Origin of the sequence: uncultured Bradyrhizobium sp. (assembly GCF_964252615.1) — a bacterium.
Lineage (GTDB): Bacteria > Pseudomonadota > Alphaproteobacteria > Rhizobiales > Xanthobacteraceae > Bradyrhizobium.
In genome coordinates this window covers 70,274-127,701 of the sequence record NZ_CAXUNQ010000005.1, presented here as the reverse complement: position 1 = coordinate 127,701, position 57,428 = coordinate 70,274, and the positions used below count along the sequence as shown (strand labels likewise).

The window sequence follows — 57,428 nt, the reverse complement described above, 5'->3', positions numbered from 1 at the left end:
CCACTGCGGCCGCAGCGTCGCCGGATCGATGGCGATGCCGGCATCGATCAAGTCGCGCTCGCTGTCATCGACCTCGAACATTTCCCCGGTATACGCCCACAGATTCTCGACCGCGATTTGCACGCGGCGGTGGCTCTCGTCGGTGCCGTCGCCGAGCCGCACCATCCATTCCGACGAATGCCTGAGGTGATAGGCGCTTTCCTTTTCGGATTTCGCCGCGATCGCAGCCAGCATTGCGTCGCGCGAGTTCATCATCGCGCGCCAGTATATGTCGGCAAAGGCCGCGTAGAAAAACTGGCGCGCCATGGTGTGGGCGAAGTCGCCGTTCGGCTGCTCCAGCAGCAGCAGATTGCGATATTGCCTGACATCGCGCAGATAGGCGAATTTGTCCTCGTCGTTGCCGTTGCCTTCGACCCGTGCCGCATACGAATAAAGCTCGCGCGCCTGTCCAAGCAGATCGAGGCCCATATTGGCCAGTGCCATGTCCTCTTCCATCATCGGCGCGTGGCCGCACCACTCCGACAACCGATGCCCCAGGATCAGCGCATCATCGGCGCGGCGCAGCGTGTACAGCACCAGCGACGTTTCAAAAACCTGGATCGATGCTGTCGCCATCACATGTGCCCGACTTCGTCCGGCACGTCGTAGAAGGTCGGATGCCGGTAGATCTTGGATTCCGCCGGCTCGAACATCATACCTTTCTCGGAAGGATCGGACGCGGTGATGGCGCCGGATGGCACCACCCAGATCGAAAGCCCCTCGCCGCGTCGCGTGTAGATGTCGCGCGCGGCCTGCAATGCGAGCGTCGCGTCGGTGGCGTGCAGCGAACCGACGTGCTTGTGGGCAAGGCCGTTGCGGCTACGGATAAAAACTTCCCACAGCGGAATGTTCGGTGTGGCCATCAGATTCTCCATCATCTCCGCTGTGCTCGCAATGACCGGCGTTATGCCGCCGCCTTCCGGCTCCGGCGCTTCTCCGCATAAGCTAATGCGGCCTGCCGCACCCATGCGCCTTCGTCATGCGCCTTACGCCGCGCCGCGAGCCGCTCGCGGTTGCAGGGGCCGTTGCCTGCGAGTACCTGATTGAACTCTTCCCAGTCGATCGGGCTGTATTCCCAGTTGCCTGCCGTATTCTGCTTCATGCCGGGATCGGGAATCGTCAGGCCGAGATATTGCGCCTGCGGCACCGTGGCATCGACAAACTTCTGGCGCAGTTCATCGTTGGAAAAGCGCTTGATCTTCCATTTGGTCGAAGTATCGCTGTGCTGGCTCGCCCTGTCCGGCGGACCGAACATCATCAACACCGGCCACCACCAGCGGTCCAGCGCGCTTTGCGCCATCGCCTTCTGCTCTTCGGAGCCGCGCGCCAATGTCAGCATGATTTCGAAACCCTGACGCTGGTGGAAGGATTCCTCCTTGCAGACGCGGATCATGGCGCGGGCATAGGGACCGTAGGAACATCGGCACAGCGGAATCTGGTTCATGATGGCGGCGCCGTCGACCAGCCATCCAATCGCGCCAATGTCCGCCCACGTCAGCGTCGGATAATTGAAGATGGAGGAATACCTGGATTTTCCGGCGAGCATCAGGTCCACCATTTCCTCGCGCGAGGTGCCCAGCGTTTCCGCAGCGGCGTAGAGGTAAAGACCATGGCCGCATTCGTCCTGCACCTTGGCCAGAAGCGCCGCCTTGCGGCGCAGCGACGGCGCGCGGGTAATCCAGTTGCCTTCGGGCAGCATGCCGACGATTTCGGAATGCGCGTGCTGGGAAATCTGCCGCGTGAGAGTCTTGCGATAGGCTACCGGCATCCAGTCGTTCGGCTCGATGCGGTCATCGGCGTCGATGCGCGCCTGAAACTGTGCGGCGCGCGCGGCGTCTTCAACGTTGCGGTCTTCGCCGTCCGACGTGTTGAGCGCTTGCGTGTACATGGTGGACCTCCATGGAGACGACGCTTAATGTATAACAAAATTATATATATGCAAGCTATTCTTGTAACATATGGCCTAACCCTGAAACCGGCAACGAAGCTCCTCCCCGGCCGACGGCAAAGGGCCGGCTTCGTTGGAGCCATTTTGGTCGAGCCATCGCTCCGATGGATCGAGTAATCCCTGAAACACCTCGCCACAAAGCTGGCGGGCTGTCCGGCCGGGCCAGTCCAGGGGTAACAGCGCGGACGGCAGCAGCGGATCGCGCAACACCACCCGGCGGTAATGGTGGATCAGCAGGATGCGAGCGGTGAATGCGTCGGCATCGGACAGATGCTCCCGGCGGCGGATCCAGCCGCGCAGCGGTTCAAACGTTTTCATGAATTTCAGATAAGCATCGGCGGTACGATCCAAAGGCCAGCTCTCGCCGAGCAAGCGCCGGCCACTGTCGTCCTCGGCCGACACTTCGAGCCGGATCGCGCCCGCGGCCTGTTCGGGTACCGGGACCCCCGATGGAGCGATCCACACGCCCGGCAAGGGACTGCCGAAACCGGCCTGTTTCAGCGTTTCGCGGGAGGCATCGCGGTCGGCCGGGTTCGAGATCAACAGCAGTTCGAACCGCCCTGTCCATTTCGCAGGCTGCGGATGATAGATATGCTTTGCTGCCGTATCGAACGTCTGCCAGCCTTTTTGCGCCAAGCGGTAGAAACTGTGGCGACCGACCTTGTTGCGCTCGAGCCAGCCGTCGGCGGCAAGCCGCGACATCGCGGTGCGCACCACGCCGCTGTCGATGTCGACGGTCCTGAAAAAATCCAGCAACGTACCCAACCAGACCGAACCGCCGCGCGGCATGATCGCGTCGCCGAACACCGTGATGACGATGGACCCGGTGCGCGACGGTTCGCGTTTGAGCTGGTCGACGATGCGTCCGAGCGGCTGCGGCATGGTCAAAGGCATACGTGTTTTTCATGGTCGAACCAATGGCAGGATAATAATTGACCAGTTGGACGGTCAATGCGAGGGTGCCGGATGGCGCGTACGCGGGCGAATGATTACGACAAGAAGCGGCAAGGCATTCTTGCCCGCTCTGCGATGCTGTTCGCCGAGCACGGCTTCACCGGCACGTCGATCACCATGATCGCCGAAGCCTGCGGCGTCTCAAAGGCGCTGATGTATCACTATTACAGCTCCAAGGACGCGGTGCTGTTCGACCTGCTGGAAGACCACCTGCGGAATCTGCTTGCCGTCGTCGAGGCCGCGGCCCGATCCGTCGGCGACGATGAGGCGAAGCTGTTTTCGATTTCGGCGGCACTGCTGGAAGCCTACCGCGGCGCCGACGCCGAACATCAGGTGCAGATTTCAAGCCTGAAATTGCTGCCGCCGGCGCAGCAGGAAATCCTGAAGGAGATGGAGCGCAGGCTGGTCGTCATCGTATCCGACGCGATTGCGGCCGCCGTCCCTCACGCTGCAAGGAAGCCGCATTTGCTGAAGCCGCTGACCATGTCGTTGTTCGGGATGTTGAACTGGCACTATCTTTGGTTTCGCGAAGGCAAAGGCATCACACGTGAAAAATACGCGCGGATGGCGACGAGTCTGATCCTCGCAGGCGCCGAGGATGCAATATCAGCCGCCGAAGAACCCGTCGCGTTGACCCAGCCAGAACGATCGATTGCGAAAAAGAAAATGCACGCGACTTAGCCATTCCTCATGCCAGGCCTTGCGCTCGGCATTCACGTCTTGCTCGTTTGGTCGCTTCTAAGACCAAATGGCCGGGACAAGCCCGGCCATAACGGAAATCAGCGCTTAGCGGTTCGGATCCGGATACACAAAGCTGCGCCAGCTGCCGCGGTCGAACGGTTTCCACGCGCCTTCAGGCTGTGCGAGGCGATCGGCGACCGCATAGACGACGGCGGGGTGATGACCCATTCCGCAATGGCTGCTTTCCACTTCGATGCTTTCGGAGGTTGCGGAGGATTTCTCCATGCAGCCTTGCCACGCGCATATGCCATCGGTCCGGCTGAAAATCGCGGTGGTCGGTACCGGCGGCGTCTGCTCCAGCGCGCCGCCGAACCGGCCGTCATCCTCGTCTGCGCGGCGGCCGCTGGCCATCTCGTAGACGCGCCAGGCGTTGGTCGCCTTGGGGCTTCCGGCGAACGGGCTGCCGAGCGTGATCACCGAGCGTACATGGTCGGGCATCAGCTTCGCCAGTTGGCGTGCATAGAGGCCGCCGAGGCTCCATCCGACCAGGCTGATCTTGCGGCCGTGAGTGTCGCTGAGTTCGTGCACCAGATCCTGCATCGCGTTCTGTACGCCTTCGCGCAGGCCCATATTGCGGCCCTGACCCCAGCCGCTCACGGCATAGCCTCGGCCTTTGAGAAAACTGCGCAGCGGGCGGGTCGACGTGTCCGAGGCCACAAGGCCGGGCAACACCAGCACCGGATGTCCGTCGCCTTTCGGTGCGAGGCTGAGCAGCGGCAGCGCCCCGAGAAACGCGCCAAGTTCGTGAATGGCGCGCGCTTCCATGAACATCAGGGTTTTGGACGGCGGCTGTAGGGTCTGGGCGGCAATGGACATCGGTTTTCCTTTTTAAAGCCGGCCCCTTGATTTGCGGCAGCCGGTCGAATCGACCAATATGAATACGCAAATCCCGAACATTCGTTCCGCAATGCAACAAAGTTCTCAGCAAGCTGCGGCGGCTGATTCCTTCATTGAAGCGTGGGCCTAGGCGCGGGACAATAGGTCCAAAGCTTAATAAGCCAGCCGTGGTTTATAGTCACAGCAGACGCAGCAGAACTTCGACGCTGTACAGCGCAAGACCTGCAAGGCCGCCGATCAGCGAGCCGTTGAAGCGGATGTATTGCAGGTCTTTGCCGATGTTGATTTCGATCAGCGAAATCAGCTGCCCCATGTCCCACGCCTTGACCTGATCGGAGATGAAGCTGGAAACGCCGCTCTTCTGGTCGGCGATGAAGCTTCGCAGCATGGCGACGATGCCTTGATTGATTTCGGCGCGCATCTCCGGATCGCTCGCGAGCGCCCCGCCGGCTTCCATGAAAATCCTGGAAAGGTGGTGCTGCAGCACGTGGGTTTCGCCGGCCGCACTTCGCTCGATGAACGATTGCATGTTCGACCAGATATTCCGGGTGAGATCGCCGAGCTCGGGCCGCGCCAATAAATCGCGTTTCAAGGCGTCGATGCGCTCGGCATAGGACGGATCACCGGACAGCCGCTCGACGAATGTCAACATCATGCGATCGAACTCGCCACGAAACGGATGCTGCGCATCGTTACGGACGTCGTCGAAAAACGCGGTTGCGGATGCGACGATTTTTTTCACCAGGAATGCATCGGCGCGATAAAGCTTGAGCAGCGTCGGCAACTCATCGCGAATCTTTGCGCGGATCGCGGTCATCGTATCCGGCTGTGTCAGCGCGCCATGAACCGCGCGCAGCAGATCGTCGAGCAGGCCCTGGTGCCGGCCTTCTCCGATAAAGGCGCGCAACGTCCCGGCCGCGAGCGGCGCGAGGTTGATCGATTGCAACTGCGTCATCACGCGGCGGGTGATGAAGGTCTTCAATCCCGACGTCTCGGACGCCGAGATCGCCTCCGGCAAAAGCCGCAGCAGGAACCGCGCGAGATCCTCGCTGCGCTTGCGGTCGCCCAGCCAGTCCGCAACGAACGACGCGAAATCGACCTGGCGCAGCTTGGCTTCGACGGGTGCGGCTTCCAGGAAATGCACCTCGATAAATTCGCCGAGCTTGTCGGCGATGCGATGCTGATTGGCCTGGATGATCGCGGTATGGGGGATCGGCAATCCAAGCGGCCTGCGGAACAGCGCCACCACGGCGTACCAGTCCGCAAGGCCGCCGATCGTCGCGGCTTCCGCGAAGGCGGCGACGAAGCCGAACAGGGGATGCAGATGTAACAACGCTTTGGCGGCGACGAACAGCGCCAGCGTACTCGCAAGCACCAGCGTCGCCAATGCCTTGACGCGGCGCAGCTCGGCCGCGCGCCCCGCGTCGGCGAGAGAGGCGAAGGAAGCTGTGACGGTGGCAGACATGGAGGCTTTCGAATGCATCAGGTCTGTACATAGGCGCTGCACGCGCTGCCGTCATCCTGAGGAGGGCGCTTGCGCGCGTCTCGAAGGATGGCTACGAGCGCTCGCGGCCCATCCTTCGCGCTCGCCGTAAGAAACGGCGAGCACGAAGGATGACGGCTGCGACTGTTCGGCGGACAAAAGAAGGCCCGCCTGAGCGGGCCTTCGACGTCCATCCAACCCAACGCGATGGATCAGGCGGTCTTACTGTAGACCTTGGCGAAGTTGTCCTGCGCGGTCTTGGCGCCGTCGGCGACGAGCCTGCCGAAATACTCGGCGGTGGACTTCGCCCGCGAGACGAGCAGTTCGCCGCGCGCGCGGACCATATCGGACTGGATCTGGATCGCTTCGTTGAGCGACGTGGCGGAAGCGAGCTTGTCGATGCCCGAGAAAAACATCTCGGCGTCATGATACAGCGCCTGCTGAATATTGCGGCTGATCTTGACGGCTTCGCTTACCGAACCGGCAACGGCGGTTTCGATCACTGCGGTCACCTTCTCGGAACCTGCGTGAATGTCGGCAGCGCGCATCTTTGCGGTTTCGGCCTGCTTCTTCACGAACTCGCGGGCGGCTTCGGAAACTTCCATGTTCTGGATGTTCTTGAACGCATCGGTAACGGGCGCGAAGGCCTGCTTGACGGTATCGTAGGCGGAATTGGTCTCGGTGGTCATAAGGTTCTCCATCCTCAGGTTTGAGCTATGGGCTCACCCCGTCCGGCTTTGGCCCGGGGCGTTCTCTTTATGGCATGTTAACTTGTGCACTGCAATATTGTTGCTGCGTTGCGATATCACAAATCCGTGATATGCTCATTACAGAGGCAGCAACTGGCCGAAAACAGGGCTCAGTGCTGAACGGCGCCCGGCAAGCCGTAAGCCTCCATCTGGGCCCGTACCTGCGCCACATTATGCCCCAGCACGACGATGTCGTGCTTGCGGCCGTCGATGTCGCGCACATGGTCACGCAGCAGCGCTTCGGCCTTGAAACCAAGGCTTTCGAACAGCGCGATGGCGCCCTGCTGGTCGACGGTCATCTGCACCGAGAGTTTTTCGAGCCCGGCGCCGAGCGCCACCGCAAACGTCTCCTGCGACAATGCACGGCCGACGCCCTGACCGCGGACGTCCGATGAAACGACCATGCGGATTTCGCCGACATGGGGCGACCATGAATGCGGATCGCGCACCAGGGTGCCGCAGCCGACCACCTTGCCATGCTTGATGGCAAGCAGGCTGGTGATTGCGCCGCGCTCGATCTCCTTGACCCACGCCGACAGCACCTTCGGCTCGCTGATGTTGCGCGGCAGGAACAACAGATCGTGCGGCGGCAGCTTTTGCGCGAAGTCCAGAACCGCCGGTTCGTCCGCGGCCGACATCAGCCGGAATTCGATATCGCCCGCATCGGTTTTCACATGGCGGGGGTAGCAACGGGTCTCACTGCTCATGTCGATCTCTCACCTAACCACGAATCCAGTTTCGGCCACAGCCGTTTTATTGCATTGGCGCCGGCCACGAGGCTGACGTGTCCGCCTTTCATCATCACCTCTTCCTTGTCCGTCGAAGCAACCCTCGGAATGAGGTGCCTGGCCGCGTCATAGGGCACGATGTGATCGTGCTCGGCCACCGCGTGCAGGATCGGCACCTTGATCCTGGAGATGTCCGCCGGCCTGCCGCCGACCGACATGGTGCCGTCGTACAGCTTGTTGTCCCACATCAGGTCCTTGGTGATGGCCCGGAAGTATTCTCCCGCCAGCGGCAGCGTATCGTTGGCCCAGCGGTCGAACATCCGATAGGATTTCACGAATTCGTCGTTCCAGATGTTCTCCCAGAGCTGCACCTGGCCCATCACCTTCGCGGACGGCCTGAGCATGTCGAAGGAGGCGAGAATCATTTCCGGCGGTACGTTGCCGACGCTGTCCACCAGTTTGTCGACGTCGAAGTAGCGGCGATCGGAGAAATTCTGGAACAGCTTCATCTCGCGGAAATCGATCGGCGTGGTGAAGCAGACCAGGTTCTTCATCGGCCCCTCGGGAAAGATCGAGCCGTAGAGCAGCGACAGCACGCCGCCGAAGCAGTAGCCGACCACGGTGACGTCGGTCTCGCCGGAATCCTGCTGCACGCGGCGGATGCAGTCCGGAATGAAGTCGAGGACGTAATCCTCCATCCTCAGGCTTTTTTCTTCCGGCTTGGGCGCGGTCCAGTCCAGCATGTAGACGTCATATCCGCGTTTCAACAGGAACTCGATAAAGCTCTGGCCCGGCACCATGTCGAGGATGTAGCCGCGGTTGGTGGTCGCCATCACGATCAGGATCGGCACCCGGTAGATCTCGTCCGCGAGCGGCCGGTAGTGATAGAGATTCATCGTCCCACGCGTATGCAGGATGTCTTTCGGGGTCGATCCCAGCGCCGGGCCGGACGACGCGATATATTCCACCCCCTTAATGCTGCGCTGGATCGCGCGCTGCACCTCGGTCTGGATCCGCTCGGGGATGGAGGTCAGATCAAGACCGGACGGCGCGTTCATTTCCGCTCTCCGCTTGCGGAAGGCGGACGCTTGGTGCGCGGGGGTTTCGGTGCTGCGGCATAGCCGCCCGCCGGTGCGCCGGAATTATGATGCACCTGATGCAGCAGCGCCCTGATCTCGTTCAACTGCCCTTCGATCGATTGCAGCCGTTCGCCCATGCTGATCATCTGAGCGCGGCTCGGCAGATTCATGCTGACGAGGTATTTCTCCATCAGCTCGCCGAGTTGCTTTTGCGCGCCAGCGCCGACGCTGCCGACCTGGTTCATCACCTTGGAAAATTCCGGCGACGTCATCGCCTGACTGGCGAAGGAGTTGAATCCCTTCTCCATCTCGCCGATCATGTTCTGCCACATCGCGACGGGGTCGTTGCTTTTGTCCGCCATTTGCGCCCTCCGGAAATGATGACGAGTTACTTGATCTTGCGCGTATTGTGGCCGCAAGACCGGCATGCACTTCTGCGGAATACGCGCCTGCCCCGTTCTTTGCCCCATACCACACTGTTGCGCCCGGCCGGTCAACATTGCAGCGTCGATTTGCCGGCGTTTGCCGCCTCGCTTGGCCCGCAAAACCGTGTCATAGGTTCCTCATCGCAATACCGTTGAAGGACCAGCCGTGACCCCAATTCCGCAGCAGCCGCCGCAAATGGCCAGAACCAACGGCATCGACCTTTGCTACGAAATTTTCGGCAGGGATGATGCCGAACCCATGCTGCTGATCATGGGACTTGGCGCCCAGATGATCCTGTGGGACGACGAATTCTGCCAGCAGCTCGCCGCGCGCGGATTTCGCGTGGTGCGCTTCGACAACCGCGACATCGGAAAATCCAGCAAGCTGACCGGCGGCAAGCCGTTGAAGCCGCTCGAATTGCTGAAGTTGCGGTTCCTGAAGATCCCGGTCGAAGCCCCCTACCGGCTGCGCGACATGGCCGCGGATACGGTCGGCCTGATGGATGCGCTCGGCATCACGTCGGCGCATCTGGTCGGTGCGTCGATGGGCGGCATGATCGCCCAGGAAATCGCGATCGCATTTCCGCAGCGGGTGCGTTCGCTCACCTCGATCATGTCGACCACGGGCAACCCGAAAGTGCCGCCGCCGACGCGCGAGGCCGGCGCGATGCTGATGGCGCCGCCGCCCACCACCAAGGAAGAATTCCTCACGCGCTTTGCGCAGACCTGGAAAGTCCTGCGCGTCGGCAGTTTTCCCCTTGATGAAGCCAAGGACCGCGAACGCGCCGAACGCGTCTTTGCACGCGGGCTCAATCCGGCCGGAGTCGGACGGCAACTGCGTGCGATCCTCGCCTCCGGCAGCCGCAAGGAGCGGCTGCGCGCGGTGAAGGCGCCGACCCTGGTGATCCACGGCACCGTCGATCCGCTGGTGCGCCCGGAAGGCGGCAAGGACACCGCCGCATCGATCCCCGGCGCCAGGCTGATGATGGTCGAGGGCATGGGCCACGCCATTCCGATCCCGATGTGGCCGCAGATCATCGACGCGATCGACCGGCACGCGCACGGCGCAAAGGCGCAGCAGTAGGGTGATGCTGGCCCCTCGGTCCCAGCGCTGCGCGTCCGGACACTGAAGGCCGTCATTGCCGGCCTTGTGCCGGCAGCGCATTCTACGTCATGGCCGGGCTCGTCCCGGCCATCCACGTCTTTGCTCCACATCGGAAAGAAAGACGTGGATGCCCGGCACAAGGCCGGGCATGACGGCGTGCTGGTGTCGCAGCGCTGCGTAGCGCCGCATCACGCCGGGACAACGAGAGGCCGTCATTGCCGGGCTTGAGCAATCCATCCTGCGAAGACGGGCGTAGACGCGCTTATGAAATCGGGGCCCGCGACACCGGGATTATCCCCCCGCCCAGACATCGAGTACGTAGCGATTGCGCGTGCCCAGTTCGTCGATCCAGCGCGCCGCGGCAGCCTGGTCGCCGCCGGTGCGTTCGCGATGGATCGACATCAATGCGGCATTGACGTCCGGCTCCATCTTGCCGCCGTCGCCGCAGACGTAAATGATCGCGCCCTGCTCGATCAGGCTCCAGACCTTGTCCTTCTGCGCGCCGACTACATGCTGCACATACATCTTCGGCCCGTCGCCGCGCGAGAACGCGACGTGCAATTCGGCGACGCCGGCGGCCGCGAACGCCTTGAGTTCGTCGGCATAGAGAAAATCCTGCTCGGGATGACGGCAGCCGAAAAACAGCATCGCCGGACCGAGCGCCGCCCCCTCGGCCTTCCGAGCGCCGCGCTCCTGCAGAAAACCGCGGAACGGCGCCAGGCCGGTGCCGGGCCCGATCATGATGATCGGCACCGTCGAATCGCCGGGAAGCCGGAAGCCGGCCTTGGTTTCGCGCACGGTGGCGTGGATGGTGTCGCCGGGTCGGCGGCCGGCAAGGTAATTCGAGCAGATGCCCTTATAGATTCCACGTCCCGAACTTGCCGGTGCTTCCACGACGCCGATAGTGACGCTGCAACGCGCGGCACCGCCGGCCGGCGAGGACGAGATCGAATAATAGCGCGGCGCCAGCAGCGACAGCATCTCGAGATAGGCATGGAACGGCAATTCGCAGGCCGGATGTTCTTCCAGCAGATCGTAGACCGAGCGGCGCCTGCTCAGTATTTCGGAGCGGTAGCGCTCGGCCGATTCCGCGTCCTCGCCGACATAGGCCAGCAGTTTCGGCCTGGTCACCGGACAGCGGGTATGCTCCGACAGGATCTGGATTTGCTTGCGGGTCGCGACCTGCTGCAGTTCCACAAATTCGGTGAGCAGCCGTCCGACCGATACCGCCTCGCCGACCGGCAACTGCGCGCGGCGTCCTTCCGCGACCTGCAGGCGGACCTGATCGGCGGGCAGAAAACCGAAACGGCGGGCGACGGCATCGACCAGCACCGGATCGTTGCGCGGCACGACGCTGAGATGGTCGCCGACCCGGTAGCTCAGATTTTGCGGCAGTTGCACTTCGATATGCCGGGTCGAACGATCAGACGCATGGGCGCCGGTCTTGTTCTGCAATTCGCGGTTGACCAGCACCTTCATCGGCGACGCGCCGCCCAGCGCCACCACGGCGTTCACGGTGGTCGGCGCCACCGGTTCGATCTGGTACAGCGGTTCATCGTTGGCGCTGCGCGCAAGCCCGGTGTCGACGCCGAATTCCTTCACCGCCGCCGGAGCGGCCTTGGCGAACCAGCTTTCGAACTGGCCATCGAGATCGCTGCGAGCGTCACCCTCGCCGCGCGCATAGACGCTTTTCGCGCCGTGCGCGGCCAGTTGTTCGTCGATCAGCCGCGGGATCGATTGGTAGGTCGCGGCCCAGTCGCTGTTGCCGCAGCCGAACACCGCATAGCGAACCCTGGCGAATGCATCCTTCGGCAGACCTTCGCTGAGCCATTTGACGAACCGCGCGGCATTATCCGGCGCGGCGCCGTTATAGGACGCGCAGAAGATCAGCACGCCGCCCTGCTCCGGCAGCTTGCCGACATAATCGTCGAGCGGCGCAAGCCTGGTGGCAAAGCCGTTGACCTCGGCAAGGTCGGCGACGCGGGTGGCGAGTTCTTCGGCGCTGCCGAGATTGGAGCCGTAGAGCACCAACAGCGGCGTGTTGTGCCCGGGACGCGTACGCGCGGCGGGCCGCGCCGCCGTTGATGCGGCGGCGGTGGTCGTGGTGCGGCCGGCAAACGCGCCGCGTTCCTTGTCGCTGCGCAGGCGCACCTTGATCTTGAAACCATCGGGCTTGATGGTCAGCGTCTCCTTCAGATGCATCTGGTAGCGCTGATGGTCGATCAGCTTGAAGCGCTGCAGGATCATGCCGATCGCAAGGGCCGCCTCGTGCATCGCAAAACCGCGGCCGATGCAGGCGCGCTGGCCGTTGCCGAACGGCTTCCAGGCATTGACCGGGCGCGCGGCCTCGGCCTCCCGGCTGAAATTCTCCGGATCGAACGCATCCGGGTTCGGCCCCCATACCGAGGGGTCGCGGTGCAGCGCCAGCACCAGCACCGTGACGAAGGTGTTCTTCTTCAGCTTGTACTTGCCGCCGATCACCTCGTCCTTCAGCGGCGCGATGCCGTAGGCCGGCGCCGGCGGCCACAGCCGCAGCGCTTCCTTCAGGATCTGCGTGATGTAGGTGAGCTGGGTGACCTGCTGATAGGTCGGCTTGGCGCCGGTGTCCGGGCCGAGCACGCGGTCGACCTCCTCATACGCCTTCTTCAGCACGTCGGGATGCTTGAGCAGCGCATACAGCGTGCAGGACAACAGCCCGCTGGTGGTCTCATGGCCTGCGATCAGGAACGTGTTGATCTGGTAGCGGATGTTGACGTCGTCGAGCTGGGTGCCGGTGGCGCGGTCGACGCCGGTCATCATGGCGCCGAGCATGTCCTTCCTGCCCTCGGCGGCCTCGGCGTTCTTGCGTCGCTCGGCCACGATCTCGTCGACCATCTTGTTCATGAAGGCGACGTCGCCGGCCAGCGTCCGCCGGCGCTTCTGCAGCCACAGGCCCTCCAGCGGAATTCCGCGCGTCATCATGATGGTCTCGAGCGAACGCACCAGCGATTCCACGAACGGATGATAGTCTTCGCGGTAAAACGAGTTGAAGCGATAATCGAACCCGCACAGCCCGATGGTGTCCAGCGTCAGCGCGGTCATGTCGTGGACGACGTCGATCTCGTCGTCGGCGTTCAGCCGGCCCCACTTCTCCACCAGCTGCTCGGCGATATCGAGCATGCTCGGATGATAGGACTGCATCGCGCGGTTGCCGAACGGCGTCATCAGGATGTTGTGCGCCTTGCTCCAGTTCAGCTCGCTGGTATCGGCGGTGAACAGTCCATCGCCGCCGACCGCCCGCACCCGCCGCAGCGCGCCGCGCACCGCCTTGTCGAAGCGTTTCTCGTCGCTGAGCTCATCGACCAGATCGTGGCCGGACACGATCACCAGCGGCGCGCCCATCATGTCGAGCCAGAAGATCGGTCCGAGTTCCTTGGCCAGCCGCGCCAGATGCTGCACCGGCGCGGTCGAATCCAGCGACAGCATGTTGCCGACCACCGGCTGCTTCGGCGGATGCGGGATCGGGCTCAGCTTGTTGACGGACGCCATGAAATGCTGGTCTCCCTGATGTGCCGAGGCACCTTCCGGTAAATCGTCATGCCCGGGACAGGCCCCCACCGGATTCACACATTTCGTCATACGCGGGCCTGACCCGCGTATCCATCACTTCGGAAGACCCTTTTAAAAGATGGATTGCCGGGTCAAGCCCGGCAAGGACGATAAGATGTGTGCATCCAGTAGGGACAGGCCCGGCCATGACGGAATCTTACCCAAACCGTTTCTTACGCCATTCGATCAGCTTGGCGCTCACCTCGTCCGGCTTTTCCTGCTGCGTCCAATGGCCGCTGTCGCGGACCAGGTATTTTTCCAGGTCGGGAACGATCTTCTCCATGCCGTCGGCGGCGGACGGCGGCAGCACCGCGTCGTTCTCGGCCATGATCATCAGCGACGGCACCCGGACGGTGTGATCGAGCCCGGCCGAATTGCGCCAGTTGCGCGACATGTTGCGGTACCAGTTGATGCCGCCGGTAAATCCGGTCCGGGTGAAGGTATCGACGAATACCTTCTTTTCCTCGCCCGACAGGATCGGCGTACGTGGATCGTATTTCACGTCGTAAGCCGCGATCATCTGCGGAAACGCCAGATTGGTCTTGGCGGAGGCGCCGACGCCGGCGGTCGGCGGCCCGGCGGGGGTGTCGTCCTTGCGCGGCATCGGTTTGCGCATGAAAGCGTCGAACGTCTGCTCGACGCGGCCGCCGAAGATTTTGTCGGGTTCGCGGGCCGGATCCTGGAACTGCACGATGTACATGCTGTCGCCGAATCGCTTGCGGAACAGTTCGATCGGATCCGCCGGTGCGCGATCGCTATGCGGCGTGTTGATGCCGACGACGCCGGCGACGCGATCGATATGCCGAAGCGGCATCTGCCAAACGATAAAGCCGCCCCAGTCGTGGCCGACGAAAATGGCCTTGTCGATCTTGAGATGATCGAGCAGGCCGACCATGTCGCCGGTGAGATGCTCGATGTCGTAGTCCTCGACCGCCTCGGGTCGCTCGGTGGAACCATAGCCGCGCTGGTCCGGCGCGATCACCCGGATGCCGGCTTGGCTGAGCGCCCTGATCTGGTGCCGCCACGAAAACGCCAGTTCCGGCCAGCCATGGCACAGGATCAGCGGCGGCGTATCGGTTGTCGGGCCGGCCTCGTAGTAGCCCATGCGAATGCCGTTCACTTGCGCGAACTGCAGCGGCGGCATTTCGATCATGACATACCCTCCAGGTCGTCCCCGCGCAGGCGGGGACCCATAGCCTCCGCTGCCAGCGATGTGGAAGCGGCCCACAACATCGGTAAACACCGGCCGCCCAATGACCATCCGTGGTTATGGGTCCCCGCCTTCGCGGGGACGACGGGGGTGGGAATGGTCATTCAGCCCGCCGCGCTCTGCGCGTCCGATGCCGGCGGCGCATAGGCGGCCGCCAGCGCGTCGAATTCTTGCGGCAGCATGTCGCACAATAGCTGGACATGGGGAATGATGTTGGCGCCGGCGATGAAGCCGAAGTCCAGCTGGTCGCGGTAGCTCTGCACCGTAATGTTCAGCGCAAGACCATGGGTCGAGATCGACACCGGGAAGATGTGCAGCAATTCTGCGCCGGCCGCATACAGCGTCTGCCGCGGCCCCGGCACGTTGGAGACCGTGATGTTCGCCGCCGGGGGCAGCACGTCGGACAGGCTGGAGCGGCTGTACAGCAGCGCCAGGATCTGCACCAGGATAGGCGCGCCGAGCATGGAGATGTTGGAGACCTGCGGCATCAGCGCGCGCAAGGGATGCGACATTTCCTTGGATTTGGTGGATTGCGCGATGATCGCCTCCAGCCGCGCCTTGGGGTCGTCGACATTGGTGGCGATCGAGCAGATCATGCCGAACACCTGGTTGTTGGCGTCGGTGTTGCCTTCCTCGCGCAGCGAGATCGGCACCGCTGCGGTCATCGACTTGGCCGGGAGCGCCCCGCGATCCTTGAGATAGCGCCGCACCACGCCGCTGCTCAGCGCCAGCACCACGTCGTTCAATTTTCCACCCGACGCTTTCGCCAGCGCCTTGGCCTTGCTTAACGATATCGACGTACCGGCAAAGCTGCGCTCCGAGGAAATCGACTTGTTCAGTATCGTCGGCGGCGACATCATGCTGGCGATGCTGTCGCGCGATGTCGGATCGGTCACCTTCCCGATCACGTCGGAAATGCTCTTCGCCATGGTCGGCAGGCTGCCGACGAATTTCACGGCATTTTCGATCTGGAACATGGCGTTGTCAAACAGGATCGAACCGATATCGCTTTTTCCCGAACGCGGCAGGTCGATGGTCTTCGGCGTCGCCGAGCCGTCGAACGGCTGGCGCCAGAGCTGCTGGTAGGAATCGATCAGGTTGGCGGCAATCTCGCGGGGCTCCGGGCCGTCCTTGCGCGCCGCGACGGGTGGCTCGACCGTGCGCGGCACCGGCGTCACGTCGTAGATCATGTTGGTGAGTGCCGCCCCCGCGCCGCCGTCGATGCAGGCGTGGTGCATCTTGGAGTACAGCCCGATCTCGTTGTCCTTCATGCCCTCGAAAACGTAGAACTCCCACAGCGGCCGGGCGCGGTTGAGCAGCTTGGCATGCATCCAGCCGACGATGCGCTCCAGCGTGGCGCGGTCGTAGGGTGCCGGCAGGCTGCCGCGGAAAATATGGCGATCGATGTCGAACTGGTCATCCTCGACCCAGCTTGGATGATCGATGTCGAGCGGCGCCTTTTCCAGCCGCGCCTTGAGGATCGGCGCGATGTGCAGGCGCGAGGCGATCATCGCCTTGAAGTCCTCGAAGAAGTTGCCCTGGTAGTTTTCCGGCAGCCGGAAGATCGCCATGCTGCCGACATGCATCGGCATCTCCGGCGTTTCCAGATACAAAAACGACGCGTCCATCGAGGACAGCTTCTTGCCTTCAGCCATGGTCTCCTCCCGGCAACAGGTCCCGCGACGCTTCAGACGCGCGCTTGTTCAGGACCGCGGTCGGATTGTGCATTTTCCGGCGGCCCATATGCAATGGCAAACGGCCCCGACCGGTCAAATTGCTTGAATTCGCCCTCGGCTTGCGCCAGCCGGTCCGCCACCGCCCATAACGCGGCGGCGTTCACGCCGAGGCCGATATGGCTGGCGAGCCGCACCTCGATATTCTCAGCGGTATCGGAAGGGCGCAGCAGCGAGGTCTGCCAGTTCACAATGCCGTCGGTGCGGCTGTAGATCGAGGTGGTCGGCACCGGCAAATCGCCGCCGATGGCCTTTGTCAGTTCGGAATTATCTTCCACGGTTTCGCCGGACAGCGCCTCGTAAAGCCGCGTGGCGTTGGTTGCCCGCACGTCGCCGGCGAACGGACTTCCCAACGTGATCACGGAGCGGACCATGTCCGGCAACTGCAGCGCCAGATCGCGTGCGTAGACGCCGCCTAGGCTCCATCCGACGATTGAGACCTTGCGGCCGGTCGCCTCGTGGATATCGGTCAGCAGTTTTTTCAGCGCATTGCGCCGGGACGTGATGTCGCCGAAATTACGGCCCATGTTCCAGGCGTAGGCGTCATATCCCAGTTGTTTCAGATAGCGCCGCATCGGCGCCATCGACAGGTCGCTGGCAAGAAAGCCGGGCAGCGCCAGCACGGGGTGGCCGTCGCCCTTGGGCGCCCGCATCAGGAGCGGCGAAAGCAGCAGGCTGGCGTTGAATTCGAGGATGCTTCTCGCTTCCGCCAGCAGCAGAATGAGGCCGGGCGGACGAAGCCGGCGCGTTGCGGCAGGCTCGCTCTGATTCATCGCCGGCACTATTTCTTGTCCTTGGGCCGGGGGCTCCCAAGGCCTGTACCAAGGCTGGTACCGATTCCGGCCATGGTCGCGAACATGTCTTGAAACCGTTCGGCGATCTTCGGATCGAAGGTGAACCAGCTCTGCATCAGCGCCTCCGGCGACACCTTTTCGATATTGGCCGTCAACTGCTGCTGCAATTTCTCCATGACCGCGGTCTGCATCGGCTGCACATCCGGCAGTCCGAAAAACTGCCGTGCTTCCAGCGGCGTGCAATCGACCTCAACGTTGATTTTCATGTCTGCTCCTCGGTCCTGTTCGAAATGCCCGCAAGAGCAAAACGAACAACGGCCAGTATCGCCGCGACCGGGCGCGCGGGCAAGCGACGGAATATGTGATCCCCTGGCGCGAATGCAGGACCGGCGAAGATGATTCAGCCGAATCGCTCGACCGCGAACGGCTTTGGATCGGCAAACGGCGTCGCTCCAGTCATCATTTCGGCCAGCAGGCGGCCGGTGGCGGGGCCCAGGGTCAGGCCGTGATGCTGGTGTCCGAAGTCGAACCAAAGCCCGTTGTGCCGCGGCGCCTTGCCGATCACCGGCAGCATGTCAGGCAAACAGGGCCGCGCGCCCATCCAGGGCTTCGTTTCGACCGGCTCCCCCAATGGAAACAGCTTTCGCGCCCGCGGTAATGCGCGTTCGACCTGAACAGGCGTCGGCGGCGCATCGCGACGGGCAAATTCGACGCCGGTGGTAAGGCGAATGCCGCGATTCATCGGCGCCAGCACGAAGCCCATGTCCGAATCGAGGACGGGATGGTGGAGCACGGCATTGCCGCGCGCGGCGAGATGCAGGTGGTAGCCGCGCTTGACGGCAAGCGGGATCGGATATCCCAGCGGACGAAACACCTGATCCGACCACGGCCCCATCGCCACCACAACCTCGCGCGCGACGACGGCGCCGTTGGTCCCCGCGATGCGCCAGCCGCCGCTGCGCTGTTCCAGCGTTCGCGCGTCGCCAACAAGAAAGCGTCCGCCCTTGCGCGCGAACAGCGCGGCATAGGCTTTTGCCAGTCCGCCGGGATCGGGAACAAAACCGGGCGCCGGAAAGTGGATCGCGCCGGCGAAATCGCCGGTCAAACCTGGCTCGCGTCCGGCAATGCCGGCGGAATCGAGAACTTCGCCTTCGACACCATACTGCCCGGCGCGCGCCAGCGTCTCCAGCGCCTTCGCCAGCGTCGCATGCGAACGAAACAGTTTGATCCAGCCGGTCCGCCGCAGCAGCTGCGGCACGTCGGCTTCCTCGATCAGCGCCTCATGTTCGGCAAGGCTGCGCCGGATCAAGGGCAGCGCCGACACCGCGCTGTGCAGCGCGCGTTCCGGCGACGACGCCACGAAGTAGCGCACCAGCCATGGCAAAAACGCCGGCAAGTCGGCGGCGTGATAACGCACTTCGGGCGCGCGATTGAGCGCATAGCGGAGGATCGGACCGGCCTCGCGCGGAAACATGTAGGGGAAAACAGATGCGCGCTCGATCAACCCCGCATTGCCGTAGCTCGTCTCCTCGCCGGCGCGCTCGTGTCTGTCGACAAGAATGACGTCGCGGCCGCGTTGCTGCAGGTGCAGGGCAGCGCAGACGCCGACCATGCCCGCGCCTAGCACCACAATGTCGGCTCTGGATTCCACGACCTTCTCCGAAAGTTCGCGTTTCGGCGCGACCTTGAACTTAAGTATTGCATCACCACCGCGCAAACCGCTCCGGCGCGCGCGAGGGAACCGTCTCAAATCGCGCTTGCGCGGCAGCCAAACTCTGGCGACAATGATCGGCGGGCGCTTTCGGGGACGTTTGGCGCGCTGATCACAAAGCCACGGCGGAGAACCTGGACATATGTCGTTACGTCAGACCCTGCTTGCGATGACTGCGGCGTCGCTGTTGGCGTTCGCTCCGGCATCGGCGCAAACCCTGCGCTACGCCAATCAGGGCGATCTCAAATCGCTCGATCCCTACAGCCTTAACGAGACCACGACCCACGCGCATCTTGGCCATGTCTATGAAGGCCTGACGGCGCGCGACAAGGACCTGAAGATCATCCCCGCGCTCGCCGAAAGCTGGGAAACGCCGGAGCCGACGCGCTGGCGATTCCACCTGCGCAAGAATGTCAAATTCCAGAACGGCGATCCCTTCACCGCCGACGACGTGGTATTCTCGGCCGACCGCGTGCGCGCGCAGGGGTCAAATCTCCAGACCCGCATTCCAAGGGATGCAAAGGTCGTCAAGATCGACGATTACACCGTCGACTTCATCCTGAGTTCTCCCAATCCGATCCTGAATTCGCAATGGGACACCTGGTACATCGTCGACAAGAAATGGGCCGAGGCCAACAATTCCGTTGCGCCGACGCCGGCCGCGGCCACCACGCCGAGCTTCGCCTCGCTCAACGCCAATGGCACCGGAGCATTCACCGTCGAGAGCCATCAGCCGGGGGTGAAGACGGTATTCAAGGCCAATCCCAACTGGTGGCGCAAACCCGAACATAATCTGAAAGAGATCATCTTCACCCCGATAGGATCCGATGCCACCCGGGTCGCAGCCCTGCTGTCGGGCGAGGTGGACGTCATCGAACCGGTGCCGATCCAGGACATCTCGCGGGTGGATTCCAGCTCGAACGCGCAGGTTCTCAAGGGCCCGGAGATTCGCACCATCTTCCTCGGCATGGACCAGGTGCGCGACGAGTTGCTGTACTCCAACATCAAGGGGAAGAACCCGTTCAAGGATGTTCGGGTCCGCGAGGCGTTCTACAGGGCGATCGATATCGAACTGATCAAGAGCCGCGTCATGCGCGGCCTGTCCACCCCGTCGGCGCTGATGGTTGCGCCGCAACTGTTCAAGCTGTCGGGCGAGTTTACTCGGCCGAAATTCGATCCGGACGGCGCCAAGAAGCTGTTGGCCGAGGCGGGCTATCCGGACGGATTCGAGGTCACGATGGATTGCCCGAACGACCGTTATGTCAATGACGCCGCGATCTGCCAGGCGGTGGTCGGCATGCTGGCCCGCATCGGCGTCAAGATCAATCTGCTGGCGCAGCCCAAGGCGCAATATTTCGCCAAGGTGCTCAAACCCGGCGGTTTCCAGACCTCGTTCTACATGCTGGGCTGGACTCCGGGCACGCTCGACTCCCACAACGTGCTTTACGATATCATGGGTTGCCGCGACGACCCGAAGGTGGCGCGTGGCGAAGCCAATCTCGGCGGCTATTGCAGCAAGGAACTGGACGCCGTCGCCGACAAGGTGCTGCAGGAGACCGACACCGCCAGGCGCGACCAGTTGATCAAGAACGCGTTCGAGATCGGCATCAAGGATTATGGCTACATCCCGCTGCACCAGCAGGCGTTGGCGTGGGGTGTGTCGAAGAAGGTGAAGCTGACGCAACGCGCCGACAATCAGATCCTGCTTTATTGGGCGACCAAGCAGGAGTAGGCGGTAAATCCCGTCATGCCCAGCCTTGCGCCGGGCGTCCACGGCTTGATGGCGCTGCAGCCAAAAAGACATGGATGACCGGACAAGCCCGGCCATGACGAATTCAACCGGCCGCCACGAATTTACGGTGAAAGGACCACATGCTCGCTTTCACTCTTCGTCGTGCGATTCAGGCCATCGGCGTCATGATCGCGGTCGGGATCATCTCGTTCTCGATGTTCCGTTTCGCGGGCGATCCGGTCAACCAGATCGTCTCGCTGGATACGCCGGCCGCGGAGCGCGCCCAGGTGCGCAAATCGCTCGGCCTCGACGACCCGGTGCCGGTGCAGTTCGCCCGCTATTTTGCCAATGCGGCGCAATTTAAATTCGGCGTCTCCTATCAGTTTCGCCAGCCGGTTTCGAAGCTGCTGGCGGAGCGGATGCCGGCGACGCTGGAGCTTGCGGCCTGCGCCACCATCCTGGCGATGGTGTTCGGCATCCTGATGGGCGTCTACTCGGCGCTGAAGCGCGACTCGTTTCTGGCAAAAATATTCCAGGCGGTGTCGCTGATCGGAATCTCGCTGCCGACGTTCCTGATCGGCATCCTGCTGATCTATCTGTTCGCGGTGACGCTGGGCTGGCTGCCGTCGTTCGGCCGCGGCGACGTGGTGCGGATCGGCTGGTGGACCACCGGCCTGCTCACGGTGTCCGGACTCAAGGCGCTGATCATGCCGGCGATCACGCTCGGGCTGTTCCAGATGACGCTGATCATGCGGCTGGTACGCGCCGAGATGCTCGAAGTATTGCGCACCGACTACATCCGCTTTGCCCGGGCACGCGGCTTAACGACGCGGGCCGTCCATTTCGGCCATGCGCTGAAGAATACACTGGTCCCCGTGATCACGGTCGCCGGCCTGCAATTTGGCTCGGTTATTGCATTCGCAATCATCACCGAAACCGTGTTTCAATGGCCGGGCATGGGATTGCTGTTTGTGCAGGCGGTGCAGAACGTCGATATTCCGATCATGGCGGCGTACCTGCTGGTAGTGTCGCTGATCTTCGTCACCATCAACCTCGTCGTCGATATTCTTTATACCGTGGTTGACCCGCGGCTGCGCGCGACCATCCAGCGTCCGGCCTGACCAGAGACCGGCAATGACCGAAGCCCTCATCCCCCACCCCGCCGAACCGGTTTCGAGCGCGGCCCGCGCGCGCTCGCTGCCCCGACGCCTGTTCGGACGCGCAATCGACAGCGACATCTTCCATTCCTTCCGGCGCTCCCGGCTCACCATGGTTGCGACCGCCGTAACCCTGCTGTTTTTTCTGCTCGCGATCTTTGCGCCGGTTCTGGCGGTGCAGAACCCGTTCGATCCCGCCCAGCTTCAACTGATGAATTCGCGCATCGCGCCGCTGTGGACCGCGGACGGCCAGAGCCCGTTCCTGCTCGGCACCGACGAACAGGGCCGCGACGTTTTCTCCGCCATTCTGTACGGCTTGCGGATTTCATTGACGGTCGGCGTGCTCGGGGTGGTGCTTGCCGGCACCCTTGGCATCGCCCTCGGACTGATCGCCGGCTATGTCGGCGGCGCGCTCGACGGTCTGATCATGCGGATCGCCGATGTGCAGCTCACCTTCCCTGCCATTCTGATCGCGCTTCTGATCAACGGCGTGGTCAAATCGGTGATGGGGAACCGGCTCGATGCCATCAGCACGCTGGCGGTGCTGGTATTCGCGATCGGCCTGAGTTTCTGGGTGCAGTACGCCCGCACAGTGCGCGGTTCGGTGATGGTGGAGAAGAACAAGGATTATGTGGCGGCGGCGCAGCTGATCGGGCTGCCCGCGCCGGTCATCATGCTGCGCCATGTACTGCCCAACGCGATGGGACCGATCCTGGTGATCGCAACCATCAATCTTGCGCTCGCGGTCATTACCGAGGCGACATTGTCGTTTCTGGGGTCCGGCATGCCCGACACCATGCCGTCGCTCGGCACCCTGATCCGGATCGGCAACAATTATCTGTTCGCGGGCGAGTGGTGGATCGTGGCGTTTCCGGGCTTCGCGCTCGCCGGCCTGATCCTCTCCATCAACCTGCTCGGCGACTGGCTGCGCGACGCGCTCAATCCGAAGCTCCGATGATGCGCGACGGTCTGGCCATATGACCGAACCTGTTCTCTCCGTGCGCAACCTTAGGGTCGAATTTGCGACCCGCCGCAGCAATCTGCGCGCCATTGACGGAATTTCCTTCGACATCGCCAAGGGTGAAGTGCTGGGCGTGGTCGGCGAATCCGGCGCCGGAAAATCCGTTACCGGCCTTGCCGTGATTGGCCTGATCGATCCGCCCGGCCGCATCAGCGGCGGCGAGATCTATCTGTCGGGCCTGCGGATCGATAATCTTCCGCCCGAACAGCAGCGCAAGCTTCGCGGCAAGCGGATCGGCATGATTTTCCAGGATCCGCTCACGAGCCTCAATCCCCTTTACCGGGTCGGCGACCAGCTCGTCGAAACCATCCGCACCCATCTCAGCCTTTCGGAATCGGGGGCCCGCAAGCGCGCCATCGATCTGTTGGCCGAGGTCGGCATTCCCGCACCGGAAAAACGCGTTGATGCCTATCCGCATGAATTTTCGGGCGGCATGCGCCAGCGCGTCGTGATCGCGCTGGCGATCTGCGCCGAGCCGGAATTGATCATCGCCGACGAACCGACCACGGCGCTCGACGTTTCGGTGCAGGCGCAGATCATCTCGCTGATCAAGCGGCTCGGCCGCGACCACGGAACTGCGGTGATGCTGGTGACGCACGACATGGGCGTCATCGCCGAGACCTCGGATCGGGTTGCCGTGATGTATTCCGGCCGCATCGCCGAAATCGGCCCGGTCCAGGATGTGGTGCGGCACCCGCTGCATCCCTATGCCAAGGGCCTGATGGGCGCGATCCCGACGCTCGCCGGCGAGGAGAAACGGCTGGTGCAGATTCCGGGCTCGATGCCGCGTTTGTCAGCCATACCGCCGGGCTGCGCGTTCCATCCGCGCTGCGCTTTCGCCTTCGACCGCTGCCGGATCGAGCGTCCGGAACCGATCCGGCACGGCACCCAGGACGTGGCCTGCCATCTTTACGACACCGCCAAGGAGAACGCGGCATGACCGCGGCGCCGTTCGTCGATGTCAAGAAGTTGCGCCGCGTATTCGACGTCTCGAAGCCGTGGCTCAACCGGCTGCTCGAGGGCGGTCATCTGGAATTCCTGAAGGCGGTGGATAGCGTCACCTTCGACATCGCCAAGGGAGAAACCTTCGCACTGGTGGGCGAATCCGGTTCAGGCAAGACCACGGTTGCACGCATGGTGGTCGGCCTGCTGCCACCGACCTCCGGCGAAGTGGTGATCGACGGCGTGTCGATGAGCGACACAAGGCAATCGCAGGCACGGCAGCGATTGCGACGCCGCATCCAGATGATTTTCCAGGACCCCTATGCCAGCCTTAATCCGCGCCTGCGGGTCGATGCCATCGTCGCCGAGCCGATCCGCGCCTTCGATCTCATTCAGGGCGAGCGTCACATCCGCGGCCGTGTCGGCGAACTGTTGAATCTGGTCGGGCTGCATGCCGATGACGGCTGGAAATACCCGCACGAATTTTCCGGCGGGCAGCGCCAGCGCATCGCGATTGCCCGCACGCTGGCTTCGGAAGCCGAATTCATCGTCTGCGACGAGCCGACCTCGGCGCTCGACGTCTCCGTCCAGGCGCAGATATTGAACCTGATGCGCGATCTGCAGGACAAGTTCGGCCTGACCTACCTGTTCATCAGCCACAATCTTGCGGTGGTCAGGCACATGGCGAGCCGCGTCGGCGTGATGTATCTCGGCCGCATTGTCGAAATCGCCGAGGGCCGCGAGTTGTTCGACAACCCGCGCATGCCCTATACGAAAATGCTGCTGGGCGCCGTGCCCGATCTTACCATGTCCGGCCGCCAGCGCATCCCCGTGAAAGGCGAAATTCCCAACCCGATCAACCCGCCGCCGGGCTGTGCATTCAACCCGCGCTGCCCGCTGGCATTCGATCTCTGCCGCAGGCAGACGCCGGCGCTGATCGACGGCGTGGCGTGTCATGCGGTGAACGATCCGGCGCACGCCGCCGCAAGCGCGTAATCACGAGGACGCACGCAGGCCTTTCCACATCACGCGCGGGCTTGACCCGCGTATCCGTCACGCTTCAAAAGACTGTTGCAAAGAGGGTGGATGGCCGGATCGAGCCCTACTGGATGCACACATCTCATCGTCATGGCCGGGCTTGACCCGGCATCCATCCCCTTCGAAACGACTCATCCGAAGATGGATGGACGCGGGTCAAGCCCGCGTATGACGGGAGGTGTGAATCCAGTAGGGACAGGCCCGGCCATGACGGGAGGGTGATTCAAGACCGGTTGGCAGCCCGCCTCGCCTGTGGTCAAGTGCGCCGCCCGCGCAAACCCGGCGCAACATTGGATTCCCATGAGCAAGATCAACCCCGATCCCTTCACCACCCGGCCCGAGATCGAAGGCACGTTCGGCGTCGTCACCTCGACGCACTGGATCGCCACCGCGGTCGGCATGGCCACCCTGGAGAAAGGCGGCAACGCCTTCGACGCCGGCGTCGCCACCGCGTTCACGCTGCAGGTGGTCGAACCGCATCTGAACGGTCCGGGCGGCGATGTGCCCGTTATCGTGCATGATGTGAGGCGCGGACGGACCGAGGTGATCTGCGGTCAGGGTCCGGCGCCGGCAGGCGCCACCATCGCGCATTACCGCGACGAACTGGGTCTCGATCTCATACCGGGCACCGGTTTGCTGGCGGCCTGCATTCCCGGCACCTTCGACACCTGGATGACCCTGCTGCGCGACTATGGCACGATGCGGCTCGCCGATGTGCTCAGTCCCGCGATCGATTACGCGCGTAACGGCTTTCCGCTGGTCGAGCGCGCCAGCGCCACCATCGACACCGTCAAGGAGCAGTTTCGCGCGCACTGGCCGACCTCGGCCGCGGTGTATTTGCCCAACGGCCGGGTTCCGGTGCCGGGCACCATCTTCAGCAATCTGAAATTTGCCGAGACTTACGAGCGTATCCTTCGCGAAGCGCAAAACGGCGGCGGAAGCCGCGAGACCGAGATCGAACGCGCCCGAAAAGCCTGGTCGCAGGGCTTTGTCGCCGACGCCATCGATCGCTTCTGCCGCACCCAGGACATCATGGATACATCGGGCCGCCGTCACCGTGGCCTCCTGACCGGCCAGGACATGGCCAACTGGCAGGCGACGATCGAGGCGCCGATCGCTTACGATTACGGGCGCTACACGGTGATGAAGGCGGGCCCCTGGACGCAGGGGTTGGCGACGTTGCAGACGCTCGCCTTACTCAAGGGCTTTGACCTCGATGCGCTTAGTCCGGTCAGCGCCGAGTTCATTCATCTGCAGGTCGAAGCGACCAAGCTCGCCTTTGCCGATCGCGACACGTTCTACGGCGATCCGAAATTCGTCGACGTGCCGGTCGATGTGCTGCTGTCGGACGCCTACAACGACCAGCGCCGCAAGCTGATCACCGGTCACGCCTCGATGGAGCTACGGCCGGGAACCGTTACCGGCTTTGGCAAGCAGGTCGACGTCCGGCTCGCCTCCGGCGCGCGCTCGGCGGTGGAAAACTCCGGCGCCGGAGAACCGACCGTCGGCCGCATCGACTGGACCCACGACGAAGACCATCTGCCTGATGTCTCGCAGACGCGCGACCGCGAACGGATGGGCGCAATTCCCGGTGATACCGTGCATTTCGATATTATCGACCGCGACGGCAACATGGTTACGGCAACGCCGTCGGGCGGCTGGCTGCATTCGTCGCCGGTCATTCCCGACCTCGGCTTCTGCCTCGGCACCCGCGCGCAGATGTTCTGGCTTGACGACGACCATCCGGCGGCGCTCAAGCCCGGCAAGCGGCCACGCTCGACGCTGACACCGACCATGGCGCTGCGCGATGGCGAGCCGTATCTCGCCTGGGGTTCGCCGGGCGGCGACCAGCAGGATCAGTGGATCACGCAGTTTTTCCTGCGACACGTCCACGCAAACATGAATCTGCAGGAGGCGATCGACGCGCCGGCGTGGCATTCGGAGCATTTCCCGTCGTCATTCTGGCCGCGCAAGGCTCGTCCAGGCGTCATGGTGGTCGAATCGCGGGTGCCGGATGCCACCGTGAAGGACCTTCGCGCCCGCGGCCACGAGGTCGAAGTCGGCCCGGGCTGGTCGGAAGGCCGTCTCACCGCCGCCTCGAAGCTTGGCCGCCGCCGGCGTGCCGCCGCCAATCCCCGCGGCATGCAGGGCTACGCGGCCGGACGATAGTTCGCGCAGCTGACCTGGTCGATCATCGCCCGCGATTCCGCGACCGGCCCATTTCGGCATCGCGGCGGGCGACGGCCTGCAGCGCACCGCTCCGCAAAGGCTACGCGCTCCGCTGGGCCTTGGGCAGTGCCAATCAGACCACCGTTTCCCTCGCCACCCGCCTGCAGTCCATCTCGTATTCGAGATCGACCACCGGCGGCCGCGCGAAGTGCCAGGTGAGACCCGATCGCATGGCGCCGCGGCGCGCCAGTTCGTCGGCCACGGCGGCATGGAAGTCATGCACGCTGTAGGCCTGCACCGCCGTGGTGTCCTTCCAGCCATATCCGAATGCATCGAGGCGGCCGGCCATGGAGCCCACGGTAAAGCGGACTTTTTCCCTGATGCCATCGGGACTGAGGTCGCGGTAGCGCACCGTACGCTCGGCGTAGCTTCCACTTCCGCCGCGGGATTCGGCGCCGCCGGCGATGACAAAGCTCGGTCTCGAACCGGTGCTCGGACGCGTGAAGGAAAACGCGTAAAATGACGGCTCCGGCGGCGGGTCGATTTCCGGACACACATTGCTGCGCGCCACCGGATTGACGGTGCCGTCGAAGATTTTCCATTCGGCCAGCGTCTTGACATAGTGCTGGTTGAATCTGCGGAACCCATCCTCCGTGAAGGCCGCCGGCGAGCGCAATTCGCAAGCGCAGAACGACGTCAGGGGACGTCCGGCCGCCTGCATGTATCTGGCGGCCTGTGCAAAACCGTCGGCCAGCGGCAGCAGTTGATCGAAGCGCACGCGTTCGACCTCAAAACCCGTATCGGCCGCCGCGCCGCTCGAATACTGGAACACGGCCGGAATGAAGCGATAATTGCCTGCCGGAAAATGCTGCGTCATGAAAAACGTCTCCCTTCGAACGGCGTCATGCGCGGACATGATCCGCGCATCCATCTTAAGACGAGCCTTTTGAAACGTGACGGATTGCCGGGTCAAGCCCTGCTGGATGCACACATCTCATCTCATTGCCGGGCTTGGCCCGGCAATCCATCCCTTGAAAGAGTCTTCCAAAGGTGATGGATACGCGGGGTCAAGCCCGCGTATGACGAGATGTGTGAATCCGGTAGGATCAAGCCCGGCAATGCGGAAGCTGCGAGGGTCCGCATCGCGCGCGCGTGAATGCGCTTTACGTCGCCTTCAGCGCCTTGGGGCCGAGATCGAGATCGGCGATCTCTCTGGTCCGCGAATCCGCCCCTGCCCTGTGGTCGGTGGCCAAAGCCACATAGACGGCGGGCAACACGAACAGCGTGAACAGCGTGCCGATCGCCATGCCGGAGACCACAACGAGGCCGATCGAGAATCGGCTGGCCGCGCCCGCGCCGGATGCCGTCAACAGCGGCAGCAGCCCGGTGACCATTGCCGCCGTGGTCATCAGGATGGGACGCAAGCGCACCCGCGCCGCCATCTCGATTGCGGAACGCTTGTCGAGACCTTCATTGAACTGAAGCTCATTGGCGAACTCCACCATCAGGATGCCGTGCTTGCTGATCAGGCCGACCAGCGTCAGCAGCCCGACCTGGGTGTAGATGTTGATCGTCGCGACGCCGAAGAACAGCGGAATCAGCGCCCCGGAAATTGCCATCGGCACGCTGATCATGATCACCAGCGGATCACGCAGGCTCTCGAACTGCGCCGCCAACACCAGGAAGATGATGATCAGCGCGAAGCCGAAGGTGATCGCGAGCTGGTTGCCCTCCTGCACATATTGCCGGGAGTCGGCGAGATAATCATGGCTGTACCCGGAAGGCAGGTTCTTCGCCTGCGCTTCAAGGAAATCCACCGCCTGACCGACGGTCACGCCCGGCATCGGCACCGCCTGGAAGGTGGCGGAGTTCAACTGGTTGTAATGCGTCAGCGCGTTGGGATCAGTTCCGGTCTCCACCGACACCAGCGTCGACAGCGGAACCTGCTGGCCGGAGAGCGTCGGAACGTAGTAATTCGCAAGCGATTCCGGCGACAGCCGCAAGCCGCGCGGCACCTGCGGGATCACCTGGTACGACCGGCCTTCGAGATTGAAGCGATTGGTATAGTTGCCGCCCAGCAGCGTCGCCAGCGTGCCGCCGATCTGCGCCATGGTGATGCCGAGATCGTTGGCCTTGGAGCGGTCGATCTTCACACGCACCACCGGCTGGTTGAAGTCGAGGTCGCTGTCCGCGACGATGAACAGCCCGCTCTTGCGCGCGGCGTCCTTCAGCTTGACCATCTCCTCATAGACCTGCTGAAAACCGTTGGTGGAGTTGATCACCATCTGGATCGGCAACCCGCCGGGACCGCCGGGCAACGGCGGCAGGTTGAAGGCGAAGGCATTGACGCCCTCGATCTTGCTGAGCTCGGCCTGCACCAGCGGCTTCAGCTTGATCGACGAACGCGTGCGCTCGTCCCACGGCTTCAGCAGCATGCCGGCGATGCCGTTGCTCGGTCCCGCGGTGCCGTTGATGACAAAACGCAGATCGGTTTCCGGGAACGCCGCGAAAGCCTTGTCCATCTTCGAACTGTAGAAATCGGTGTAATCGATATTGGCGTATTTCGGCGCCTTCACCACGGCGAACACGATGCCCTGATCCTCTTCAGGCGCCAGCTCCTTGGACGTGTTCATATACAGGAACGCCACGAGGCCGAGGATGGTCAGCGCGAACATGCCGGTGATGGGGCGGTAATCGAGCGAACGGTCGAGCCGCCGGCCATACCACCGGGTGGTGGCGCCGAACACCCTGTCGACTTTTTTTGCAAACCAGCCGCCGTGGTCGTTTTTCAGCAGCACCGAACACATCATCGGCGACAGCGTCAGCGCGATCACGCCGGATACGATCACCGAGCCCGCCAGGGTGAAGGCGAACTCCCGGAACAGGGCGCCGGTCAGGCCGCCGAGGAATCCGATCGGCGCATAAACCGCCGCCAGCGTGATGGTCATCGAAATGACGGGCCCCACGATTTCGCGGGCGCCCTGCAGCGCCGCCTGCACCGGCGGTTTGCCCTCCTCCAGATGCCGGTGGATGTTCTCCACCACCACGATGGCGTCGTCGACCACCAGACCGATTGCCAGCACCATCGCCAACAGCGTCAGCAGATTGATGCTGAATCCCATCACCAGCATCAGGCTGCAAACGCCGATCAGCGACAGCGGAATGGTGACGACCGGGATGATCACCGAGCGGAACGAGGCCAGGAACAGGAAGATGACGACGACGACGATGCCGACCGCCTCGATCAGGGTCGCTTCCACTTCATCGATCGACGATCGGATGAACTTGGTCGAGTCATAGGCAACCTTCATGTGCAGCGAAGGCGGCAGATTGCGTTCCAGGTCCGGAAACAGCGCACGGACGCCGGTGACGATGTTGAGCGGATTGCCCTGCGGCGTCGCCTGCACGCCGATGAAGATCGCCCGCTCGCCGCTGAAGGCGACGCTGGCGTCGGTGCTCTGCGCCGAAAGCTCCACGGTGGCGATATCCTGCAGCCGGACGAAGCCGCCGTCCTTGGCCTTGATCGTCATGCGCTTGAACTGCTCGACGTTCTGCAGATCGGTGTTGGCGGTGACGTTGGAGACGATGAAATAGCCTTTGGTCTGACCCGCGGCGGCCTGGAAGTTGTTGGCCCGAATGGCCGCGGCGACATCGTCGGGCGACACGCCGCGGCCCGCCATCCGCATCGGGTCCAGCCACAGCCGCATCGCAAAGGTCTGGCCGCCCAGGATATCGGCGGATGCGACGCCGTTGACCGTCGACAGGATCGGCTGCACCACGCGGGTGAGATAATCCGAGATCGCCGACCCCGACAGTTCGTCGCTGGAGAAGCCGATATACATCACCGCCGTGGTCTGGCCGGTCGATTTCAGAATGACCGGATCGTTGGCCTCTTTCGGGATCAGGTATTTGACCGAGTTGACCTTCGACAGCACGTCGGTAAGCGCCTGATTCGGATCGACGTTCAGCTTGACGTAGACCGAGATCAGGCTCTGGCCTTGCGTCGACGATGACGTCATGTAGTCGACGCCTTCGGCGGAGGCCACGGCCTGTTCGATCGGCGTGGTGATGAAGCCCTGCATCAGGTCCGGCGACGCACCCGGATACACCGTCGTCACCGTGATCACTGTGTTCGACAGTTTCGGATATTGCCGCACCGGCAAGCTGGTCGCGGCCTTGAAGCCGATCAGCAGGATCAGCAGGCTGACGACGAGCGACAGCACCGGGCGCTTGATGAAAATATCGGTAAAGGCCATTACAGGCGCTCCGTCCTGGTCAGTTCAGCGGCGCTTTTGCCGGCACCGGCGGCGGCGGATCGGTCGAAATCACCACCGCCGAGCCCGATTGCAGCTTGAGTTGTCCGACGGCGACCACGCGATCGCCGGCCTGCAGGCCGCTGGCAATCACCGCGCGCCCGCCGATCCGATCGCCGGTGCGTACGAAGGTGCGCGCGACGGCCAGACTGGTTTTGCCGTCGTCGGTCCTGGTCTCTTTGATCAGGTAAACCGAATCGCCATAGAGCGTGTAATCGACGGCCGTTTCCGGGACGGTCACGACGGCGGGCTTGTCCGGCAGCACCACCGTCGTGGTGGCGAACATGCCCGGCTTCAAAATCCGCTCCGGATTGTCGATCGTGGCCTGGATGCGGATGTTGCGGGTGTCGGTGTTGATCTGCGGCTCGATGGTGGTGATCTTGCCTTCGAACTTGCGGCCCGGATAGGCATCGACCACGACCCGCACGGTCTGTCCGACCTTGAGCGTCGCGCTGTCCTTTTCCGTCGTGGTGAAATTCGCATAGACCGCGGAGAGATCCGTCAAGGTCACGATCTGGGTGCCTGCGGTCAGGAACTGGCCGACCTCGACGTGACGCACGCCGAGTTCGCCGTCGAACGGCGCCCGCACCAGTTTCTGGGAAATGAGCGCCTGGGACCTGGCGATGCCCGCATTGGCCTGGTCGAACGCGGCCTGCGTGGTATCGACGGTGGCCTGCGGTCCGAACTGCCGCGACGCGAGCTGCTTGGCGCGGTCGAGCGATAGCTGCGCCACGGTGGCCTGGGCCTTGAAACTCGCAAGGTCAGCCTGTTCGGGGGCATCGAACAACTGAACGAGCGGGCTTCCCGCCTTGACCTGGGAGCCTGCCGTAAAGAGGATGTCGGTGATGCGTCCGCTGACGTCGGAGGTGACGTTGACCTGATGCACGGCGGCAAGATCGCCGACTGCGGTCAGGAAGTTGGGAACGACTTCGGATTTCGCCTCCGCCACGGCGACGGTGATCGGCGGCGGCTTGTTGTTGGCGAAGAACTGCGCGATCATTTTGTTGCGGAACGCGTTGAAGCCATAGAAACCGCCCACCAGCAGCAGCAGCAGCGCGCCGACGATGATGAACCAGCGCTTCGCGCGAACCGGGCGGTGCCGCGGTTTTTCTTCGATCCCCGAACGCGCCGACGTGTTGTTTTCCATGGCAATCGTCATGTCATGCACTTTCTGCAGCTACCGGAAGCTCGAAATCTGGAGACAATTCACGATCCAGATGCAGGGCGATTGCCGGTTCGTTCAATCCAATTCCGCGCAGGATGAATTCGCACACCTGCCGTTCGAGGCCGGCTGCTTCGCCGTAGGACAGGCAGGGAATGGCCGGAAGCTGGGTCAGCGCCATCATCAGCACCGCGTGATGGGCAAACCAGAACAGATTCAAGGGTTCCCGGCCAACCCGCGCCGCGTCTCCCGTCGCCACGGCCTGCTCCAGCGAAGCCGTGAACGCCGGCCCGATCAGGCCGCCGATTTTGTCATACAGCAACCGCGCGAACTCTCCGTCATCCAGATGGCTGATGGTCATCAGCCGCAAACGCTGCGCCTCTTCCTGATCGGGCGCGTGCGAGACCTGCAGGAAATGCCCGACCATGCCGCAAACCAGCACAACAAGGGTTTCCGTCGACGGCGCCAATCCCAGCAATTTGTTCAGGGCCGGATCGGCCTGACACTCTTCCGCGAGAATTTCCGCATAGAGCGCCGATTTGGTCGGGAAATGCTTGAACAGCAAACCTTCCGATATGGAGGCAGCGGCGGCCACGCTCTTGGTCGTGGTACCGGCAAACCCGTTACGCGCAAAACACCGCTTCGCGGCGCTCAGAATCAATTCCCGGCGCAAATCGCTGGTCATGCGTAGTGTGCTCATATTGTGAGTAAGCACTCACTTGAGCCGATGTCAAGGAAAATGCTGCGATGCACACTCCGCCCGTGAAGGCGGGGACGACATCGGGGGGTTGGATGGCTAGATCGGCCGGTACCCGAGCGCCCCGCGGATGCGGTTCACGATGAACGCGCCATCGCGGTTGGACAGCACGCGCTCGAGATTGGCGGGATCGATCTTGACCGAGGCGAAGCGAGGACCGCTGCCGATGTCGTGCATCTGGGCCGCAAACGCCTCGATCTCGGCCATGGTCGCAAGATCGCGGGCATCCATGATGCCGCAGCAGCGGGCGATGCCGACCAGATCTGTCGACGCCCCGGTGTGGCTCGCCTGCCCGCCGGTTTCGCCATAGATCTCGTTGTCGAGCACGACGATCGACAGATTACCCGGCTTCTGCAGGCCGACGGTGGCGAGGCTGCCCATTCCCATCAGCATTTCGCCGTCGCCGGTGATCACCACCACCGGCAGTTCCGGCTGCGCCAGCGCGACGCCGAGCCCGATCATCACGGCCCCACCCATGGCGCCCCAGAGATAGAAGTTGCGGTCGTGGTCGCCGGCGGCGGTGATGTCGTAGGTCGAAGCACCGAGGCCTCCGACCACGACGGCGTCCTTGCGGTCCTTGAGCAGGCTGGAAACAACGCTGCGCCGTTCGAGAAGATTGGTCTTGCTCATTTGACGAAAACCTTGGTGCCGATTAGGCGCTGCGACAGCAGAACGGCGGTCGGCGTGCAGGCGTTATAGGCCTGAGCGGCGGCGGCTTCCATGACGTCGCCCACTTCGTCCGGCGACGAGGCCCGCAGCACTTTTATGCCGGATAGTTCGAATACGCCCTGTGTGCTCGATCCCATCGGGACCTGCCAGGGATTGAACTCGCCCCATTCGCCGCGCATCGTCACCAGCGTCAGGAACGGAAAGCGGAAAATCTGCGTCAGCGACAGCATGTTCACGCAGTTGCCGACGCCGCTGGACTGCATCAGCAGCACGCCGCGCTGGCCACCGGCCCAGGCGCCGGCCAGCAGCGCCACGCCTTCTTCCTCCGTCGTCAGCGGCACGGCGCGCATCGAAGGCGCGGCCAGTACGCGGTCGATCAACCGCGAGTGCCCGGCGTCGGGCACATAGGGCACCTGACGGACATCGAAGCGTTGCAGGATCCCGAAGATGTCATCGGGCCAGGATTGCGCATTTTCGGCTGGCTTATCGGCGCGGGCGTGCATTTTCATTTCCAGTCAGGTCGGCGAGGCTGTATTCCGAAGGCGGACTGTAGCCGGGCTGACAGGTTGCGAAACAGCGAAAACGGCATGTCGGTCCGACTGAAAGAGTATGGCAGCATGGATGCAAGCGCGCGAGACCTGGCGGCAGGCTTCGACATCGAAAAACTGACGCCGGAGTTTGTCGCCAACCCCTACCCGACCTATCGTGCACTGCGGGAGCACGCGCCGGTGAAGCGGCTGCCGAACGGCAGCTATTTCCTGACCCGCTACGACGATCTCGCCAGCATCTATAAAAGCACAAAACTCTTCAGTTCGGACAAGAAGAAGGAATTCGCGCCGAAATACGGCAGGTCGCTGCTCTACGAGCACCACACCACCAGCCTCGTGTTCAACGATCCGCCTGTTCATACAAGGGTGCGGCGGCTGATCATGGGCGCGCTGTCGCCGCGCGCCATCGCCGAGATGGAGGCGGGCCTGATCGCGCTGGTGGACCGGCTGCTCGACGGTCTTGCGGCGAAAAGCCGGGAGCAAGGCCATTTCGAACTGATCGAGGATTTTGCCTCTGCGATACCCATTCAGGTGATCGGCAACCTGCTCGACGTCCCCCAGCACGAGCGCGAACCATTGCGCGACTGGTCGCTGGCGATCCTGGGCGCGCTGGAGCCGGTGATCGGGCCTGAGGTGTTTGCACGCGGCAACGAGGCAATCCGGGATTTTATCGGTTATCTGGAAATCCTGGTTGAACGGCGTCGCGCCAAGCCGGGAAATCCGGAGCGCGACGTGCTGACGAAACTCATTCAAGGTGAGGAGAAAGGCGAGCGGCTGACCGCGAATGAATTGCTGCACAACTGCATCTTCCTGCTCAATGCCGGCCATGAAACCACGACCAATCTGATCGGCAACGGGCTGGTTGCGCTGTCGGGCAATCCCGCGCAGAAGAAACGGCTGGTCGAGAATCCTGCGCTGATCAAAACGGCAATCGAGGAATTCCTTCGCTACGAAAGCTCGAACCAGCTCGGCAACCGCGTCACCACGGCGGAAACCGAGATCGGCGGCGTACGGATGCCGGCCGGCACCTTCGTTACCCTGTGCATCGGCGCCGCCAACCGCGATCCGGCCCAATTCAGCGATCCGGAAACGCTCGACGTCGGCCGCACACCCAACCGGCATCTCGCCTTCGCCACCGGCCCGCACCAATGCGCGGGCATGGCGCTGGCGCGGCTGGAAGGCGCAATTGCGATCTCGCGATTTCTGGCGCGGTTTCCAGGCTATCAACTGACCGGCACGCCGGTGCGCGGCGGACGCGTACGGTTTCGCGGATTTTCCAGTGTGCCATGCGTGGCCTGACTTCAAGTTCGTCATGCCCGGGCTTGTCCCGGGCATCCACGTCTTCAACCGCATCGATGAAAAGAAAGACGTGGATGGCCGGGACAGGCCCGCCATGACGAGGTAACAAAACTCACACCACCGTGCGGTGCCGCTCGATGCAGGTCCGCAGCACCTCGTCGATCGGCTTGCCCCACCAGTCGTCGGAAAAAATCTCGATTTCGGAATAACCGGCAAAACCCTGCGCCTCCACCGCTGCCCGCACCGAGCGAATATCGATCACGCCGTCGCCCATCATGCCGCGGTCGTTGAGAATGTCCTTCGTCGGCACCAGCCAGTCGCAGACGTGAAACGCCAGCAGGCGGTCCTTCCCGGCGCGCGCGATCTGCGGCATCAGCTCCGGATCCCACCAGATGTGATAGACGTCGAGCGCGACGCCGAGCATGCCGGACCGCGCCGGATCGAGCCGGTCGCAGATATCCAGCGCCTGTTTGGTCGTGTTGACGCAGGCGCGGTCGGCGGCGTAGGCCGGATGCAGCGGCTCGATCGCCAGCGGCAGGCCGGCCTGCCTTGCATAGTCCAGCATTCCGGCAATGGCGTCGTCTATTTGCGCCCGCGCCTGTGCGATGTCCTTTGAAGGCGCGCTGCCCGGCCGCGAATATTGCGGCAGGCCGCCGGCGACCAGCACGATGCACGGCGCGCCCAGCGCCTTGGCTTCATCGACCGCGCGGCGGTTGTCGTCAAGCGCGTCGCTGCGATGCGCGGCGTCGGAAACGAACATGCCGCCACGGCAATAGCCGGACAGTTCCAGCCCGGCATCGCGGATCGCGCGCCCCGCGCGATCGAGACCAATGGCCGCAACCTGATCGCGCCACGGATCGATGGCACGAATACCATGGCGCGCGCAGGCCTCGACGATCGCAGCGAGGTCGCCCTGCCTGCGCACCGTGGCGGTGTTCAACGACAGCCAGCGATGATCCTGGGAAAAATCCCGCATCAGGCCTCGATGCCCCGCGCCGCCAGCACCGTCCTGATCCGCCGCGTCGCGAGTTCGGGATTGGAAAGCAGTCCGGCCTGGTCCGCCAGCCGGAACAGTTCGGCCAGATGCAGCGTCGAGCGCGTGCTCTCCTGGCCGCCGACCATCGTAAAGTGAGCTTGATGGCCGTTGAGATACGCCATGAATACGATGCCGGTCTTGTAGAACCGGGTCGGCGCTTTGAAGATATGGCGCGACAGCGGCACCGTCGGCCCCAGTACATCGTGAAAGCCCTGCTCATCACCAGCCGTCAGCCGCGACAGCGCATAGGAAGCCGCCGGCGCGATGGCGTCGAAGATGCCGAGCAGCGCGTGGGAAAAGCCTTGTGCATCGCCGGCGATCAGTTCGGCGTAATTGAAATCGTCGCCGGTATACATCTTCACGTTTTTGTCGAGCCGCCGGCGCATGTCGATCTCGCGCTGCTTGTCGAGCAGCGAGACCTTGACGCCGTCGACCTTGGCGGCGTTGGCATTGATGATGCCGACCGCGATGTCCAATGCCTGGTCGAGGCTGGCGGTACCCCAGTAATTCGTCAGCGCCGGATCGAACATGTCGCCGAGCCAGTGGATGATCACCGGTTCGCGGACCCCACTCAGCACTCGGTTGTAGACCTTGGCATAATCGTCCGCGCGGCGGCCGATCCTTGCCAGCGCGCGCGACGCCATCAGAATGATCCGCCCGCCGGCCTTCTCGACCGCGGCAATCTGCTCCTCATAGGCGCGGATCACGTCGTCGATATTCCTTGCGTCTTCCGGCGCCAGATGGTCGGTGCCGGCGCCGGAGAACACCGGTGCGTTGCCGCGCGCCTTCGAAGCAGCCACCGAGCGCCGGATCAACTCCAGCGACGTCGGCCAGTCCAGTCCCATGCCGCGCTGCGCGGTGTCCATCGCCTCGGCGACGCCGAGGCCGAGGTCCCAGATGTGTTCACGGAACGCGATGGTGCTGTCCCAGTCGATCGCGGCAGTCAGCCAGGGGTCGACATCGGCCAGGGGATCGGACACCACATGCGCCGCCGAAAACGCCACCCGGTTCAGCGTGCCCTCGAGCTTCGAGGGAAACGTCCGTGACGCCGCGAGGCGATAGGTCTCGATCGATCGGTCCGCCTTCGGCAGCCTCACGGACAACGACGACATCGGCAAAACCGGCTTGTTCATGGTCCTGGTCCTCACACCTTGATGGGAGACACGTCGATCCAGCGGCGTTCTTTCCAGCTTTGCAGCGCGCATTCGGCAAGCTGCACGCCCTTGGCGCCTTCGAGCAGCGTGTATTTGTACGGCGCATCCTCGCAAACATGGCGGATGAACATTTCCCACTGCTCCTTGAAACCGTTGTCATAGGTTGCGTTCTCCGGAACCTTCTGCCAATCGGCATAAAAGTCGTGGGTGCGCTTCTCGTCCGGATTCCACACCGGCCGCGGCGTCGCCTGCCGCGCCTGGATCATGCACTCGGTCAGGCCCGCCACCGCCGAGCCATGGGTGCCGTCAACCTGGAAGCACACGAGGTCGTCGCGATAGACCCGCGTCGCCCAGGACATGTTGATGTGCGCGATCACGCCGCCCTTCAGCCTGAAGGTGGCATAGGCGGAATCGTCGGCGGTCGCCTGGTATTTCCTGTCCTTCTCGTCCCAGCGCTCGGGAATATCGGTTGTGCCGAGGCAGGAGATGCTCTCGACCTCGCCGAACAGATTGTCCAGCACGTAGCGCCAGTGACAGACCATGTCGAGGATGATGCCGCCGCCGTCCTCCTGGCGGTAATTCCACGACGGCCGCTGTGCCTGCTGCCAGTCGCCCTCGAACACCCAGTAGCCGAATTCGCCGCGTACCGAGAGCATGCGGCCGAAGAAGCCGGAATCGCGCAGGAACGCCAGCTTCTTCAGGCCCGGCAGGAACAGCTTGTCCTGTACGGTGCCATGCTTGACGCCTTTTTCCTTCGCCAGCTTCAGAACGTCGATCGCTTCCCGCAGGTTGGTCGCGATCGGTTTTTCGCAATAGACATGCTTGCCGGCATTGATCGCTTTTGTCAGCAGCGATGGACGCGCCTGAGTGGTAGCAGCGTCAAAGAAGATGGTATCCTCGGTGTCGCTCAGCGCCTCGTCGAGATCGATGGTCCAGCGCTGCACGTTGAACTGCTTTGCGAGCCGCTCGACCTTGTCGGCGTCGCGGCCGACCAGGACCGGATCGGGCATCATGCGGTCGCCGTTCGACAGCCGCACGCCGCCCTGGTCGCGGATCGCGATGATGGAGCGGATCAGGTGCTGGTTCAGCCCCATGCGGCCGGTGACGCCGTTCATGATCAGGCCGAGGCGCTGCGTCGTCATAGGGTTTGCTCCTGCAGGGTTTTTGTTGGGGCTTGAAGCGGCTTCAGCGCCGCCCAGTCCGGATGCACGCCGGAGGCAAAACCCGGCACTGTCAGCGATTCCGTCAGAAGATCGCCATCGTGGACCGACAGCCGGACGGTGTCGCCGTCGCGGACATAGAGATCGGGATGCGCCGACAGAAACGCCCGCGCCTCGTTTGCCGGCGTGTCCGCAAAACCGTCGACATAATGATGGCCGTTGCGCTCGGCGTGGGTGACGCCGATGCAGGCGCCAAGCGCAAGGTCCTGCTGCACCGCGAGCCCGGCCTGGCAGGTGAGATCCTCGCCGGTAATGAAGTATTTGTCGCCGCCGGCGCTCCATTTCTCGGCGCGCGCCGCGTTGACCATCGACTTGTAGATGCCCTTGCAGGATTTCGAGGAGATGCCGCGATAGCCCAGCGCCCTGGCGGCTGGAAACGCATCATAGGAATCGTCGGCTTCGTCGATGATGAAATCCCGCCGCGTCAGCGTCCCCAGCGGCGAATGCATTGTGATGTCGCGCGGCATCGGCTGCTCGATGTAGAGCAGTCTTGCTGCGATCGGCTTGAGCGCGCTGTCATGATCGAGGCTGCCGACCAGCGCGCCCAGCGCCGTGATGTCGGCATATTGCTCATTGGCATCCAGCGTCACCCTGTAGTCATAAGGCAACGTCTCGAGCGCCTTGCCGATGCGGATCAGGCGCGCGGCATCGGCCGGCGGATCGCCACCGAGCTTGAGTTTGAAATAGCGCGCCCCGGAATTGCCGGCGGGATCCGCGACGCCGCCCTTGCCGTCGATCCGGTCGTCCAGTCCGACGGTGTGCCGGACCGCGACGCGGTCCAGCCGGCGCCGAGCGGCCAGAAATTTCGTGATGTCGTCATTGTCCAGATCGGGCGTCAGGCTGGCGTCAATTCCGGCGACATTCGCCGCCGTGCCGTGAAAGAAATCCAGGCCAAGCGACCGCAGCAGCGCATCGAGAACCGCTTTGTCGATTTCGGCCGGGCCATATCCGGCCGCCAGCGGCGGGATATCCTCTTTCGCGCAAGCTGAAACCTGCGCTGCAATGCGCGTCGCGTGCAGGCCGAACGCGGTTTCCAAGCCGTTTCGCGCAAGATACAGATCGCGAGCGATCAGCAGCGAGCGACGCAGTTCGGCGGCGGTTTGTTCGGACGACAGATGCGCGCGCTTGTCGAACCATTTCGGCGCCAGCAATTCCGCGGCGGCACCGACCGATGTTCCCCTGCCTTCGACCTCGATTTCGACGCGCACGAAAATCTGCGTGGACGCGTTGACCGTCACCGCGCCGAACCGGAACGGCCGCACAAACGGTACCGGACGCTCAAAAAACGATACGTCGCGCAGGGCCAGTCGCAGTGCCATCGGCGGCCTCAATCCAGCGCGCTTTGGGCAAAGAAATGCTTGCGGATGCGCTGCACCAGTTCGGTGAAGACCGGGTCGGCCATTACATCCAGCGAGCGATTTTTTCCCAGCGGCACGTCGTAAATCGCGGCGATCGCACCGGGACGCTCAGTCATCACCAGCACGCGGTCGGCCAGAAACACCGCTTCGGGAATCGAATGGGTGATCAGCAGCACGGTCTTGCCGGTTTCGCGCTGGATGCGCTGCAATTCGACATTCATCCGCTCGCGGGTCATGGCGTCGAGCGCGCCAAACGGCTCATCCATCAGCATAATCTTCGGGTCATGCACCAGCGCGCGGCAGATCGAGGCGCGCTGCTGCATGCCGCCGGAGAGCTGCCACGGCAGTTTTTTCTCGAACCCGGCGAGGCCGACCATCTTCAGCAGCGCCATCGCCCGCGGCAGGTATTTTTCCCGCGGCAGTTTTTTCATGTCGATCGGCAGCATCACGTTGGCCAGAATGTTGCGCCATGGCAGCAGCAGCGAGTTCTGGAATACGATGCCGACATTGCCGTGCGGCCTGGTGACTTTTTCGCCTTCCACCAGGATTTCACCGGAGGAAGGCGCCAGCAATCCGGAGATCATTTTCAGCAGCGTGGACTTGCCGCAGCCGGAGGGGCCGACCACGACGAAGAACTCACCCTCGTTGATATGAAAATCCAGCGGACGCAGTGACGGCACGTCGCCGTCGCGCGCCCGATAGGTCTTGGACACCCCGGAGATCCGAATCCCCGACGCGTCGGCGGATGCGTCCGACACCACGCGCAGATGCGCGCTGGTTCGATGGGTGCCGGTGGCCGCCGTGCTCATTCCCTCAGGCCTATTTCGGCAGATAGTCGTTGGTATAGAACGCTTTCGGATTGTCCTTTGCCTTGGCCTCGAGGCCGCCATACTCGACCATCAGGTTGACGCTGTCGGTCATGTTGGCATCGGTGACCTGGAACGGCCGCTTGTCCTTGGTTTCCGGCGTCCGGTAAAGCGGGATCGTCAGCTCAAAGCCTTGTATCAGCGTATCGATCTTGCCGCCCTTCGGATTGGCGTCGAGGATCGACTGCGCCGCGCCCTTGGGGTCCTTCTCCGCGGCTTCGATCGCCTTGGTCGAGGCCGACATGAAGCGCTTGACGAGATCGGCGTTGGCCTTGACGTAGTCGGTGTTGGCGACCATGCCGGATGAAACCATGTTGATGCCGTAGTCGGCGAACTTGATCGGGTAGACGTCCTTACCGGTGGCGTCCTTGATCTTCATCGACTGGTCCATGACATAGCCGAGCAGCAGGTCGGCCTGTCCATTGATCACGGCATTGAGCTTGGTCTGGCCGTCGCCGGCCACGGTCTTGAAATCGGCTTCCTTCAGCCCGGTCTTCTTCAGGAACAATGGCCAGATCTGGGTCATGGAATCCGCGGGCGTGATCGCCACGGTCTTGCCCTTGATGTCGTCGGGCTTGCGGATGTTCTTCTCGACAAACCCCATCGCCGACATCGGACTGGTCTGCAGCAAGACGCCGGTTGCGACGACAGGCGCACCCTTGACGGCGGCGCGCATCATGGTGGGCACGTCGACGTAGCCGAAGTCGGCGGTCTTGGCGGCGACCGCCTGGGTGGTTGCCGCCGAGCCGCGGCCTTCCTGGATTTCGAGATCGATATTTTCGGCGGCGTAAATGCCCTTGGCCTTGCCGTAATAGAACGGCGCGTGTTCGCCATAGACGTACCAGTTCAGCATCAGCACGACCTTGTCCGCCGCCGACGCCGGGGCCGCGGCAAGCAACGCGCACGCCAGCAGCGCCGAAAGTCCCGTCATTAATCGCGTCATGTCCATCCTCCCGTTGGTGTCTGGGCGGCCCTTTGCGAGCCGCTTTTTTGCTTTCGCCTATGCGGCAAAAATGACGTCCTCGCGCTGGCTGACATGCCAGGGAATCACGAACCGCTCGATCCGGTCGACGATCCAGAACAGGATGACGCCGAGCAGGGCCAGGATGACCAGTGCGGCAAACATCGTCGGCAGGTCGAAGGTGCCGATCGAGCGCTGCAGCACGTAGCCGATGCCGGAATTGGAGCCGACGAATTCACCGACCACGGCGCCGACCACCGCCAACGTCACCGATACTTTCAGGCCGGAGAAAATCGCCGGCATCGCATGCGGCAGATTGACGGCGAGAAAGACCTTTGCGCGGCTGCCCTGCATCGCGCGGGCGAGATCGACCATATCGGGATCGACCGACTTGAAACCCTGCACCGCCGACACCACCACGGGAAAGAAGCCGAGCAGGAACGCCGAGATCACCTTCGGGATGATGCCAAAACCGAACCAGACCACGAACAGCGGCGCGATGGCGATCTTCGGCACCGACTGCGAGAACACCAGCAGCGGGTAGACGTAGCTTTCCACCGTCTTCGATCCGGCAATCAGCATCGCGACGGGGATGCCGAAAACAGCCGACAGCAGAAAGCCGCAGACGGTCGCGTAAGTGGTGGGCCAAGCCTGCGCCATCAGTTCCGGCCAGTCGTGCCATAGTACTGCCACGACATCGCCGGGCGCCGGGATTTGATAGGGCGGGATCCTGAACAGGCGGATCGCCAGATCCCACGCAACGACAATGAAAATCAGGAATAAAAATGGCCGAATCCACGCCGCATTCAGCGCTTTGGACACGCTTCCGGGGCCTTCGGGCTCGACCACGCTTCCCTCCCTGTTTTCCAGAACAATTAACCCGTTGGATAAATACTGTCCAGCCTTTTTGAGGCGTCAAATCGGCGTAGTCGGCATCAAGTTTTTCAGCGTCATACGCGGGCTTGACCCGCGTACCCATCCATCTTCGCAAGCGTGGTTTCGAAGGGGATGGATTGCCAGGTCAAGCCCGGCTGGATTCACACATCTCGTCATACGCGGGCTTGACCCTCGTATCCATCCATCTTCGCAAGAATCGTTTCGAAGGGGATGGATTGTCGGGTCAAGCCCGGCAATGACGGCCGAGATGTGTGCATACGCGATACGGCCCCGGCTCCGCAGCGCACCGTTCCGCGAAGGGCTACGCGCTGCGCTGCGTCCGGGGCACGGCGCATCGGGTGAACGCCGCCGCCGACTTTCCCGTCAATGCCGCCAGCACCAGTGCCACCATGTGCTCGAGCCGCTCGTCACGGGCCTCCTTCTTCAACAGATCGCGGCCGAAGATCACGCTCAGCGTTGCGCTGTTCGACAGATAGAAGAAGCATAGCGCCGCGATCGAAATATAGAGCTGGACCGGATCCATCGCGACCTGGAAGTCGCCGCGCTCGACGCCGCGCGTCACCACGGTGCGGATCATCTCGACAAACGGCGAATGCATCGATTTCACCTTGGTCGAGCGCTTGAGATGTTTTGCCCTGGCGAGGTTTTCGGTGTTCAGCAGCGCCAGAAATTCCGGATTGCGAAGAAAATAGTTCCAGGTGAAGCCGATCAGCGTTTCGATCGCCTGCGGCGGATCGAGATGTTCGAGATCGAGCCCGCGCTCCTCGACCCGGATCTTCTCGTAGGCGCCTTCCAGCACCGCAAGATACAGATCTTCCTTATTGCCGACGTGATAATACAGCATGCGCTTGTTGGCGCCCGCCTCGGCCGCAATGCGATCGACCCGCGCGCCGGCGAGGCCATGCGCGGCAAACTCCTGCTTGGCCGCCTCGAGAATGCGCAAGCGCATTCCCGCGGGATCGCGCTGCCATTTCAAGTTTGGTTTCGCTTTGGCCACGACGCGTGCTCGATGATGAAGAGGGTCGGATGTAGCATGCGAAAGACGACTTGAGTACGCTCTTGTAGGATGGGTCGAGCGGCTTGCGAAACCCATCACCTAACTCGACGCCGCGGGATCGGGATCGCTTCGCTCAACCCGTCCTACGGATCGCTTTCCATCCGTTCCACCAGCAATGTGGGAATGCCGCAGGTGCCGCTGCGCACGGTGAGCACGCGCGTGCCGGGCTTGCGGCCGCTGCGGACCTCGGACACGTCGATGCCGGCGGATAGCAGCCGGCTCCGCGTGGCGTCCGCATCGTCGACGCGCCAGCTCATGCCATAGAGTTCGTCCTGCGCGGGATCGGCCTGGGTACCCGGGCGATGAACGATCTCCACGATCAGATCGCCGCAACGGAAGAACATCAGCCGGCCCCAATCGGGATGCGAGCGATCGAGCGCCATGTCGAGCCCGAGCCGGGCGCCGTAGAGCGCCGCGGCGCGTTCGGGATCGCCGGTCGCGATGACAATATGGTCCATTGCGGTAATCGAGGCGTCCCCGATCGCGGCCGAGCGCGGGCGTTCAGTCTTCATGTCAAGAAAGAACAGCCGGACGCCTCGGGCGGATTCCGTCGACGCGCGGGTTCGCTTCCATGACAGCGTCGCGCCTGAGACCGCATCGCGGCTCTGGACATCGGCCACCGGCTCCGGATTCAGCATGAGCCGGTCGAGCCTGCGGTGCATTTTCGCGATGTCTTTGGTGCGAAAGCAGATGCTTGCCAACCCCTCGCCGTGCTCGGAGATGACAGCGCGGATGCGGTCTGCGGTTACGCCGCCGCCGCTCGGCGACATCAATTCGAGCGCCGTGTTGTCGAGCGTGAACAACGCGGTTTCCGCGCCATCGCCGGCGCTGCGCCAGGCCGGGCGCGGGCAAACAGCGTTTGATAGGCCGCTACACCCGCTTCGAGCGCCCGAACCAGAACCACGACGTGATCGAGTCCCGTAATCATGAAAGGTCCGTCACGGGAACAGCCCCCGCGTGGTCTTCGCCGCCCGCACCTTTTCCACGCCGATCGCCATCGCCGCGGTGCGGTGCGGGATTCCGTCGGTTTTGGAGCGCAGCACCATCGAATCGAACGCGCGATCCAGGATCTGGTATTCGCGGCGCATCACCTCTTCCTCTTCCCAGAACAATTGCTGCAGATCCTGCACCCATTCGAAATAGCTGACCACGACGCCGCCGGAGTTGCAGAGAATGTCCGGAATCAAAAACACTTCGTCCTGACGCTTTTCCAGCACGAGATCCGCATCAGGCGTGGTCGGTCCGTTGGCGCCTTCGGCCAGCACGCAGCATTTGAGATTGGCCGCAATGTCCGCGTCGATCACGCGTTCCATCGCCGCGGGCACCAGCACGTCGCAGGGCATGGTGAGAATGCCGGCGGGGTCGCACGCCAGCTGCGTGGAATATCCGGCCAGACTGCCGTGCCGGCCGGCGTGCTGCATCAAGCCTGGAATATCGAGGCCCGCCTTATCATGGAGCGCACCGGTATGATCGCTGACCGCGATGACTTTGAGGCCGAATCGCTGCAGGTCCAGCGCCGCATAGGAGCCGACATTGCCAAAACCCTGAATCACGGCGGTTGCATTGTTGAGATCGATCGAAAGTTCCTTCATCACCCGCTTGGCGAGATGCGCCACGCCGCGCCCGGTCGCCTCGCGCCGCCCCAGCGTTCCGCCGGAACTGACCGGTTTGCCGGTGACGATCTCGGTGACGGTACGGCCCTGATACATCGAATAGGTGTCCATGAACCACGCCATCGATCGATCCGTTGTCGCGATGGATCGGGCATGAAATGGTAATCGCGCGTTTCGGCAGCAGCAGCCGGTCGCGTTCGTCCATCGGGATCGAGAGATGGTTGGCGATGACGCCGAACTGATTGACCGCCATGTCGAATACCGGACCGGAATAGACCGTCATCGCTGCCTCCCCTGGTTTCATCGACCGGAAAATGCCGATGCGGCGGTTCCACGGCGGCCGGCCTTGGTCGTAATCCGGCGATAGGCCGATCTCAAGCGATACCGGTCTTGCAATGCAAATAATATTAGCGATTACCCGGCAGCAAGCAGTGCTAGTGTAATGACGCCAGCCGAGCCCTCTTAAGTCACGGATCGCCAATGCAGGCCCTCTTTATCGGACAGACCTATATCGACGTCACTTTCATCACCGACCATATGCCGAGTGGCGACGAAAAGCACGTCGCCTCGGCCTATGCGGTTTCATTCGGCGGCAATGCCGTCACCGCGGCGTTCTGCTGTGCCAAGCTCGGGATCGTGCCGGACCTGATCGCCACCGTGGCCAACGACTGGCTCGGCCGCATGTTTCAGGACATGAGCGCGAAATATGGAATCTCGATCCACCCGCGCAAGGTCAATGCCTCGTCGCTGTCGTTCATCATGCCGAAGGACGGCAAACGCGCCATCGTACGCTGCCGCGACGACGAGCATATCCACCCTTTCCCGCTGCTCAATCTCAAGGGCTGTCGCGCATTGCATGTCGATGGGCACCAGCCGGACGCGGCTATTTACTATGCAAGACTATGCCGCGAGGCCGGCATCCTGACCTCGCTCGACGGCGGCGGCTTGAGGACCAATACCCACGAGCTCCTGAAATTCATCGACGTTGCCATCGTCGCCGAGCGGCTGTGCGAGCAGATGGATAAAACGCCCGAGACCATGCTGGACTATCTCAAAAGCCGCGGCTGCCGCATCGGGGGCGTCACGATGGGCGAGCGCGGCCTGCTCTGGTATGACGAAACCGGCGTGGCGCGCGCGCTTCCCTCGCTGACCATCGCGCGCGACCGCGTGCTCGATACCAATGGCGCCGGCGACGTGTTTCATGGCGCCTATGTCTATTCCTATCTCAGCAATCCTGAAAAAAGCTGGCAGGATCATTTTGTTTTCGCGCGCGCGGCATCGACCTACAAGATTCAACACCTTGGCAACGAGGCCGGGCTGCCCACGCTTGCCGATATCGAAAAGGTCCGGCGGGAGTTTGAGGTCACGGCCTGACTGTTGCGCCATCCACGGTTTTGGAGTCCGAACAGACAGGGACATACGACATGGGGCACGTATTCGTCGCCGGAAGCATCAACATGGATGTGGTGGCGACGGCCGACCGCCACCCGCAAATCGGCGAAACCGTCGTCGGGCGCGAAATGTTGTATTCTCCCGGCGGCAAAGGTGCCAACCAGGCGGTTGCGGCGGCAAAGCTCGGCGCTGCAACTACATTGATTGCATGTCTCGGCGACGACGCGTTCGGCCGCGACCTGCGGGCGTTTCTGTCGGCGCAGGGCGTCGACCTGACATTCGTAAAGACCGCGGCCGGAGCGCAAACCGGCACGGCCGTCATCACGGTCGCGCATGCCGACAATACCATCGTCGTCATTCCCGGTGCGAATGCGCTGGTCAGCGCGGCCGACATCGGCACGGCTAATCTTGCAAAAGGCGACGCAGCCGTCAGCCAGTTCGAGATTGCGCCGGCGGCGATCCACGCTTTCTTCCTGCGGGCAAGAGCCGCCGGCGCGACGACCATTCTCAATCCGGCGCCCGCCATCGCATTCGATCGCGGTCTGCTCGAACTTGCCGATATTCTCATCCTCAACGAAACCGAACTCGGCTTCCTCACACGAAGCGAACTTCGCGGCGCCGACGATCCTGCGCGTTTCGTCGAGGCGGCGCGATCGTTGCAGGACGGCGGGAATGGCAGGGATAGAATCACCTGCGTGACGCTGGGCAGGCGCGGTGCGATCGCGCTGGCGGGCGGCGAATCTCTGGTCATTCCGGGCCGGGTCGTCGAAGCGGTCGATACCACGGGGGCCGGCGATTGTTTTATCGGAGCCGTCGCCGCGCAACTTGCAGACGGCAAGCCAATTCGCGATGCGTTGAACTATGCCAACATCGCCGCGTCGATCTGCGTGCAACGGATGGGCGCGGCGACGTCGATGCCGACGACAGCGGAGATGAATGCCGCTACCTCCGCGGCTACGCGCATCCCCCATCGCACCGGGGAGACGGCGGTAGGCTCGCCGACATGACGGCGGATGCCAGCGGCTGCACGGCGCCTAAAGCGGCGACGCGAAGCGGTAAGGTGTCGATCCCGCGCAGGGTGTTGTTGAGCCGGCGCGTCGGTTCGGCGGTCATCTCGACGACCGCGCAGCGCTTGACGAGCGCGCCCAGGACGGCCTCGGTTTCCAGCCGCGCCAATGCCTGGCCGACGCATCCGTGGATGCCGGTGCCGAAGGTCATATGGCCCGTGGCCCGGCGCCTGACGTCGAAGCTATCGGGCTTGTCCCAGCGTCGCGGATCGCGGTTGGCGGCCGCGAACAACCGCAGCACTTTCTCGCCGTCGCCGAGCCGGACACCGGAAGCCTCGACTGCTTTGGTCGTGGTGCGGAAAACGACTGCACCGATGCCTCGAAGCGCAGCACCTCCTCGAACGCGCCGCGGATCAACGCCGGATTGCCGCGAAGGGCGGCGTATTGCTCGGGGTATCGCGCCAGGCAATAGAGCGCGTAACCGAGCCCGTAGACCGTCGTGTCGACGCCTGCGGACAGGAATGAGCGCACCAACATCCCGGCCTCGTCCTCGGTCAACTCACCGCAATTGCACGACCGGTTCAGGGATTGTCACCCTTTTCCCTTTGCTATTTAAATACGCGAGGAGCTGCCATAAGGGACCTTCGCCATGCCCACGCCGGATTCCGCGACATCTGGGACCGCCGACGACTCCGCGCTGCTGAGCATCGAAGGCGCAATCGCGACCCTCACGCTCAATCGTCCCGGCGCGTTCAACTCGATCAATCTTGCAATCGCTAAAAAGCTGGAACAACTCGGCGCCGAGGTGGAGGCCAACAACGAACTCCGCGTGCTGGTCATCGAAGGCGCAGGCCGGGCATTCAGCGCCGGCGGCGACCTGCAGACCATCGGCGCTGCGGCTGCCGCCGACACCATCGCGCCTGTGGTCGGCGAATTGCTGAAGCACTATCACGTGTTCATCGAGACCCTGCGGCGCATGCCCAAGATCGTGCTGTCGAGCGTTCATGGCTCCGCGGCCGGTGCTGGAATGGGACTGGCCTTCGTCGCCGACCTCTGCATTGCCGCCGACGACGCCCGTTTTACGCCCGCCTATGCCAAGATCGGTGTGTCGCCGGATGGCGGCAGCACCGTCGGCATGGTCGGCACCGTGGGTATTCGCCGCGCGCTGCAGATATTCCTTGCGGAAGACAGTTTCTCCGCCCGGCAGGCGCTAGAGTGGGGTCTGGTCGCCAAAATTGTTCCGGCCGCAGAACTGAAGGTGGCGACGCAACAATTCGCCCGACGGCTGGCGCAGAATCCGCTGGCGGCGATCGGCGGTACCAAGTCGCTGATCTACCAGGCCGCCGTCACCGCGACGCGGCAGCAACTCGATGCCGAAGAGGAGAAGATCATCGGCTGCATGCAGACCGACGAGTTTCGGGCCGCGGTACTGAAGTTCACGAGCAAGGGCAAGTAGCATCTCCACGAGTCGTCCCCGCGAAGGCGGGGACCCATACGCCGTGTGCTCTCGTTTCGGCCCCAGGGAAGAGGCCTTAACAATCGGCGCCAAGGGGTATGGCTCCCCGCCTTCGCGGGGACGACTTTGATTGTGAAGCGAACGCTCATTAATTCGGACAGATATATCCCGTCCCCGCCGGAGACCTGAAGCATCCCACCGATTCCGGGATCACCTGCTTCGGCAGCCACAGCACGACCTTCGGGAAGTAGATCGTGAAGGTGATCGTCACCAGGAAAACCACGTAGATCGGCAACGCCGCGCGCAACGCTTTTGCGAAACTGACGCCGACGAATTTCGAGGCCATCAGCAGCACGAGGCCATAGGGCGGCGTGATCAGCCCGAACGCCAGTGTGGCGATCAGCACCACACCCATATGCACGCCGTTGATGTCGCCGGCCTGCGTCAGCGCGTTCACCAGCGGCATGAAGATGATGATGGTCGGCACCGGCTCGATGAAGTCGCCGACCACGGTAAACAGCAGCACCAGGAGCAGCATCATCAGATGCGGGTCGTTGCCGGCAATGGAAATGATCCAGTCGGAAATGACGATCGCTCCACGCAGATAGGCCAGCATCCAGCCAAACGCGTTGGCGGCGCCGATGGTGATCAGCGGCAATGAAAAAATCAGCCCGGCGAGGCAGAAATCGTATGGAATTTTCCGGATGTGCCCGCGGTTGAGCGTGGGGATCACCACCGCGATGATCCAGATCACCGCGACGACGCCGGCTTCGGTCGGAGTGAACCAGCCGGAAAGGATGCCGCCCAGCAGGATCACCGGGATCATCAGCGGCAGCGCCGCGTCGCCGGCTGCGAAGATGACCTGACGAAGCGGCGCGCGCGGCTTGCGCATCCCCACCGGTCCGAAGAAATAGCAGTAGATCATCAGGCCGAAGCCGATCATCAATCCCGGCACCACGCCGGCCATGAACAATCCGGCGATCGAGACGTTGCCGACCGCGCCATAGACCACCGCGGTGATGCTCGGCGGCACCAGGGCGGCGATGGTGGATGCGGATGCAATGATCGCCGCGACGAAGGCGGGGCTGTAGCCCTCGCGCTTCATCGGGCCGCCCAACGCCCGGCTCATCACCGCGACGTCGGCGGTGGTCGATCCGGACATCTCCGAGAAGAACATGCTGAAGACGACGACGACCTGGGACAACCCTCCCCTGATGTGCCCTACCAGCGACAACGACAGGTTGGCGATCCGCACCACGACGTTGGCCGAACTCATCAACTCACCGACCAGCAGGAAGAACGGGATCGCAAGCAGCGCCTCGGAATCGACGCCGTCGAAAACCTTTTGAATGATCGCCGCCAGTGAGACGTCCGTGAGCAGCGCGCCGATGAAAACGCCGGCCAGCAGCGAAAACGGCACGGGCACGCCGAGATAGCCGAAGAACAGAAAGCAGAACGTCATCAGTGCGAGAACGACGGGCGCGCTCACAGGCCCGGCCTTGTCGGAATGCCGGAATTGATCACCGGGATGTTGAGGTCCTCCTCGATCGGTTCGGGATGGTCGAATCCGTTGCGGATGCCGTTGACCAGTTGTTCGACCGTGAACAGCGCGATCAGCACGCCGGACAGCGGAATCGCGGCATAAAGCGATGCGATCGGCGTACCCGATGGAAGCCGGAAGCTGCCGAAGCCTCTGAGATAGTTGATATAGCCGAAATAAATCAGGCAAAACGCGACGCCGAGAACGGCGAGGCGGATGATGATCTCGACGATCAGCCGCGGCACGCCGTGCAACGCCTCGGAAATCGCCGTCAGATAAAGATGATCATTGCGGCGCGTCGCCGTGGCCGCGCCGATGAAAATTGCATAGATGAACAGCGTTGACGTCACTTCCTGCAGCCACAGCCAGGGACGGCCGATGGTCCGGGTGACAATGTCGGCCGTCACCGACAGCGAGAACCCGAAGCACAGCACGCCGCAAAGCAGCATTAGGACCAGTTCGAGCCGGTCGAGCGCAGGCCATTTCAGGTGATGCTGCCGCTGCAAAACCAACTTGTCGGCGATGGTCATATTCTACCCTGAAGCAATGGTATTTCCCCTCGTCATGGCCGGCTTGTCCCGGTCAACCATGTTTCGTCCTGTGGCGCTGGAACGGCGTGGATGCCCGGGACAAGCCCTACGGGATTCACACATCTCGTCATACGCAGGCATGACCCGCGTATCCATCCATCTTCGGAAGAGTCGTTTCGAAGGGGATGAATTGCCGGGTCAAGCCCGGCAATGAGGGCCGAGATGTGTGCATATGGTAGGGACAAGCCCGGGCATGACGGTTGATCATGATGGTCTCACATCAGTTGATCGCCCTGATCAGGGTCTTGATCTTGTCGGCGTGCGGGCCGAGCTCCTTGGCGAGCTTGTCGAGATAGGGGTCGGCAATCCTGGTAAAGCCGCTCTTGTCGACGTTTGTGACGATCTTGACGCCCATCGTCTTCAGTTTGGCCGCTGCGGCTCGCTCCAGTTCGAAGGCCTTGGCCGGTTCATTGGCGCTGACCTCGCCCGCTGCCGTCGTCACCCACCGCTTCTGGTCGGCGGAAAGGCTCTGCCACAGCCTGTCGCTGATAAAGAGCAGCGCGTTGTTGGCTTCGTGCTCGGTGATCGAGAGCGTCGGCGCCACCTCGTAGTGCCGGTTGATCAGATAGACGTTGATGCTGTTTTCTGCGGCCTCGACGACGCCGGTCTGCAGCGAAGTGTAGACGCTGCCGAACGGCATGTGCACGGTCTGCGCGCCGTAGGCCGGGAACATGGTGTCTTCGGTTGCGGTCGCCTGAACGCGGATCTTCATTCCCTTGACGTCGTCGATTTTGCCGACTTCCTTCTTGCTGTAGATGTTCCGCACCCCCTGCGAGCCGGTGGCGATGACGTGCAGGCCTTGCGTCGTGTCGTCGATCATCGCCTTGATCGCATCGATGACCTGCTGGTCGGCCAGCGCCTTGATCACATGGCCTTCATTGCGGAACAGGAAGTGCAGCGACATCACGCCGGCCTGCGGAGATATCGTCGAAGTATTGGCCGACGACACGATCGCAAAATCGAGATCTCCGGACTTGACCAGTTGCAACAGTTGCGGTTCCTGGCCGAGCTGAGCGCCGGGATACTGGTCGACCAGCATGGTGCCCTTGCTCAGTTCCTTGAGCTTTCCGGAGAAGATGTCGTAGGCGACGCTGTAACCGGAGTTGAGCTGCTGATCGTGGGCAAAGCGATAATGCCTGGTTTCCTGGGCGTCCGCGCCGGCGGCAGACAGCATCGCTAGTGCAGCGAGCAATACACACTTCATGGAGCTTGGAAGTTTCACCGTTTCCCCCTGTTTTGATTTTCTCAATCATTCCATCGGGGTTGCGGCATTGTCAATGAAGCATCGCAAGCTGCTGCTTGGAGCCTTCACGGCGTGACGTGCCGCAGAGCCGGGCCTTTCACAAACGTCGGCGTCCGGTATGGTCCGGCTCTGCGGAGCGGCATGAAGAATGCCGCACCGCGTCCGAGACACGAAACTACTTGCCGGCCGCTCGCATAAAATCGAAATCGCAGCCCTCGTCGGCCTGCAAAATCGTCTCGTTGAACAGATGCGCATATCCGCGCCGCGCCCATTCCGGCGCGATCGCCGGCGGAAGCGCGGCGCGGCGCTTTTCCAGCTCGGCGGCGTCGACCAACAGATCGATGCTGCGCCCGGCGACGTCGAGCCGGATCATGTCGCCATTCCGCACCAGCGCCAGCGGCCCGCCGGCCGCGGATTCCGGCGTGATGTGCAGCACGATGGTGCCGAACGCCGTGCCGCTCATCCGCGCGTCCGATATCCGCACCATGTCCTTGACGCCCGCGCGCCCGAGCTTCATGGGGATCGGCAGGTAGCCGGCCTCCGGCATGCCCGGCGCACCCCTGGGACCCGCATTCCGCAATACCAGGACATCTTCGGCGGTAACGTCGAGCGCGGGATCGTCGACCCGCAATGTCATGTCCTCAACCGAGTCGAACACCACGGCGCGGCCGGTGTGCTGCAGCAGTTTCGGACTCGCCGCCGAATGCTTGATCACGGCGCCGCGCGGCGCGAGATTGCCGTGCAGCACCGCCATCGCACCCTCCGGCCTGATCGGATGGCTGCGCGGGCGGATCACATCCTGCCCCGGCACCTCCTCGGCAGCGGCGACGGCATCGCGCAACGTGCCGGCAACGGTTTTCGCATCGAGATCGATGAGATCGCCGAGCTGCTTCATCAGCTTGGGCAGGCCGCCGGCGTGATGGAAATGCTCCATGTAATGCGCGCCCGACGGCTTCAAGTCGATCAGCACGGGAACCTCGCGGCCGAGCCTGTCGAAAGCTTCGAGATCGATGCGGTGCTCGGTGCGGTTGGCGATCGCGGTGAGATGGATGAGGCCGTTGGTCGATCCGCCGATCGCCTGCAATACCACCTGCGCATTCCTGAACGACGCCGCCGTAAGCAACTCACTGGGGCGAGGTCCCTTTGCCTTCGCCATTTCGGCTGCAACCCCGCCGCTGGCTTCCGCGGAGCGAAAGCGCTCGGCATGCGGTGCTGGAATGGCCGCGCTCATCGGCAGCGACAATCCCAGCGCCTCGGTGACGCAGGCCATGGTGGAGGCGGTGCCCATCACCATGCAGGTGCCGACCGACGGGGCGAGGCGGCCGTTGACGGCCTCGATTTCGGTTTCGTCGATTTCACCGGCGCGGAACTTGGCCCACAGCCGCCGGCAATCGGTGCAGGCGCCGAGCACCTCGCCCTTGTGATGACCGACCACCATCGGCCCCACCGGAATCACCACCGTCGGCAGATCGGCGCTGACCGCGGCCATGATCTGCGCCGGCAGCGTCTTGTCGCAGCCGCCGATCACCACCACCGCGTCCATCGGCTGGGCGCGGATCATCTCCTCGGTGTCCATCGCCATCAGATTGCGCAGATACATCGAGGTCGGAAACGCGAAACTCTCGGCAATCGAGATGGTGGGAAACACCATCGGCATCGCGCCGGCCAGCATCACGCCACGCTTCACCGCTTCGATGATCTGCGGCACGTTGCCGTGGCAGGGATTGTAGTCGCTGTGGGTGTTGGTGATGCCGACGATCGGCCTGTTCAGCGCGTCATCCGAATAACCCATCGCCTTGATGAAGGCTTTGCGCAGGAACAGCGAAAACCCGGCGTCGCCGTAACTCGTCAGTCCTTTGCGCAGTCCGTCGGCCATTGTTGTTTCTTTCCGTTGTTGGCATATTCCGTAATCTATCCACCGTCATTCCGGGATGCGCCTCTTGGCGCAGGCCCGGAATCCATAACCCCCAATCGCGGTTATGGATTCCGGGCTCGCGCGCGAAGCGGCGCGCGCCCCGGAATGATGGCGGCAACTATTTCCACTTCACGATCCGGCTCATGTCGCCTGAAAACTCCAGGCTGCAGAACGCGCCGCCCTGGTAGAATTGCCGGACCGGATCCGACTTCAGCTTGGCCTGCCCGGCGAATGCCTGATCGCGAAAATCCTCGGCGCGGCCGGTCGGCCGATAGCCGAGATCGTAGGCGCGGTGATTGTCCCACCACGCCCGCTCGTTATAGGACGCCCCGTACAGGATTTCGAAATGAATATCGGGATGGTCGAGCCCGATCCGGCAGAGCTGCACCAGATCTTCCGGCTTGAGCCAAATCGAGAGCCGGCGATGGTCGAGCGGCTTGTCGCCGAAATTGCCGATCCGAAGACAGGTCACACCGATCCCGTGCTTGTCGGCATACAGCGATCCGATTGCCTCGCCGAACGCCTTGCTGACGCCGTAACGGCTGTCGGGCCGCACCGTGACGTCGGCGCCGATGCGGTGATGTCGTGGATAGAACCCGACCGCGTGGTTCGACGACGCGAATACCACGCGTTGGACGCCTTTTCTTCGCGCCGCCTCGAACAGATTGTAGCAGCCGATGATGTTGGACTGCAGGATGGTGTCCCACGGGCCTTCGATCGAGAATCCGCCGAAATGCAGAATGCCGTCGATGCCCTCGCAGATCGATTCGACCTGGGCGAGGTCGGCAAGGTCCGCGGGCTTGAATGTTTCGGATGCATCGAGATCGGCCGGCGTTTTCACATCGCTGAGCACCAGATCCGGATAGATCGGCGGCAATAGCTGGCGTAAGCGCGTGCCGATTTCGCCGGACGCGCCGGTCATCAATATGCGTGGCATTTCATCCCTCGTTCTTGCGGCCGGTTTGCGGCCGTCGAGCGGGAGTGATAGCAAACCAAAATCAGAGGAAACGCAACAACGAGAAACGTCATGCCAGACTCCACCGATCGCGCCGGCTGGCAGCCGGCGACGTATTATCCCGATCCCGCCATTCACGCCCTCGATCCGCGCTTCGAGAAATACTGGCTGAAACTGTCGGCGGTCGAGCGGCTCGCCTGCGGCCTGCGCTGGGGCGAAGGCCCGGTGTGGTTCGGCGACGGCCGTTATCTGTTGTGCAGCGACATCCCCAACAACCGCATCCTCAAATGGGAGGAAGAAACCGGCGCGGTCAGCATCTACCGCAAACCATCCAACTTCGCCAACGGCCACACCCGCGACCGTCAGGGCCGTCTCATCACCTGCGAGCATGGCGGCCGTCGCGTCACCCGCACCGAATACGATGGCTCGATGACGGTGCTGATGGATTCCTTCCAAGGCAGGCGGTTGAATTCACCGAACGACGTGGTGGTCAAATCCGACGGATCGATCTGGTTCACCGATCCGACATTCGGCCTGCTCGGCAACTACGAAGGCTACAAGGCCGAATCCGAGATCAATGCCAATGTCTACCGCATCGACGGCGCCACCGGCGCCGCCACCATCGTTGCCGACGACGTGCTCGGCCCCAACGGGCTTTGCTTTTCCCCGGACGAGAAAATTCTCTATGTCGTCGAATCGCGCGGCGTGCCGAACCGGAAGATACTGGCCTACGACATGAGTGCCGACGGCAAAACGCTTTCCAACAAGCGCATCCATATCGACGCCGGGCCCGGCACACCGGACGGCATGCGCTGCGACATCGACGGCAATCTGTGGTGCGGCTGGGGCATGGGCGATCCGGAACTGGACGGCGTATTCGTGTTCGCGCCGGACGGCGCGCAGATCGGCCGCATCGCGCTGCCCGAGCGCTGCGCCAACCTGTGCTTCGGCGGATTGAAGCGCAACCGGCTGTTCATGGCCGCAAGTCAGTCGATCTACGCGCTGTATGTGAACACACAGGGCGCGCTCGGGGGATGATCGTGCCCCGGACGCAGCGCAGCGCGTAGCTCTTCGCGAAGCGGTGCGCTGCAGAGCCGGGGCCCCGGTTGCTTTCGGCTCTAGAAGGAAGAAACCGGGATCCCGGTTCTGCGCTGCGGCATTTTCGCGATGCTCCGCCTGGCGGAAATGCCGCCGCGCGCCCCGGGCACGCCACGCGTAAGCCCCGGTGAAGGCCCCG

The 57,428-nt window shown here is 62.9% G+C and carries 48 protein-coding genes and 3 pseudogenes (1 of these 51 cut by a window edge); 13 read left to right on the top strand and 38 right to left on the bottom strand.

What is annotated here, in order from left to right; all coding sequences use genetic code 11:
- The 4 genes from paaC to paaX form a co-directional block, all read right to left on the bottom strand.
- A protein-coding gene (gene paaC, locus ACFE72_RS05180; RefSeq protein ID WP_375411987.1) for a 1,2-phenylacetyl-CoA epoxidase subunit PaaC crosses the window boundary here: on the bottom strand, window positions 1–615 show its 5' portion. The gene continues 162 nt to the left of window position 1, outside the view; only the first 615 of its 777 coding nucleotides appear in the window; the start codon lies at window positions 613–615; its stop codon lies beyond the left edge, outside the window.
- Window positions 615–902 carry a 1,2-phenylacetyl-CoA epoxidase subunit PaaB gene (paaB, locus tag ACFE72_RS05175; protein ID WP_375411986.1) on the bottom strand — a complete coding sequence of 96 codons (288 nt, stop codon included), beginning with the start codon at window positions 900–902 and terminating at the stop codon, window positions 615–617. The genes paaC and paaB overlap by 1 nt, the downstream gene beginning before the upstream one ends.
- Before the next feature lie 41 nt (window positions 903–943).
- On the bottom strand, window positions 944–1,927 hold the full coding sequence (gene paaA / locus ACFE72_RS05170; RefSeq protein ID WP_375411985.1) for a 1,2-phenylacetyl-CoA epoxidase subunit PaaA: 984 nt from the start codon (window positions 1,925–1,927) through the stop codon (window positions 944–946).
- 75 nt (window positions 1,928–2,002) lie between these two features.
- Window positions 2,003–2,869 carry a phenylacetic acid degradation operon negative regulatory protein PaaX gene (gene paaX, locus ACFE72_RS05165; protein ID WP_375412049.1) on the bottom strand — a complete coding sequence of 289 codons (867 nt, stop codon included), beginning with the start codon at window positions 2,867–2,869 and terminating at the stop codon, window positions 2,003–2,005.
- 84 nt (window positions 2,870–2,953) lie between these two features.
- Between paaX and ACFE72_RS05160 the strand changes: the two genes are divergently transcribed.
- Complete coding sequence (locus ACFE72_RS05160) at window positions 2,954–3,622, top strand: TetR family transcriptional regulator (RefSeq protein ID WP_375411984.1); 669 nt, start codon at window positions 2,954–2,956, stop codon at window positions 3,620–3,622.
- A gap of 105 nt (window positions 3,623–3,727) precedes the next feature.
- Here ACFE72_RS05160 and ACFE72_RS05155 read toward each other — a convergent pair whose 3' ends face one another.
- From ACFE72_RS05155 to ACFE72_RS05130, 6 genes are all read right to left on the bottom strand, one after another.
- Window positions 3,728–4,498, bottom strand: a complete 771-nt coding sequence (locus ACFE72_RS05155; protein ID WP_375411983.1) for an esterase/lipase family protein — start codon at window positions 4,496–4,498, stop codon at window positions 3,728–3,730.
- 199 nt (window positions 4,499–4,697) lie between these two features.
- The gene (locus ACFE72_RS05150; RefSeq protein ID WP_375411982.1) at window positions 4,698–5,984 is read right to left on the bottom strand and encodes a DUF445 domain-containing protein; all 1,287 of its coding nucleotides are present in this window, start codon (window positions 5,982–5,984) and stop codon (window positions 4,698–4,700) included.
- 230 nt (window positions 5,985–6,214) lie between these two features.
- The gene (locus tag ACFE72_RS05145) at window positions 6,215–6,691 is read right to left on the bottom strand and encodes a phasin family protein (RefSeq protein ID WP_375411981.1); all 477 of its coding nucleotides are present in this window, start codon (window positions 6,689–6,691) and stop codon (window positions 6,215–6,217) included.
- A gap of 170 nt (window positions 6,692–6,861) precedes the next feature.
- Window positions 6,862–7,458, bottom strand: a complete 597-nt coding sequence (locus ACFE72_RS05140; protein ID WP_375411980.1) for a GNAT family N-acetyltransferase — start codon at window positions 7,456–7,458, stop codon at window positions 6,862–6,864.
- Complete coding sequence (locus ACFE72_RS05135) at window positions 7,455–8,537, bottom strand: alpha/beta fold hydrolase (protein WP_375411979.1); 1,083 nt, start codon at window positions 8,535–8,537, stop codon at window positions 7,455–7,457. Before ACFE72_RS05135 ends, ACFE72_RS05140 begins: the two co-directional genes overlap by 4 nt.
- Window positions 8,534–8,920, bottom strand: a complete 387-nt coding sequence (locus ACFE72_RS05130; RefSeq protein ID WP_375411978.1) for a hypothetical protein — start codon at window positions 8,918–8,920, stop codon at window positions 8,534–8,536. Before ACFE72_RS05130 ends, ACFE72_RS05135 begins: the two co-directional genes overlap by 4 nt.
- Before the next feature lie 259 nt (window positions 8,921–9,179).
- On the opposite strand from ACFE72_RS05130, the gene ACFE72_RS05125 reads away from it, so the two are divergent.
- Entirely contained in the window at window positions 9,180–10,067 is an 888-nt protein-coding gene (locus ACFE72_RS05125; RefSeq protein ID WP_375411977.1) for an alpha/beta fold hydrolase, read from the top strand.
- A 312-nt stretch (window positions 10,068–10,379) separates the two neighbouring features.
- Here ACFE72_RS05125 and ACFE72_RS05120 read toward each other — a convergent pair whose 3' ends face one another.
- The 6 genes from ACFE72_RS05120 to ACFE72_RS05095 form a co-directional block, all read right to left on the bottom strand.
- Window positions 10,380–13,616 (bottom strand): bifunctional cytochrome P450/NADPH--P450 reductase, encoded by a 3,237-nt coding sequence (locus tag ACFE72_RS05120; RefSeq protein ID WP_375411976.1) that lies wholly within the window; start codon window positions 13,614–13,616, stop codon window positions 10,380–10,382.
- A 217-nt stretch (window positions 13,617–13,833) separates the two neighbouring features.
- Window positions 13,834–14,829, bottom strand: coding sequence for an alpha/beta fold hydrolase (locus ACFE72_RS05115; RefSeq protein ID WP_375411975.1), 996 nt, complete (start codon window positions 14,827–14,829; stop codon window positions 13,834–13,836).
- A gap of 161 nt (window positions 14,830–14,990) precedes the next feature.
- A complete protein-coding gene (locus ACFE72_RS05110; RefSeq protein WP_375411974.1) occupies window positions 14,991–16,541 on the bottom strand; it encodes a wax ester/triacylglycerol synthase family O-acyltransferase in 1,551 nt (516 codons plus the stop codon).
- A 32-nt stretch (window positions 16,542–16,573) separates the two neighbouring features.
- Window positions 16,574–17,392, bottom strand: a complete 819-nt coding sequence (locus tag ACFE72_RS05105; protein WP_375412048.1) for an esterase/lipase family protein — start codon at window positions 17,390–17,392, stop codon at window positions 16,574–16,576.
- 8 nt (window positions 17,393–17,400) lie between these two features.
- Complete coding sequence (locus tag ACFE72_RS05100; RefSeq protein ID WP_375411973.1) at window positions 17,401–17,679, bottom strand: DUF6489 family protein; 279 nt, start codon at window positions 17,677–17,679, stop codon at window positions 17,401–17,403.
- 134 nt (window positions 17,680–17,813) lie between these two features.
- Complete coding sequence (locus ACFE72_RS05095) at window positions 17,814–19,064, bottom strand: NAD(P)/FAD-dependent oxidoreductase (protein WP_375411972.1); 1,251 nt, start codon at window positions 19,062–19,064, stop codon at window positions 17,814–17,816.
- A gap of 202 nt (window positions 19,065–19,266) precedes the next feature.
- On the opposite strand from ACFE72_RS05095, the gene ACFE72_RS05090 reads away from it, so the two are divergent.
- The 6 genes from ACFE72_RS05090 to ACFE72_RS05065 all read left to right on the top strand — a co-directional run bounded on the left by ACFE72_RS05090 (window position 19,267) and on the right by ACFE72_RS05065 (window position 27,183).
- Complete coding sequence (locus tag ACFE72_RS05090) at window positions 19,267–20,856, top strand: ABC transporter substrate-binding protein (protein WP_375411971.1); 1,590 nt, start codon at window positions 19,267–19,269, stop codon at window positions 20,854–20,856.
- A gap of 140 nt (window positions 20,857–20,996) precedes the next feature.
- Window positions 20,997–21,977 carry an ABC transporter permease gene (locus tag ACFE72_RS05085; RefSeq protein WP_375411970.1) on the top strand — a complete coding sequence of 327 codons (981 nt, stop codon included), beginning with the start codon at window positions 20,997–20,999 and terminating at the stop codon, window positions 21,975–21,977.
- Between the two features lie 13 nt (window positions 21,978–21,990).
- Window positions 21,991–22,971, top strand: coding sequence for an ABC transporter permease (locus ACFE72_RS05080; RefSeq protein ID WP_375411969.1), 981 nt, complete (start codon window positions 21,991–21,993; stop codon window positions 22,969–22,971).
- Window positions 22,972–22,990: 19 nt separating this feature from the next.
- On the top strand, window positions 22,991–23,974 hold the full coding sequence (locus ACFE72_RS05075; protein ID WP_375411968.1) for an ABC transporter ATP-binding protein: 984 nt from the start codon (window positions 22,991–22,993) through the stop codon (window positions 23,972–23,974).
- Window positions 23,971–24,972 (top strand): ABC transporter ATP-binding protein, encoded by a 1,002-nt coding sequence (locus ACFE72_RS05070; protein WP_375411967.1) that lies wholly within the window; start codon window positions 23,971–23,973, stop codon window positions 24,970–24,972. The genes ACFE72_RS05075 and ACFE72_RS05070 overlap by 4 nt, the downstream gene beginning before the upstream one ends.
- A gap of 342 nt (window positions 24,973–25,314) precedes the next feature.
- On the top strand, window positions 25,315–27,183 hold the full coding sequence (locus ACFE72_RS05065; protein ID WP_375411966.1) for a gamma-glutamyltransferase family protein: 1,869 nt from the start codon (window positions 25,315–25,317) through the stop codon (window positions 27,181–27,183).
- 133 nt (window positions 27,184–27,316) lie between these two features.
- Here the strand turns inward: ACFE72_RS05065 and ACFE72_RS05060 are convergent, their stop codons facing one another.
- From ACFE72_RS05060 to ACFE72_RS05035, 6 genes are all read right to left on the bottom strand, one after another.
- On the bottom strand, window positions 27,317–28,060 hold the full coding sequence (locus tag ACFE72_RS05060) for a hypothetical protein (protein ID WP_375411965.1): 744 nt from the start codon (window positions 28,058–28,060) through the stop codon (window positions 27,317–27,319).
- 286 nt (window positions 28,061–28,346) lie between these two features.
- Window positions 28,347–31,439 (bottom strand): MexW/MexI family multidrug efflux RND transporter permease subunit, encoded by a 3,093-nt coding sequence (locus ACFE72_RS05055; RefSeq protein WP_375411964.1) that lies wholly within the window; start codon window positions 31,437–31,439, stop codon window positions 28,347–28,349.
- A gap of 19 nt (window positions 31,440–31,458) precedes the next feature.
- On the bottom strand, window positions 31,459–32,655 hold the full coding sequence (locus ACFE72_RS05050) for an efflux RND transporter periplasmic adaptor subunit (RefSeq protein ID WP_375411963.1): 1,197 nt from the start codon (window positions 32,653–32,655) through the stop codon (window positions 31,459–31,461).
- Window position 32,656: 1 nt separating this feature from the next.
- Window positions 32,657–33,358, bottom strand: a complete 702-nt coding sequence (locus ACFE72_RS05045; RefSeq protein WP_375411962.1) for a TetR/AcrR family transcriptional regulator — start codon at window positions 33,356–33,358, stop codon at window positions 32,657–32,659.
- A 96-nt stretch (window positions 33,359–33,454) separates the two neighbouring features.
- Complete coding sequence (locus ACFE72_RS05040) at window positions 33,455–34,045, bottom strand: thiamine pyrophosphate-dependent enzyme (protein WP_375411961.1); 591 nt, start codon at window positions 34,043–34,045, stop codon at window positions 33,455–33,457.
- Window positions 34,042–34,587, bottom strand: a complete 546-nt coding sequence (locus ACFE72_RS05035) for a phosphonopyruvate decarboxylase (protein ID WP_375411960.1) — start codon at window positions 34,585–34,587, stop codon at window positions 34,042–34,044. The genes ACFE72_RS05040 and ACFE72_RS05035 overlap by 4 nt, the downstream gene beginning before the upstream one ends.
- A gap of 114 nt (window positions 34,588–34,701) precedes the next feature.
- Here ACFE72_RS05035 and ACFE72_RS05030 point away from each other — a divergent pair, with 114 nt between their 5' ends.
- Window positions 34,702–35,931, top strand: coding sequence for a cytochrome P450 (locus ACFE72_RS05030; RefSeq protein WP_375412047.1), 1,230 nt, complete (start codon window positions 34,702–34,704; stop codon window positions 35,929–35,931).
- Between the two features lie 112 nt (window positions 35,932–36,043).
- Here ACFE72_RS05030 and ACFE72_RS05025 read toward each other — a convergent pair whose 3' ends face one another.
- The 10 genes and pseudogenes from ACFE72_RS05025 to ACFE72_RS04980 all read right to left on the bottom strand — a co-directional run bounded on the left by ACFE72_RS05025 (window position 36,044) and on the right by ACFE72_RS04980 (window position 46,376).
- A complete protein-coding gene (locus ACFE72_RS05025; protein WP_375411959.1) occupies window positions 36,044–36,907 on the bottom strand; it encodes a sugar phosphate isomerase/epimerase family protein in 864 nt (287 codons plus the stop codon).
- Window positions 36,907–38,100 carry a dihydrodipicolinate synthase family protein gene (locus ACFE72_RS05020; protein ID WP_375411958.1) on the bottom strand — a complete coding sequence of 398 codons (1,194 nt, stop codon included), beginning with the start codon at window positions 38,098–38,100 and terminating at the stop codon, window positions 36,907–36,909. The genes ACFE72_RS05025 and ACFE72_RS05020 overlap by 1 nt, the downstream gene beginning before the upstream one ends.
- 11 nt (window positions 38,101–38,111) lie before the next feature.
- The gene (locus tag ACFE72_RS05015) at window positions 38,112–39,263 is read right to left on the bottom strand and encodes a Gfo/Idh/MocA family protein (RefSeq protein WP_375411957.1); all 1,152 of its coding nucleotides are present in this window, start codon (window positions 39,261–39,263) and stop codon (window positions 38,112–38,114) included.
- Entirely contained in the window at window positions 39,260–40,660 is a 1,401-nt protein-coding gene (locus ACFE72_RS05010; RefSeq protein WP_375411956.1) for a hypothetical protein, read from the bottom strand. Before ACFE72_RS05010 ends, ACFE72_RS05015 begins: the two co-directional genes overlap by 4 nt.
- A gap of 8 nt (window positions 40,661–40,668) precedes the next feature.
- Window positions 40,669–41,508, bottom strand: coding sequence for an ABC transporter ATP-binding protein (locus ACFE72_RS05005; RefSeq protein ID WP_375411955.1), 840 nt, complete (start codon window positions 41,506–41,508; stop codon window positions 40,669–40,671).
- A 10-nt stretch (window positions 41,509–41,518) separates the two neighbouring features.
- Window positions 41,519–42,508 (bottom strand): ABC transporter substrate-binding protein, encoded by a 990-nt coding sequence (locus tag ACFE72_RS05000; RefSeq protein ID WP_375411954.1) that lies wholly within the window; start codon window positions 42,506–42,508, stop codon window positions 41,519–41,521.
- Between the two features lie 57 nt (window positions 42,509–42,565).
- Entirely contained in the window at window positions 42,566–43,375 is an 810-nt protein-coding gene (locus ACFE72_RS04995; RefSeq protein ID WP_375411953.1) for an ABC transporter permease, read from the bottom strand.
- Between the two features lie 349 nt (window positions 43,376–43,724).
- The gene (locus ACFE72_RS04990; RefSeq protein ID WP_375411952.1) at window positions 43,725–44,420 is read right to left on the bottom strand and encodes a TetR family transcriptional regulator; all 696 of its coding nucleotides are present in this window, start codon (window positions 44,418–44,420) and stop codon (window positions 43,725–43,727) included.
- A 143-nt stretch (window positions 44,421–44,563) separates the two neighbouring features.
- Window positions 44,564–45,408, bottom strand: a pseudogene (locus ACFE72_RS04985) (VOC family protein).
- A 10-nt stretch (window positions 45,409–45,418) separates the two neighbouring features.
- Window positions 45,419–46,376: pseudogene (locus tag ACFE72_RS04980) on the bottom strand (Glu/Leu/Phe/Val dehydrogenase).
- A 197-nt stretch (window positions 46,377–46,573) separates the two neighbouring features.
- On the opposite strand from ACFE72_RS04980, the gene ACFE72_RS04975 reads away from it, so the two are divergent.
- Window positions 46,574–47,467: a sugar kinase gene (locus ACFE72_RS04975; protein WP_375411951.1), complete on the top strand. Its 894-nt coding sequence runs from the start codon at window positions 46,574–46,576 to the stop codon at window positions 47,465–47,467.
- Between the two features lie 50 nt (window positions 47,468–47,517).
- Window positions 47,518–48,492 (top strand): ribokinase, encoded by a 975-nt coding sequence (locus ACFE72_RS04970; protein ID WP_375411950.1) that lies wholly within the window; start codon window positions 47,518–47,520, stop codon window positions 48,490–48,492.
- 37 nt (window positions 48,493–48,529) lie between these two features.
- Here the strand turns inward: ACFE72_RS04970 and ACFE72_RS04965 are convergent.
- Window positions 48,530–49,056, bottom strand: a pseudogene (locus ACFE72_RS04965) (cytochrome P450); the annotation flags it as partial.
- 85 nt (window positions 49,057–49,141) lie between these two features.
- Here ACFE72_RS04965 and ACFE72_RS04960 point away from each other — a divergent pair.
- A complete protein-coding gene (locus ACFE72_RS04960) occupies window positions 49,142–49,948 on the top strand; it encodes an enoyl-CoA hydratase/isomerase family protein (RefSeq protein ID WP_375411949.1) in 807 nt (268 codons plus the stop codon).
- 148 nt (window positions 49,949–50,096) lie between these two features.
- Here ACFE72_RS04960 and ACFE72_RS04955 read toward each other — a convergent pair whose 3' ends face one another.
- The 5 genes from ACFE72_RS04955 to ACFE72_RS04935 form a co-directional block, all read right to left on the bottom strand.
- Window positions 50,097–51,437, bottom strand: coding sequence for a TRAP transporter large permease (locus ACFE72_RS04955; protein WP_375411948.1), 1,341 nt, complete (start codon window positions 51,435–51,437; stop codon window positions 50,097–50,099).
- Window positions 51,434–52,018 carry a TRAP transporter small permease gene (locus ACFE72_RS04950; protein ID WP_375411947.1) on the bottom strand — a complete coding sequence of 195 codons (585 nt, stop codon included), beginning with the start codon at window positions 52,016–52,018 and terminating at the stop codon, window positions 51,434–51,436. The genes ACFE72_RS04955 and ACFE72_RS04950 overlap by 4 nt, the downstream gene beginning before the upstream one ends.
- Before the next feature lie 280 nt (window positions 52,019–52,298).
- Window positions 52,299–53,282, bottom strand: coding sequence for a TRAP transporter substrate-binding protein (locus ACFE72_RS04945; protein ID WP_375412046.1), 984 nt, complete (start codon window positions 53,280–53,282; stop codon window positions 52,299–52,301).
- A gap of 214 nt (window positions 53,283–53,496) precedes the next feature.
- A complete protein-coding gene (locus ACFE72_RS04940; RefSeq protein ID WP_375411946.1) occupies window positions 53,497–55,197 on the bottom strand; it encodes an IlvD/Edd family dehydratase in 1,701 nt (566 codons plus the stop codon).
- A 157-nt stretch (window positions 55,198–55,354) separates the two neighbouring features.
- Window positions 55,355–56,173 (bottom strand): NAD-dependent epimerase/dehydratase family protein, encoded by an 819-nt coding sequence (locus tag ACFE72_RS04935; protein ID WP_375411945.1) that lies wholly within the window; start codon window positions 56,171–56,173, stop codon window positions 55,355–55,357.
- A gap of 90 nt (window positions 56,174–56,263) precedes the next feature.
- On the opposite strand from ACFE72_RS04935, the gene ACFE72_RS04930 reads away from it, so the two are divergent.
- The gene (locus ACFE72_RS04930) at window positions 56,264–57,229 is read left to right on the top strand and encodes an SMP-30/gluconolactonase/LRE family protein (RefSeq protein ID WP_375411944.1); all 966 of its coding nucleotides are present in this window, start codon (window positions 56,264–56,266) and stop codon (window positions 57,227–57,229) included.
- Window positions 57,230–57,428: the final 199 nt, after the last annotated feature.

Bases quoted from the DNA above. Each gene is read 5' to 3' on its own strand.
- paaB (WP_375411986.1), bottom strand. From the start codon at position 902: ATGGCCACACCGAACATTCCGCTGTGGGAAGTTTTTATCCGTAGCCGC.
- paaA (WP_375411985.1), bottom strand. From the start codon at position 1,927: ATGTACACGCAAGCGCTCAACACGTCGGACGGCGAAGACCGCAACGTT.
- paaX (WP_375412049.1), bottom strand. From the start codon at position 2,869: ATGCCGCAGCCGCTCGGACGCATCGTCGACCAGCTCAAACGCGAACCG.
- ACFE72_RS05160 (WP_375411984.1), top strand. From the start codon at position 2,954: ATGGCGCGTACGCGGGCGAATGATTACGACAAGAAGCGGCAAGGCATT.
- ACFE72_RS05155 (WP_375411983.1), bottom strand. From the start codon at position 4,498: ATGTCCATTGCCGCCCAGACCCTACAGCCGCCGTCCAAAACCCTGATG.
- ACFE72_RS05150 (WP_375411982.1), bottom strand. From the start codon at position 5,984: ATGTCTGCCACCGTCACAGCTTCCTTCGCCTCTCTCGCCGACGCGGGG.
- ACFE72_RS05145 (WP_375411981.1), bottom strand. From the start codon at position 6,691: ATGACCACCGAGACCAATTCCGCCTACGATACCGTCAAGCAGGCCTTC.
- ACFE72_RS05140 (WP_375411980.1), bottom strand. From the start codon at position 7,458: ATGAGCAGTGAGACCCGTTGCTACCCCCGCCATGTGAAAACCGATGCG.
- ACFE72_RS05135 (WP_375411979.1), bottom strand. From the start codon at position 8,537: ATGAACGCGCCGTCCGGTCTTGATCTGACCTCCATCCCCGAGCGGATC.
- ACFE72_RS05130 (WP_375411978.1), bottom strand. From the start codon at position 8,920: ATGGCGGACAAAAGCAACGACCCCGTCGCGATGTGGCAGAACATGATC.
- ACFE72_RS05125 (WP_375411977.1), top strand. From the start codon at position 9,180: ATGGCCAGAACCAACGGCATCGACCTTTGCTACGAAATTTTCGGCAGG.
- ACFE72_RS05120 (WP_375411976.1), bottom strand. From the start codon at position 13,616: ATGGCGTCCGTCAACAAGCTGAGCCCGATCCCGCATCCGCCGAAGCAG.
- ACFE72_RS05115 (WP_375411975.1), bottom strand. From the start codon at position 14,829: ATGATCGAAATGCCGCCGCTGCAGTTCGCGCAAGTGAACGGCATTCGC.
- ACFE72_RS05110 (WP_375411974.1), bottom strand. From the start codon at position 16,541: ATGGCTGAAGGCAAGAAGCTGTCCTCGATGGACGCGTCGTTTTTGTAT.
- ACFE72_RS05105 (WP_375412048.1), bottom strand. From the start codon at position 17,392: ATGAATCAGAGCGAGCCTGCCGCAACGCGCCGGCTTCGTCCGCCCGGC.
- ACFE72_RS05100 (WP_375411973.1), bottom strand. From the start codon at position 17,679: ATGAAAATCAACGTTGAGGTCGATTGCACGCCGCTGGAAGCACGGCAG.
- ACFE72_RS05090 (WP_375411971.1), top strand. From the start codon at position 19,267: ATGTCGTTACGTCAGACCCTGCTTGCGATGACTGCGGCGTCGCTGTTG.
- ACFE72_RS05085 (WP_375411970.1), top strand. From the start codon at position 20,997: ATGCTCGCTTTCACTCTTCGTCGTGCGATTCAGGCCATCGGCGTCATG.
- ACFE72_RS05080 (WP_375411969.1), top strand. From the start codon at position 21,991: ATGACCGAAGCCCTCATCCCCCACCCCGCCGAACCGGTTTCGAGCGCG.
- ACFE72_RS05075 (WP_375411968.1), top strand. From the start codon at position 22,991: ATGACCGAACCTGTTCTCTCCGTGCGCAACCTTAGGGTCGAATTTGCG.
- ACFE72_RS05070 (WP_375411967.1), top strand. From the start codon at position 23,971: ATGACCGCGGCGCCGTTCGTCGATGTCAAGAAGTTGCGCCGCGTATTC.
- ACFE72_RS05065 (WP_375411966.1), top strand. From the start codon at position 25,315: ATGAGCAAGATCAACCCCGATCCCTTCACCACCCGGCCCGAGATCGAA.
- ACFE72_RS05060 (WP_375411965.1), bottom strand. From the start codon at position 28,060: ATGACGCAGCATTTTCCGGCAGGCAATTATCGCTTCATTCCGGCCGTG.
- ACFE72_RS05055 (WP_375411964.1), bottom strand. From the start codon at position 31,439: ATGGCCTTTACCGATATTTTCATCAAGCGCCCGGTGCTGTCGCTCGTC.
- ACFE72_RS05050 (WP_375411963.1), bottom strand. From the start codon at position 32,655: ATGACGATTGCCATGGAAAACAACACGTCGGCGCGTTCGGGGATCGAA.
- ACFE72_RS05045 (WP_375411962.1), bottom strand. From the start codon at position 33,358: ATGAGCACACTACGCATGACCAGCGATTTGCGCCGGGAATTGATTCTG.
- ACFE72_RS05040 (WP_375411961.1), bottom strand. From the start codon at position 34,045: ATGAGCAAGACCAATCTTCTCGAACGGCGCAGCGTTGTTTCCAGCCTG.
- ACFE72_RS05035 (WP_375411960.1), bottom strand. From the start codon at position 34,587: ATGCACGCCCGCGCCGATAAGCCAGCCGAAAATGCGCAATCCTGGCCC.
- ACFE72_RS05030 (WP_375412047.1), top strand. From the start codon at position 34,702: ATGGATGCAAGCGCGCGAGACCTGGCGGCAGGCTTCGACATCGAAAAA.
- ACFE72_RS05025 (WP_375411959.1), bottom strand. From the start codon at position 36,907: ATGCGGGATTTTTCCCAGGATCATCGCTGGCTGTCGTTGAACACCGCC.
- ACFE72_RS05020 (WP_375411958.1), bottom strand. From the start codon at position 38,100: ATGAACAAGCCGGTTTTGCCGATGTCGTCGTTGTCCGTGAGGCTGCCG.
- ACFE72_RS05015 (WP_375411957.1), bottom strand. From the start codon at position 39,263: ATGACGACGCAGCGCCTCGGCCTGATCATGAACGGCGTCACCGGCCGC.
- ACFE72_RS05010 (WP_375411956.1), bottom strand. From the start codon at position 40,660: ATGGCACTGCGACTGGCCCTGCGCGACGTATCGTTTTTTGAGCGTCCG.
- ACFE72_RS05005 (WP_375411955.1), bottom strand. From the start codon at position 41,508: ATGAGCACGGCGGCCACCGGCACCCATCGAACCAGCGCGCATCTGCGC.
- ACFE72_RS05000 (WP_375411954.1), bottom strand. From the start codon at position 42,508: ATGACGCGATTAATGACGGGACTTTCGGCGCTGCTGGCGTGCGCGTTG.
- ACFE72_RS04975 (WP_375411951.1), top strand. From the start codon at position 46,574: ATGCAGGCCCTCTTTATCGGACAGACCTATATCGACGTCACTTTCATC.
- ACFE72_RS04970 (WP_375411950.1), top strand. From the start codon at position 47,518: ATGGGGCACGTATTCGTCGCCGGAAGCATCAACATGGATGTGGTGGCG.
- ACFE72_RS04960 (WP_375411949.1), top strand. From the start codon at position 49,142: ATGCCCACGCCGGATTCCGCGACATCTGGGACCGCCGACGACTCCGCG.
- ACFE72_RS04950 (WP_375411947.1), bottom strand. From the start codon at position 52,018: ATGACCATCGCCGACAAGTTGGTTTTGCAGCGGCAGCATCACCTGAAA.
- ACFE72_RS04945 (WP_375412046.1), bottom strand. From the start codon at position 53,282: ATGAAGTGTGTATTGCTCGCTGCACTAGCGATGCTGTCTGCCGCCGGC.
- ACFE72_RS04940 (WP_375411946.1), bottom strand. From the start codon at position 55,197: ATGGCCGACGGACTGCGCAAAGGACTGACGAGTTACGGCGACGCCGGG.
- ACFE72_RS04935 (WP_375411945.1), bottom strand. From the start codon at position 56,173: ATGCCACGCATATTGATGACCGGCGCGTCCGGCGAAATCGGCACGCGC.
- ACFE72_RS04930 (WP_375411944.1), top strand. From the start codon at position 56,264: ATGCCAGACTCCACCGATCGCGCCGGCTGGCAGCCGGCGACGTATTAT.